54 protein-coding genes and 1 pseudogene (1 of these 55 only partly in view) are annotated in these 55,701 nt (G+C 65.6%); 17 read left to right on the forward strand and 38 right to left on the reverse strand.

Annotated features, from left to right (window positions below; genetic code table 11):
• Positions 1–407, forward strand: a pseudogene (locus LX70_RS05760) (bifunctional methylenetetrahydrofolate dehydrogenase/methenyltetrahydrofolate cyclohydrolase); the annotation flags it as partial.
• A gap of 87 nt (positions 408–494) precedes the next feature.
• Here the strand turns inward: LX70_RS05760 and LX70_RS05765 are convergent.
• The 5 genes from LX70_RS05765 to LX70_RS05785 all read right to left on the reverse strand — a co-directional run bounded on the left by LX70_RS05765 (position 495) and on the right by LX70_RS05785 (position 6,187).
• A complete protein-coding gene (locus LX70_RS05765) occupies positions 495–920 on the reverse strand; it encodes a PaaI family thioesterase (protein ID WP_211301674.1) in 426 nt (141 codons plus the stop codon).
• A complete protein-coding gene (gene pdeM, locus LX70_RS05770; RefSeq protein ID WP_105513626.1) occupies positions 917–1,573 on the reverse strand; it encodes a ligase-associated DNA damage response endonuclease PdeM in 657 nt (218 codons plus the stop codon). The genes LX70_RS05765 and pdeM overlap by 4 nt, the downstream gene beginning before the upstream one ends.
• Before the next feature lie 65 nt (positions 1,574–1,638).
• Positions 1,639–4,041, reverse strand: coding sequence for a ligase-associated DNA damage response DEXH box helicase (locus LX70_RS05775; protein WP_105513627.1), 2,403 nt, complete (start codon positions 4,039–4,041; stop codon positions 1,639–1,641).
• Positions 4,042–4,076: 35 nt separating this feature from the next.
• The gene (locus tag LX70_RS05780; protein WP_105513628.1) at positions 4,077–4,877 is read right to left on the reverse strand and encodes an NAD(P)-binding domain-containing protein; all 801 of its coding nucleotides are present in this window, start codon (positions 4,875–4,877) and stop codon (positions 4,077–4,079) included.
• Entirely contained in the window at positions 4,877–6,187 is a 1,311-nt protein-coding gene (locus LX70_RS05785) for an ATPase (RefSeq protein WP_105513629.1), read from the reverse strand. The genes LX70_RS05780 and LX70_RS05785 overlap by 1 nt, the downstream gene beginning before the upstream one ends.
• Before the next feature lie 145 nt (positions 6,188–6,332).
• Between LX70_RS05785 and LX70_RS05790 the strand changes: the two genes are divergently transcribed.
• Positions 6,333–7,955, forward strand: coding sequence for a hypothetical protein (locus LX70_RS05790; RefSeq protein ID WP_146111551.1), 1,623 nt, complete (start codon positions 6,333–6,335; stop codon positions 7,953–7,955).
• On the opposite strand, the gene LX70_RS05795 is transcribed toward LX70_RS05790, so the two are convergent.
• From LX70_RS05795 to LX70_RS05865, 15 genes are all read right to left on the reverse strand, one after another.
• Positions 7,925–8,491: a prepilin peptidase gene (locus LX70_RS05795; protein WP_105513631.1), complete on the reverse strand. Its 567-nt coding sequence runs from the start codon at positions 8,489–8,491 to the stop codon at positions 7,925–7,927. The two genes, LX70_RS05790 and LX70_RS05795, sit on opposite strands and share 31 nt — an antisense overlap.
• A 3-nt stretch (positions 8,492–8,494) precedes the next feature.
• Positions 8,495–9,355, reverse strand: coding sequence for a tetratricopeptide repeat protein (locus LX70_RS05800; RefSeq protein ID WP_105513632.1), 861 nt, complete (start codon positions 9,353–9,355; stop codon positions 8,495–8,497).
• A gap of 27 nt (positions 9,356–9,382) precedes the next feature.
• Positions 9,383–9,949: a tetratricopeptide repeat protein gene (locus tag LX70_RS05805; RefSeq protein ID WP_105513633.1), complete on the reverse strand. Its 567-nt coding sequence runs from the start codon at positions 9,947–9,949 to the stop codon at positions 9,383–9,385.
• A gap of 5 nt (positions 9,950–9,954) precedes the next feature.
• Complete coding sequence (locus tag LX70_RS05810) at positions 9,955–10,941, reverse strand: type II secretion system F family protein (RefSeq protein ID WP_105513634.1); 987 nt, start codon at positions 10,939–10,941, stop codon at positions 9,955–9,957.
• Between the two features lie 15 nt (positions 10,942–10,956).
• Positions 10,957–11,925, reverse strand: a complete 969-nt coding sequence (locus LX70_RS05815) for a type II secretion system F family protein (protein ID WP_105513635.1) — start codon at positions 11,923–11,925, stop codon at positions 10,957–10,959.
• Between the two features lie 5 nt (positions 11,926–11,930).
• Positions 11,931–13,367 carry a TadA family conjugal transfer-associated ATPase gene (locus LX70_RS05820; RefSeq protein ID WP_105513636.1) on the reverse strand — a complete coding sequence of 479 codons (1,437 nt, stop codon included), beginning with the start codon at positions 13,365–13,367 and terminating at the stop codon, positions 11,931–11,933.
• 15 nt (positions 13,368–13,382) lie between these two features.
• Positions 13,383–14,633 carry a CpaE/TadZ family protein gene (locus LX70_RS05825; RefSeq protein ID WP_105513637.1) on the reverse strand — a complete coding sequence of 417 codons (1,251 nt, stop codon included), beginning with the start codon at positions 14,631–14,633 and terminating at the stop codon, positions 13,383–13,385.
• Positions 14,634–14,897: 264 nt separating this feature from the next.
• Positions 14,898–15,560 carry an OmpA family protein gene (locus LX70_RS05830; RefSeq protein WP_105513638.1) on the reverse strand — a complete coding sequence of 221 codons (663 nt, stop codon included), beginning with the start codon at positions 15,558–15,560 and terminating at the stop codon, positions 14,898–14,900.
• Positions 15,561–15,564: 4 nt separating this feature from the next.
• Entirely contained in the window at positions 15,565–16,968 is a 1,404-nt protein-coding gene (locus LX70_RS05835; RefSeq protein WP_105513639.1) for a type II and III secretion system protein family protein, read from the reverse strand.
• A 225-nt stretch (positions 16,969–17,193) separates the two neighbouring features.
• Positions 17,194–18,066 carry a Flp pilus assembly protein CpaB gene (cpaB, locus tag LX70_RS05840; RefSeq protein ID WP_105513640.1) on the reverse strand — a complete coding sequence of 291 codons (873 nt, stop codon included), beginning with the start codon at positions 18,064–18,066 and terminating at the stop codon, positions 17,194–17,196.
• 217 nt (positions 18,067–18,283) lie between these two features.
• The gene (locus LX70_RS05845; protein ID WP_245884969.1) at positions 18,284–18,475 is read right to left on the reverse strand and encodes a hypothetical protein; all 192 of its coding nucleotides are present in this window, start codon (positions 18,473–18,475) and stop codon (positions 18,284–18,286) included.
• A 98-nt stretch (positions 18,476–18,573) separates the two neighbouring features.
• Positions 18,574–18,765, reverse strand: coding sequence for a hypothetical protein (locus LX70_RS05850; RefSeq protein WP_105513641.1), 192 nt, complete (start codon positions 18,763–18,765; stop codon positions 18,574–18,576).
• A gap of 297 nt (positions 18,766–19,062) precedes the next feature.
• On the reverse strand, positions 19,063–19,254 hold the full coding sequence (locus LX70_RS05855; RefSeq protein ID WP_105513641.1) for a hypothetical protein: 192 nt from the start codon (positions 19,252–19,254) through the stop codon (positions 19,063–19,065).
• A 303-nt stretch (positions 19,255–19,557) separates the two neighbouring features.
• Positions 19,558–19,827 carry a hypothetical protein gene (locus LX70_RS05860; protein ID WP_425430575.1) on the reverse strand — a complete coding sequence of 90 codons (270 nt, stop codon included), beginning with the start codon at positions 19,825–19,827 and terminating at the stop codon, positions 19,558–19,560.
• Positions 19,828–19,981: 154 nt separating this feature from the next.
• On the reverse strand, positions 19,982–20,173 hold the full coding sequence (locus tag LX70_RS05865; RefSeq protein ID WP_105513641.1) for a hypothetical protein: 192 nt from the start codon (positions 20,171–20,173) through the stop codon (positions 19,982–19,984).
• A gap of 369 nt (positions 20,174–20,542) precedes the next feature.
• Between LX70_RS05865 and LX70_RS05870 the strand changes: the two genes are divergently transcribed.
• The gene (locus LX70_RS05870; RefSeq protein ID WP_105514139.1) at positions 20,543–21,397 is read left to right on the forward strand and encodes a lytic transglycosylase domain-containing protein; all 855 of its coding nucleotides are present in this window, start codon (positions 20,543–20,545) and stop codon (positions 21,395–21,397) included.
• An 11-nt stretch (positions 21,398–21,408) separates the two neighbouring features.
• The gene (locus tag LX70_RS05875) at positions 21,409–22,842 is read left to right on the forward strand and encodes a UbiA family prenyltransferase (protein WP_105513642.1); all 1,434 of its coding nucleotides are present in this window, start codon (positions 21,409–21,411) and stop codon (positions 22,840–22,842) included.
• 3 nt (positions 22,843–22,845) lie between these two features.
• Here the strand turns inward: LX70_RS05875 and LX70_RS05880 are convergent, their stop codons facing one another.
• The 6 genes from LX70_RS05880 to LX70_RS05905 all read right to left on the reverse strand — a co-directional run bounded on the left by LX70_RS05880 (position 22,846) and on the right by LX70_RS05905 (position 27,573).
• Positions 22,846–23,583, reverse strand: a complete 738-nt coding sequence (locus LX70_RS05880) for an SDR family NAD(P)-dependent oxidoreductase (protein WP_105513643.1) — start codon at positions 23,581–23,583, stop codon at positions 22,846–22,848.
• Entirely contained in the window at positions 23,580–24,893 is a 1,314-nt protein-coding gene (locus LX70_RS05885) for an FAD-binding oxidoreductase (RefSeq protein WP_105513644.1), read from the reverse strand. Before LX70_RS05885 ends, LX70_RS05880 begins: the two co-directional genes overlap by 4 nt.
• Positions 24,874–25,887 (reverse strand): lysylphosphatidylglycerol synthase transmembrane domain-containing protein, encoded by a 1,014-nt coding sequence (locus LX70_RS05890; protein WP_105513645.1) that lies wholly within the window; start codon positions 25,885–25,887, stop codon positions 24,874–24,876. The genes LX70_RS05885 and LX70_RS05890 overlap by 20 nt, the downstream gene beginning before the upstream one ends.
• A gap of 75 nt (positions 25,888–25,962) precedes the next feature.
• On the reverse strand, positions 25,963–26,250 hold the full coding sequence (locus tag LX70_RS05895; RefSeq protein WP_105513646.1) for a GNAT family N-acetyltransferase: 288 nt from the start codon (positions 26,248–26,250) through the stop codon (positions 25,963–25,965).
• Positions 26,243–26,869, reverse strand: a complete 627-nt coding sequence (locus LX70_RS05900; protein WP_105513647.1) for a 3-oxoacid CoA-transferase subunit B — start codon at positions 26,867–26,869, stop codon at positions 26,243–26,245. The genes LX70_RS05895 and LX70_RS05900 overlap by 8 nt, the downstream gene beginning before the upstream one ends.
• Positions 26,869–27,573: a CoA transferase subunit A gene (locus LX70_RS05905; RefSeq protein ID WP_105513648.1), complete on the reverse strand. Its 705-nt coding sequence runs from the start codon at positions 27,571–27,573 to the stop codon at positions 26,869–26,871. Before LX70_RS05905 ends, LX70_RS05900 begins: the two co-directional genes overlap by 1 nt.
• Before the next feature lie 130 nt (positions 27,574–27,703).
• Between LX70_RS05905 and LX70_RS05910 the strand changes: the two genes are divergently transcribed.
• Positions 27,704–28,294 (forward strand): LuxR C-terminal-related transcriptional regulator, encoded by a 591-nt coding sequence (locus LX70_RS05910; RefSeq protein ID WP_105513649.1) that lies wholly within the window; start codon positions 27,704–27,706, stop codon positions 28,292–28,294.
• A 13-nt stretch (positions 28,295–28,307) separates the two neighbouring features.
• Here the strand turns inward: LX70_RS05910 and topA are convergent, their stop codons facing one another.
• From topA to tldD, 4 genes are all read right to left on the reverse strand, one after another.
• The gene (gene topA, locus LX70_RS05915; RefSeq protein ID WP_105513650.1) at positions 28,308–30,878 is read right to left on the reverse strand and encodes a type I DNA topoisomerase; all 2,571 of its coding nucleotides are present in this window, start codon (positions 30,876–30,878) and stop codon (positions 28,308–28,310) included.
• A gap of 183 nt (positions 30,879–31,061) precedes the next feature.
• On the reverse strand, positions 31,062–32,246 hold the full coding sequence (gene dprA / locus LX70_RS05920; RefSeq protein WP_245884970.1) for a DNA-processing protein DprA: 1,185 nt from the start codon (positions 32,244–32,246) through the stop codon (positions 31,062–31,064).
• A 67-nt stretch (positions 32,247–32,313) separates the two neighbouring features.
• Positions 32,314–32,631 carry a potassium channel family protein gene (locus LX70_RS05925; RefSeq protein WP_245884972.1) on the reverse strand — a complete coding sequence of 106 codons (318 nt, stop codon included), beginning with the start codon at positions 32,629–32,631 and terminating at the stop codon, positions 32,314–32,316.
• Positions 32,628–34,049 (reverse strand): metalloprotease TldD, encoded by a 1,422-nt coding sequence (gene tldD / locus LX70_RS05930; protein WP_105513651.1) that lies wholly within the window; start codon positions 34,047–34,049, stop codon positions 32,628–32,630. Before tldD ends, LX70_RS05925 begins: the two co-directional genes overlap by 4 nt.
• Before the next feature lie 173 nt (positions 34,050–34,222).
• On the opposite strand from tldD, the gene coxB reads away from it, so the two are divergent.
• From coxB to LX70_RS05975, 10 genes are all read left to right on the forward strand, one after another.
• The gene (gene coxB, locus LX70_RS05935) at positions 34,223–35,083 is read left to right on the forward strand and encodes a cytochrome c oxidase subunit II (protein ID WP_105513652.1); all 861 of its coding nucleotides are present in this window, start codon (positions 34,223–34,225) and stop codon (positions 35,081–35,083) included.
• Between the two features lie 49 nt (positions 35,084–35,132).
• Positions 35,133–36,065, forward strand: a complete 933-nt coding sequence (cyoE, locus tag LX70_RS05940; protein ID WP_105513653.1) for a heme o synthase — start codon at positions 35,133–35,135, stop codon at positions 36,063–36,065.
• Positions 36,065–36,232, forward strand: a complete 168-nt coding sequence (locus tag LX70_RS20680) for a hypothetical protein (RefSeq protein ID WP_170076132.1) — start codon at positions 36,065–36,067, stop codon at positions 36,230–36,232. Before cyoE ends, LX70_RS20680 begins: the two co-directional genes overlap by 1 nt.
• Positions 36,229–36,807, forward strand: a complete 579-nt coding sequence (locus LX70_RS05945; RefSeq protein ID WP_105513654.1) for a cytochrome c oxidase assembly protein — start codon at positions 36,229–36,231, stop codon at positions 36,805–36,807. The genes LX70_RS20680 and LX70_RS05945 overlap by 4 nt, the downstream gene beginning before the upstream one ends.
• A gap of 26 nt (positions 36,808–36,833) precedes the next feature.
• Positions 36,834–37,646 carry a cytochrome c oxidase subunit 3 gene (locus LX70_RS05950; protein ID WP_105513655.1) on the forward strand — a complete coding sequence of 271 codons (813 nt, stop codon included), beginning with the start codon at positions 36,834–36,836 and terminating at the stop codon, positions 37,644–37,646.
• 66 nt (positions 37,647–37,712) lie between these two features.
• A complete protein-coding gene (locus LX70_RS05955; RefSeq protein ID WP_105513656.1) occupies positions 37,713–38,393 on the forward strand; it encodes an SURF1 family protein in 681 nt (226 codons plus the stop codon).
• Positions 38,394–38,403: 10 nt separating this feature from the next.
• Complete coding sequence (thrC, locus tag LX70_RS05960) at positions 38,404–39,795, forward strand: threonine synthase (protein ID WP_105513657.1); 1,392 nt, start codon at positions 38,404–38,406, stop codon at positions 39,793–39,795.
• Positions 39,792–41,051: a M16 family metallopeptidase gene (locus LX70_RS05965; protein WP_105513658.1), complete on the forward strand. Its 1,260-nt coding sequence runs from the start codon at positions 39,792–39,794 to the stop codon at positions 41,049–41,051. The genes thrC and LX70_RS05965 overlap by 4 nt, the downstream gene beginning before the upstream one ends.
• The gene (locus tag LX70_RS05970) at positions 41,051–41,635 is read left to right on the forward strand and encodes a GNAT family N-acetyltransferase (RefSeq protein WP_105513659.1); all 585 of its coding nucleotides are present in this window, start codon (positions 41,051–41,053) and stop codon (positions 41,633–41,635) included. Before LX70_RS05965 ends, LX70_RS05970 begins: the two co-directional genes overlap by 1 nt.
• Positions 41,636–41,697: 62 nt before the next feature.
• Entirely contained in the window at positions 41,698–43,113 is a 1,416-nt protein-coding gene (locus tag LX70_RS05975; protein ID WP_105513660.1) for an FAD-binding oxidoreductase, read from the forward strand.
• Positions 43,114–43,235: 122 nt separating this feature from the next.
• Here the strand turns inward: LX70_RS05975 and LX70_RS05980 are convergent, their stop codons facing one another.
• The 4 genes from LX70_RS05980 to LX70_RS05995 all read right to left on the reverse strand — a co-directional run bounded on the left by LX70_RS05980 (position 43,236) and on the right by LX70_RS05995 (position 46,587).
• Positions 43,236–43,766 (reverse strand): adenine phosphoribosyltransferase, encoded by a 531-nt coding sequence (locus LX70_RS05980; protein WP_105513661.1) that lies wholly within the window; start codon positions 43,764–43,766, stop codon positions 43,236–43,238.
• 127 nt (positions 43,767–43,893) lie between these two features.
• Positions 43,894–44,370, reverse strand: a complete 477-nt coding sequence (locus tag LX70_RS05985) for a DUF2269 family protein (protein WP_105513662.1) — start codon at positions 44,368–44,370, stop codon at positions 43,894–43,896.
• On the reverse strand, positions 44,370–45,644 hold the full coding sequence (locus tag LX70_RS05990) for an SDR family oxidoreductase (RefSeq protein WP_105513663.1): 1,275 nt from the start codon (positions 45,642–45,644) through the stop codon (positions 44,370–44,372). The genes LX70_RS05985 and LX70_RS05990 overlap by 1 nt, the downstream gene beginning before the upstream one ends.
• Before the next feature lie 70 nt (positions 45,645–45,714).
• Positions 45,715–46,587 carry an S-methyl-5'-thioadenosine phosphorylase gene (locus tag LX70_RS05995; RefSeq protein ID WP_105513664.1) on the reverse strand — a complete coding sequence of 291 codons (873 nt, stop codon included), beginning with the start codon at positions 46,585–46,587 and terminating at the stop codon, positions 45,715–45,717.
• 154 nt (positions 46,588–46,741) lie between these two features.
• Between LX70_RS05995 and LX70_RS06000 the strand changes: the two genes are divergently transcribed.
• Together LX70_RS06000 and LX70_RS06005 are read left to right on the forward strand one after the other, a co-directional pair.
• Complete coding sequence (locus tag LX70_RS06000; RefSeq protein WP_105513665.1) at positions 46,742–47,203, forward strand: (2Fe-2S)-binding protein; 462 nt, start codon at positions 46,742–46,744, stop codon at positions 47,201–47,203.
• A 3-nt stretch (positions 47,204–47,206) separates the two neighbouring features.
• Positions 47,207–49,453 (forward strand): molybdopterin cofactor-binding domain-containing protein, encoded by a 2,247-nt coding sequence (locus tag LX70_RS06005; RefSeq protein WP_105513666.1) that lies wholly within the window; start codon positions 47,207–47,209, stop codon positions 49,451–49,453.
• Positions 49,454–49,456: 3 nt separating this feature from the next.
• Here the strand turns inward: LX70_RS06005 and LX70_RS06010 are convergent, their stop codons facing one another.
• The 4 genes in view from LX70_RS06010 to LX70_RS06025 are tightly spaced (at most 50 nt apart) and all read right to left on the reverse strand, a layout consistent with a single transcriptional unit that may run on beyond the window.
• A complete protein-coding gene (locus LX70_RS06010; protein WP_105513667.1) occupies positions 49,457–50,623 on the reverse strand; it encodes a trypsin-like serine peptidase in 1,167 nt (388 codons plus the stop codon).
• On the reverse strand, positions 50,620–52,788 hold the full coding sequence (locus tag LX70_RS06015) for a S8 family peptidase (RefSeq protein ID WP_105513668.1): 2,169 nt from the start codon (positions 52,786–52,788) through the stop codon (positions 50,620–50,622). The genes LX70_RS06010 and LX70_RS06015 overlap by 4 nt, the downstream gene beginning before the upstream one ends.
• Positions 52,789–52,803: 15 nt before the next feature.
• Positions 52,804–54,057, reverse strand: a complete 1,254-nt coding sequence (locus LX70_RS06020) for a matrixin family metalloprotease (RefSeq protein WP_105513669.1) — start codon at positions 54,055–54,057, stop codon at positions 52,804–52,806.
• A 50-nt stretch (positions 54,058–54,107) separates the two neighbouring features.
• Positions 54,108–55,701: the 3' portion of an amidohydrolase family protein gene (locus LX70_RS06025; RefSeq protein ID WP_105513670.1), read on the reverse strand. 53 nt of this gene lie beyond the right edge of the window; only the last 1,594 of its 1,647 coding nucleotides appear in the window; its start codon lies off the right edge, out of view; the stop codon is at positions 54,108–54,110.

Consider the following 55,701-nt stretch of genomic DNA (forward strand, 5'->3'; position numbering starts at 1 on the left):
CGGTGGTCGTGGGCCGGTCGAACATCGTCGGCAAGCCGATGGCGCAGCTGCTGCTGGGGGAAAGCTGCACGGTGACGATCGCGCATAGCCGGACGAAGGACCTGGCCGAGGTGTGCCGCCGGGCCGATATCCTGGTGGCCGCGGTGGGCCGGCCCGAGATGCTGAACGCCACGCATGTCAAGCCCGGCGCGACGGTGATCGACGTCGGCATCAACCGGATCGAACGCGACGGCAAGACGAAGCTGGTGGGCGATGTCGATTACGCCAGCGCCGCCGAGGTCGCAGGCGCCATCACCCCGGTCCCCGGCGGCGTCGGCCCCATGACCATCGCCTGCCTTCTGGCCAATACCCTCACCGCCTGCTGCCGGATGAACGGGTTGCCAGAGCCGGAGGGGTTGACCGTTTAAAGCGGTTCGGGTTTGCGTTGAGAAGGTAAGTATCTGAATTCTAACGAAATAAGTTCGAATTCTGATTCAGCGTAAACCCGAAATGCCCTAGGTCGGGACCATCGTCCCTTGCAGAAGGGCGATCAGCTTGCGCTGGCCGCCCGTTTCCGCCGCCACCTCGGCCGTGACGATGGTCAGGCGGCGGCCCGCGCGCACCACGCGGCCGGTCGCGATCAGCCTTTCACCGGCGGCGGGGGCCAGCAGGTTGATCTTCATCTCCACCGTCATCACTTCGGCCTCTGCGGCAAGCAGGGTCAGCGCCGCGTAGCCCGCCGCGCTGTCGCCAAGGCCGAAGGTCAGCGCCGCGTGGCCGACGCCGTGCTGCTGGCGCGCGCCGGGCAGGATCGGGGCGGACAGCACCACCTCCCCCGCGGCGAGTGACAGGATTTCGGCGCCGAAGGTGGTCATCATCGTCTGGCGGGCGAAGCTGTCGCGGACCTTGTCTTCGATCGCGTGGGGCAGGGGATCGGTCATGGGGTATCCTTCGGGATCGGCACGGGAAGCGCCTTGCGCCCGGTCAGGATGGCGATCGCGCCCTCTTCCATCAAGCCGGAAAAGGCGATGCTGTCCGACGAAAGCCCGCCGGTATAGGTGCCGAAAGCGGGCAGGATCAGCCGCGCCCCGTCGAGAAGGAAGCAGCGCCGGGACTGTCCGGCAACACGCATCTTGGGGTGGTAATGGCCCGACACCTCGCCCGTCGCGCCCAGAAGCGCGATGTGGCGGAAGGTCAGCGGGCCAAGTGTCAGCTCTGTCCGGTGTTCGCCGCCCAGATCGACCGGGCCGGGATCGTGGTTGCCCTCGATCCAGACCCAGCGCCGCCCCGCCATCAACCGCGTAAGCCAGAGCGCATGATCCTCGGCCAGATCGGCGGCTTTCAGATCGTCGAAACTGTCGCCGAGGCAGATCACCAGACGCGGCGCGGTGGTGGCGATGTCGGCGTCGAGCCGCGAGAGGGTTTCGGTCACCTCATAGGGCGGCAGAAGGACGCCGCTGCGCCGCGCGATGCGCTCGGACTTGCCCAGATGCAGGTCCGAGACGACCAGCACCCCCTGTTCCGCCCAGTAAAGCGCGCCGGAAGGCAGCGCTGTCAGGGCCGTTTCACACAAACGGAAATCATACGCACTCATGCCGCCCGTCCTGCCGCTTCGGGCGGGAAAACGCAATCGCTGTCCTTGGTGACAACCTGTTTCCGTCACGACAGCCCCGCCTCGGCCATCAGCCGTGCCGCCGTCTCCTCAAGCAGGCGGTCGCGGGCGGCGCCGTCCACCGGGACGCGCCCGTGTTCAAGGAAAAGCGGCGCGGCGAGCGGTGTCACGCGGCCGGGTGTGACATGGTCGATGCGCCCGCCGATGCGGTCCAGCATCTTCTCGATCCGGCCAAAACTGACAAGGCCGCGCATCGCCTCTTCACGGGTGATCTGCAAGAGCAGGTGGTCCGGGTCGAAGCGGTGCAGCGTGTCGTAGAGAATGTCCGAGGAAAACGTTGCCTGTCGCCCGGACTTGCGCTGGCCGGGATGGTTGCGCTGGATCAGCCCGGCGACAAGCGCGACGTTGCGGAAGGTGCGTTTCATCACCGCGTTGCCCTTCAGCCAGGTGTCGAGGCCGTCGCGCAGGGCCGCGCGGTCCAGCAGCAGCGCCGGGTCCGGGACCGGATCGAGGCCCCAGATCAGCGTGGCGTAATCGGTGGCGACGAAGCCGAGGGGGTTCAGGTCCTCCTCCTCCATCCGCCGGGTGAGCAGAAGGCCCAGCGTCTGCTGCGCGGCGCGGCCCGCGAAGCCGTAAAGGCAAAGATGCGCGCGCCCCTCGGCCGGGAAGGTTTCGACCAGAAGCCGGTCGGGTTGCGGCAGGCGGGACATGTCGCGCTGAAGCGCCAGCCAGGCGGCGGTATGGGCGGGCAGGCGGGGCCAGTCGGGTTGATCCAGAAGGCGCAGGATGCGTTCGGAGAGTTGGGTGGAGGTGGAAAACTTGGTGCCGGAAAAGACCGCGATCTTCGGTTCGCGCCCCGGCGCGGGCGTCACCTCAAGCGCCATTTCACGCAGGCCTACATAGCGCACGATCTGGCCGCCGATCAGGAAGGTGTCGCCGGGCGACAGCGTCGCGGCAAAGGATTCCTCCACCTCCCCCAGGGCCGCGCCTCCATGGCGGTTCTGCCAGCGGACCTTGACCATCTCGGCATCGGTGATGGTGCCGATATTCATGCGAATGTCGCGGGTGGCGCGCGGGTCCCGCAGCGTCCAGTTTCCATTTCGCAACATCAGCCGCTGCCAGCGGTCATAGGCGCGCAGCGCGTAACCGCCAGTGGCGCAGAAGTCGAGGCAGGCGTCGAAGTCGGGCCTTGTGAGGGCGGCATAGGGACCGGCGGTGGTGACCTCGGCATAAAGATCGTCGGCCGCGAAAGGGCCGGAGCAGGCGCGGATCAGGATATGCTGGCAGAGCACGTCGCGCGGGCCGGGGCCGCGCGGATCGCCGTCGAGGTCATGGTCGCGTACCGCCTCAAGCGCCGCCTGACATTCGACCACCTCCCAGCGGTTCGCGGGGACCAGAAGCGCCTTCGAGGGTGCATTGTAGCGGTGGTTCGCCCGCCCGATCCGCTGCACCAGACGTTTGACGTTCTTCGGCGCGCCGACCTGAATAACAAGGTCCACATCGCCCCAGTCGATGCCAAGGTCGAGCGATCCGGTACAGACCACGGCGCGCAACTCGCCCCGGACCATCGCGGCCTCCACCCTTTCCCGCGCCTCGCGCGCAAGCGATCCGTGGTGGATGCCGATCGGCAGCCCGTCATCGTTGGCAAGCCAGAGGTCGCGGAAGAACAGCTCTGCCTGCGCGCGGGTGTTGTGGAAGATCAGCGTCGTGCGGTGGCGGCGGATCTGGGCCAGAATGTCGGGGATCGCATAGCGCCCGCCACCCCCGGCCCAGGGCGGGGGCGCTTCGGTCTCCAGCATCGAAATGTCCGGGTCCGGGCCGGGATCGGCGGTCAGCACCTCACAGGGATCGGGGTGGCGGGCGAGGAAGCGGGCGATGGCGGCGGGGTCCTCGACCGTCGCCGACAGGCCGACGCGGCGCAGACCGGGGCAAAGCGTGGAGAGGCGCGAGAGGCAGAGCATCAACTGATCGCCGCGCTTGGATTCGGCCAGCGCGTGGATCTCATCCACCACGACGCGCGAGAGGCCAGCGAAGATGCGCGGTGCGTCCTCATAGCTGAGAAGCAGCGCAAGGCTTTCGGGCGTGGTCAGCAGGATATGCGGCGGATCGGCGCGCTGGCGCTGACGCTTGGTGTAGGAGGTGTCGCCGGTCCGGTCCTCGACCCGGATCGGCAGGCCCATTTCGGTGATCGGCGCCGTCAGGTTGCGCCTGATATCGGCGGCCAGCGCCTTGAGGGGGGAGATGTAAAGCGTGTGAAGGCCGCTGCGCGGCGCCTCGGCCAGGTCGACCAGCGTCGGCAGGAACCCCGCCAGCGTCTTGCCGCCCCCTGTTGGCGCGACAAGCAGAAGCGCGGGCGCGGCGGCCCGGTGGAGCATGGCGATCTGGTGCGGGTGGACCTGCCATCCGCGCGCGGAAAACCAGTTGGAAAAGGGCGCGGGCAGGGGGCGCATGGCGGCAGTCTAAAGCGCCGCCGCCTGTGCGCAAGTCAGTGCAGGTGGCGCGCCTTCACGCTGCGCATCACGGTTTCGAACGCGCGCGGCGGGGTCAGGTGCGCCCCGGCCAGCGCGGTGTCAAAGGCATGTTCCACCTCATGCACGAGGTGGTTGATGCTGTCCTCTGTCTGCTGGCCGATAGGGCAGAAGGTCGGCGCGTCCTCTGGCGCCTCGGACCCTTCGCCGCCCCGGCCCGCCATCTCGACGATCCGCGCCTCGTCAATCCCCTGCGCCTCGGCCCAGTCGAGTGCGATGCGCGTGACGGCATTGTTCGTCGCGGCGAGGAAATCGTTCATCACCTTGGCCGCCATCGCCGATCCGAAACCGCCCATCCGCACCGTCTTGCGGGTCAGGAGGTCAAAGACGGGTTTCAGCGATTGGATCACGTCAAGCGGGCCACCAAGGAACATCGTCAGGCGGCCTTCTTCGGCGGCGCGCCCGGTGCCGATCACCGGCGCGTCGATCAGCGCGATCCGCGCGTCGATCCGGCCCCGCAGCGCACGCACATAGCGCGGCGACAGCGTCGCGGCGATGACGATCGCGCCCAGCGATTTGGCGTTGCGGGCAAAGGCCTGCTCTTCGAAGAGAAGCGCCTCGGTCTCGGCAATGTCGGCGGGGACAAGGATCAGCGTCCCCAGACCAGCGGTGAAGCGCTGCGCGGCCCGCTGGGTGCGGTCGCCACCGCCCTCGGGCGTACCCAGCCCGAAGGTCGCGGCACTGATCCCGGCGTCGGAAAGACGGGTGGCGAATGACCGGGCGATCCGCCCCGATCCGGCGATGCCGATCCCGTTCATCAGTGGACGATCTTTTCGTCGCGGACGAACATGTTCGCCCAGGCGCGGTCGATGAGTTCTGGCGTCATTTGGTACGGAATGCCCTCGAAATTGCAGATTGCGATCATCTGATCGATGAGGAAGACCGGCTGATAATTCGCGTAGATATTATCAATCGTTGGGTATTTTGTCTTCAGAAGGTGCAACAATGCCTTCTCATTCAGGGGGATTTTCTTCTTTTTGGCAACCATCGCGAAAATCTTCAAGAACATTTCCTGGTTTGGCCCGTCAATCTTGATCTTGAAGAAGATCCGGCGAAGGGCCGCCTTGTCGAAGATCTCGTTCGGATGGAAGTTGGTGGAGAAGATGACGAGCGTGTCGAAGGGGACCTCGAACTTCTCGCCCGATTGCAGGGCGAGGATGTCGCGGTTTTCCTCCAGCGGCACGATCCAGCGGTTGACGATCTTCTGCGGCGGCTCGGCCTGGCGGCCAAGGTCGTCGATGATGAAGACGCCGCCGGTGGCCTTGAGTTGCAGCGAGGCGGTATAGGTCCGCGCCGTCGGGTTATAGGTCAGGTCCAGCATGTCGAGCGAGAGTTCGCCGCCGGTGATCACGGTCGGCCGGTCGCACAGCACATAACGGTTGTCGAACCGGTTCGAGGATCGGCGCAGCGCGTTCGGATCGTCCTCGGACGCCTGCGCGGCGGAATGGACGATCGGGTCATAGACGGTGATGACCTGGCCGGAATATTCGATCGCGCGCGGGATATAGATCCTGTCGCCGATGGCGTCGCGGATCCCGTTGGAGATCGAGGATTTGCCGTTGCCCGGCGGCCCGTACATCAGGATCGACCGCCCGGCACCCACCGCAGGGCCGAGATGGTCAAGCAGCTCATCGGGCAGGATCAGGTGGCCCATGGCGCCTGTCAGGCGTTCGCGCGAAATCTGGATGTTGCGGATCGACTGCTTCTTCACCTGCTCGCGATACATCTCAAGCGGGACCGGCATGGCGCCGTAATATTCCGACTGCGCCAGCGCATCAAGCGCGCGGGCCTTGCCGGCATCGGCCAGCTGATAGCCCATTTCACCGCCCGAGTTGGCGTGCAGCGTCCCCGTCGCCTCAAGCAGTTTCTGGCTGCGGGCGAGGTCGATCAATTCCTGCGTCACCGGGATCGGCAGGGCGATCTGGCGCGAGATTTCGGTCGCCGTCTCAAGGTTCATGCGGAACATGGTCTTGAGAAGGATGTCGCGCATCATCACCATGCCGATACCCGTATCGGCCATCGAGCGTGGCGCCATCGGCGCGATCACATTGGGCACCTGCATGTTCATCGGCTGCGCTCTTTCCTGGGCGTCATGGGGCGGGTGCGCCGGGGCCTGTGCTGGCGTCCGACCTGCCCACCTTTGGGATTCACAGGGGCAATCTGACCGGGTATTGTGGCTAAAAAATGGAAACAAAACAGGCATTGAAAGACGAATGAGCAGGACACGAGTGGAATTGATCGCCGCCGTCATGGCCCTTGCCGTCCTTGTCTTCGGGGGCGCGGCGCTGTTGAAAGGGGGCTTCTACCTCGGCAAGCACGAAGGCGATGCGATGCATCTGGCCGACCTTGTCCTGAGGATGGCGGACGGTCAGTGGCCCCATCTCGATTTCATGACCCCGATCGGCGTTCTTGCCATCGCGCCGATTGCCCTTTTCGTGAAGGCGGGCTTTGGCATCGGTCATGCCATCTTCTATGCCCAGATCCTTGTCGCGCTGATCCTGTTCCTGCCCACGCTTTATGTCGCGAAGACCCGGCTGACGGGGATCTGGCCCTATGTCTATGGCGTCTTCGTGATGCTGCTGCCGCTGGCGCTGGTGCATGGTGAGGCGCAAAGCGCGATCTCCATCTCCATGCACTATAACCGCTGGGCCTGGGGCGTGGCCTATGTCCTTGTCCCGCTGGCCGTGCTTGCGCCGCTGGGCCGCGACCGGCGCTGGCTGGACGGCGCGCTGATCGGGGCCGGGCTTGGCCTTCTGGTGCTTCTGAAGATCACCTATTTCGTGGCGCTTTTCCCCGGCATCATGGTGGCGCTTCTGGCGCGGCGGAATGGTACGGCCTTCGTCGCCGCGATCCTTGCCGGGCTGGCCGTGGCGGCGGTCACGACGGCGATCGCGGGGCCGGTCTTCTGGCTGGCCTATCTGAAGGACCTGCTGACGGTCGCGACCTCCGAAGGGCGGCAGGCGCCGGGGGAAAGCTTTGCAGGCGTCGTCACCCTGCCGCTTTACGTCGGCGGCAGCCTTGCCCTTGTCGCCACGGTGATCTTCCTGCGCCAGTCGGGCCGCATGGTGGAAGGGCTGGCGCTTTTGATCCTGATGCCGGGCTTTTTCTACATCGCCTATCAGAATTTCGGCAACGATCCGCAATGGATGTACCTGCTGATGCTTCTGGCCTTCGTGCTGCGTCCGGGGCCGGAGGTGACGAACAGCTATGGCTGGAACATGCGCAGGGCGCTTGGCACGATCGGGGTGATGGCGCTGGCCTTCGGCGCGCCCTCGGCGCTGAACCTCGCGTTCAGCCCGTTCCGGCATCTGGCCTCTGACACCGAAAAGACCGCCCCGCTTCTGCCTGCCCTGCCGCAACATGCCGACCTGCGGACCGAGGAAAAGCGGATCTACACCGCCAACCTGAAGCGGCCCTATGACAACCCCGGCGACCCCTTCGCCGCCTATCGCGAGATCGCCGAACGCGAGGACCCCGACACGCTGAATGGAGAGGTCCTGCCAATGTGCCAGTTCGAGGGCGGCATGACGCCCTGGTTCGAGGTGGTCGCGGCCGATCTGGAACAGGCGGGCTATGCCGGGTCGCGGATCATCTCTACCGACCTTTATTCGGCCTATTGGATGTTCGGCGATTTCCAAAGCGTGAAGGGCGCGGCGCCGTGGTATTACGGCGGTCTGCCGGGGATCGAGAATGCCGACTACATTGTCGTGCCGCTCTGCCCGATGTCGCTGTCGCTCCGCCATGAGATGCTGAGCGCGCTGGACAAGAAGGGCTGGACCCTGCGCGCGGTGCGCAGGACCGATCTTTACATCCTGATGGCGGCCAGCAAGGTCTGAATGGCGATCATCAGCGAGGGAAAGGCCATCAGCGCCAGATAGGTCATCAGCGTCCCGACCAGCGCAAGGCCCATCGGAAAGTCCTTGCGCTTCCACGACACCCAGTCGGGCGCCATTGCCCTGACCGCGGGGATCGCCCGCAGGATGCGGTGCGCGGTGAAGGCGCCCAGCAGGAAGGCCGCGAAGAGGATCAGGATCAGTATCAGGTGATCCATCCGCTGCGCCGCGAAGGGCGCGGCGGCGGCAGCGAACTTGGCATCGCCCGCGCCGACATTGGCGATCATGTTCAGGATGAAGCCGATGGCAAGGACGACGGCAAAGCTCGCCCACCGCCAAAGCCATGTCTCAAGCGGAAGGACCATCAGGCCGGAGAAGAAGTAGATCACCAGAACCGTCATCACGGCCTTGTTCGGGATCTTCATCGTCTTCAGGTCGGACCAGGCCACCCAGGCGCAGACCGGCAGGCAGAGGAAGAAAAAGACCGAATAGGCAAAGGCCGCGTATTCGAGCGTGTCGAGCGGATAGGGGTTCAGCATCTATCAGCCTTTCGCAACCTGCGCGTTCAGCGCATCAAGCGCGCGCTGCGCCTGTTCGAAATAGCGTGGGCTGGTTTCGACCGCATCCTCCAGAAGACCTTTGCCGGTCGTGACGTCGCCTTGCTTGATCGCGCTGAGCGCCGCCGTGTAAAGAAGCTGCGCCCGTTCCTCCTGCGTCATGGAAATGATCGGCAGGTCGTATTTGCGCTGCCCCGCACGGGCAAGGACAAGGTTGTTCTTGGTGGTGAAGTTGCTGCTGTCATAGCTCAGCGCCTGGGTGAAAAGCTTTTCCGCACCGCCGAAATCGCCGCGCGTCAGCTTGGAAAAGCCCCAGTTGTTGAGGACGCCGGCCGGCTTGGTCGTCAGGCCAAAGGCGGTCTCATAAAAGCTGTCGGCCTTCTTCCACTTCTTGTTGGCATCCGCGACCATCGCCTCAAGCCGGTAACGCTCATAGGTTTCATGCGTCGGCGGGATGGTGTTCAGCGTCGTCTCGGCCTTGGCCCATTCGTTGCTGCGGATATAAGCGTCGGCCAGTTCGACCTTGTCGTCATTCGTGCCTTCGGCGCTGGCGGCGACCTCGGCCCAGACCTTCGCGCCCTCAAGGGGTTTCTTGGCCCGGATCAGCGACTTCGCCAGACCGCGTTTCAGGTCGATCCGGTCGGGATTTTCCTGCGACGCCTTGGCGAAATAGGCCACCGCCTCATTCGGGTCGCCGACCGTCAGCATGATGTCGTTGAGGTTGGTTTCGTCGATGACATTCACGCTTTTCATCGCGCGCTTGACATCCGCGTCGCTGTTGCGGTTACAGCCGGATACACCGACCGCCCCTGCAATGCAGAGCGAAATCAGGATAGGGTGGCGCATTATCTGCGTCCTTTTCTGCTTCGTGCCTCAAGGTGTGGTGAGCAGCAGGTATTCCCCGGTCCCGCGACGCACCAACGAGAATTCGTTATTATTGGGCGGATCATATGCAGGTTGCTTCATCTTGGCGAGCGCCAGCCGCAGATTTTCGCGAATGGCGTCCGATTCGCCACTGTCCAGCGCATAGGCCGTGCGGAACACACGGCTCGCCTCGCCGATCTCGCCCTTCTCCATCAGCACGACGCCAAGGTTGTTCCAGGCCGGGACGAAGGTTTCGTCGTGATTGAGGGCGCGGCGCAGCATTGTCTCGGCCTGTCCCAACCGGCCAAGCTTGAGGTTGGCTGACCCGATGGCCGACAGCACATCGACCGTTGCGCCATGTTCCGTGGCGCCGCGGTAATAAGCCTTGAGCGCAAGCTCGTATTCCCCCGCCTCCATCAGGCGATGGCCGACGATCAGCCCATCGACGGAGTCCTCGCCCCGGACGGTGCCGGTCGGCGCGAAAGGGGAGGATTTTTCCTGCGAAAAGCCGCCTGTCGACTGACAGGCGGCCAGAAGGCCCGTGAAGGCCAGAATTGCCGCGATGCGTACTGCCATGACCCTTACGGTTGGAAGTTCTGGAAGAGTTGCAGCATATCGTAAACCGACGGACCCACAAGGATCATCAGCAGCGGCGGAACCGTGAACATCATGGTGCCGAGCGTCATTTTCGTGGGCAGCTTGTTGGCGGCCTCTTCGGCGCGCATCACACGCTTGTCGCGCATCTCGCTTGCATAGACGCGAAGCGCTTCGGCGATCGAGGTACCGAAGGACTGCGACTGGATCATCACGGTCACGAAGGAGGCGACATCGGGGACGCCGGACCGTTCGGAGAAGCCACGCAGAACCGTGGTCTTGTCCTTGCCTGCCTTGACCTCCTGGGCGACGATCTCGAACTCTTCGGCCAGGGCGGGGTAGCCTGCCTGAAGCTCTTTCGACACCCGGATGATCCCCTGGTCGAGCGATTGACCGGCCTCGACGCAGACCAGCAGCATGTCGAGCGCGTCGGGGAAGCCATTCTGGATTTCGCCCTGGCGGCCCTGGATGCGCCGTTCGACCCAGTATTTCGGCAGGTAATAGCCCACCGCGCCGGGCAGCATGACGGCGATGATAAGCGTCGTTGTCGAAATCTCCCCCGTGGCCGAGGCGACGATGGCGTAGATCACGCCAAGGATCAGGAACACGATGCCAAGGATGAACTGGATGGCGTGGAACTTGCGCACCGCGTCGCGGCCGCGATAGCCCGCGCGGGTCATCTTCAGACGCCAGGTGCTTAGCTCCTCCTCGGTTTTCGGTTCGAGGAAGTTGGCGAACTTGTCGAGCTTCTCGGAACTCTTGCCCTGGCGCAGCGTCTTTTTCTGCCCCTTGCCACCGGCTTCCGCCGCGCTCTGGACGGCAGCACCGCGCAGCTTGGCATAGGGATCGGCGCGCTTCTTCAGAAGCGTCGGCAGGACGGCGGCGATCAGGATGATGCCAAGCACGCCGACCACCGCCAGCGGACCCAGAGGGCCGAGGGTTTCGGTCAGCATGTCCTTCAGTGTCGTCAGCATGTCAGGAACGCCCCCTCAGACCTTGATGTTGACCATCATCTTCATGAAGATGACGTTGATCCCCAGGAAGACGAAAACGATAAGCGCGGCCGGCACGAAGGCGGCGGTGTCCTTCACCGTGTCGAAATAGTCCGGCTTCAGGATCTGGATGACCGCCAGCACGCCAAGCGGGAAGCCGGACAGGAACATGCCCGACCATTTCGCCTCGGCGGTGATCGCGCGCACCCGGCGGAACAGGCGGAAGCGCGCCCGGATCACCTTGGCCAGACCGTCGAGGATCTCCGCCAGGTTACCACCCGACTGCTGCTGGATCGTGACAGCGACGGCGAGGAAGCGCAAATCCTGCATGTCCATGCGTTCGGCAAGTTCCTTGAGCGATTCCGACACGTCGCGGCCATAGGCGCTTTCGTCGGCGATCATGCCGAATTCGGTCCCGAGCGGATCGGGGACCTCTTTTGCGACGATCTGGATCGCCGAGGAAAACGGATGGCCGACGCGCAGGGAGCGCACCATCAGTTCGACCGCGTCGGGAAGTTGTTCCTCGACCATGTCCATGCGCTTCTTGGCCTTGCGGTTGACCCAGAAATAGACCGCGCCGACGCCCATGATGATCGAAACCGCGATCTGGACCGGGGTCGAGGCGCTGGTGCCGATCTTGAGGCCAAGGAAGGCCACGACCGACAAAAGCCCCATGATCCCCAGAAGCGCCTTGGGCGAAAAGGCGATATTGGCCTTCTGCGCCTTGGTGGCGAGGATCGAGTAAAGCGGGATGCCCTTGGCCTTGAGGTGCTGGCTGGCCTCCTTGCGGAGCTGTTCCAGAACCTGTTCGCGCTGACCGCCCTTTTCCAGAAGGTCGAGACGCCGGTTGACCTTGGAGTTGAGGGAAATCGACTTGCCGAAGACGACAAGATAAAGCCCCTCCACCAGCAGCAGCACCGCGAGGAAGATCAGGCCATAGATGATCGGGGTCGGGCTGATGATCATGTCTGTTACTCCGCCGCGACGGGTTCGTAGATCGACGCCGGCAGGTCATAGCCCCAGGACCGGAAGCGGTCGGCATAGGCGGACCGGACGCCGGTGGCGGTGAAACGGCCAATGATCTTGCCGTCGGGCGCAAGGCCCAGACGCTCATACCGGAACAACTCCTGCATGGAGATGACGTCGCCTTCCATGCCCGTGATCTCGGTGATCGAGGTCATCCGGCGCGAACCGTCCTGAAGGCGCGAGGCCTGCACGATCAGGTTGACGGCCGAGGCGATCTGGCTCCGCACCGCCTTGATCGGCATCTCGATCCCGGCCATGGCGATCATGTTTTCCAGACGGCTGATACCGTCGCGGGCCGAGTTGGCGTGGATCGTGGTCATGGACCCGTCGTGGCCGGTGTTCATGGCCTGCAACATGTCGATAACCTCTTCGCCGCGCGTTTCACCGACGATGATCCGGTCGGGACGCATACGAAGCGCGTTCCTCAGACAGTCGCGCTGGGTGACGGCGCCCTTGCCCTCGACGTTGGCGGGGCGGCTTTCCATCCGGCCCACATGGGTCTGCTGAAGCTGAAGTTCCGCCGTGTCCTCGATGGTCAGGATGCGTTCGGAGTTGTCGATGAACGACGACAGCGCGTTCAGCGTGGTCGTCTTACCCGAACCCGTACCGCCCGAGACGATGACGTTCAGCCGGCAGGCGACCGCGGCCTGAAGATAGGCCGCCATTTCTTCGGTAAAGGCCCCGAATTTCACGAGGTCGTCGATGGCGAGCTTTTCTTTCTTGAACTTACGGATCGAAACCAGCGACCCGTCCACCGCGATCGGCGGCACCATCGCGTTGAAACGCGAGCCGTCGGCAAGACGGGCGTCCACATAGGGGTTCGATTCGTCGACCCGCCGGCCCACGGCCGACACGATCTTGTCGATGATCCGCAGAAGGTGGCGTTCGTCCTTGAAGGTCGTGTCCGTCAGTTCAAGCTTGCCCGCCCGTTCGACGAAGACCTGCTGCGGCCCGTTGACCAGAATATCGTTGACCGTATCGTCCTGAAGCAGCGGCTCCAGCGGGCCAAGGCCCATGACCTCGTTGTAGAGCTCCTGGAAGAGGGTGCCGCGTTCGTCCTTGTTCAGGACCATGCTCATCTCTTCCAGCGCCTCGGTGGAGATCGACACGATCTCCTGACGAAGCTCGGATTCGCTGGCATGTTCCAGCGCGCCAAGGTTGAGGTTGTCGAGAAGGCGCTTGTGCAGCTCGACCTTCAGCTCGCCCATCCGCTCCTTGCGCTTGCGCTCCTTGTCGCCTGCGATGTTGGTCGCGGCGGCCTTGGCCGGCAGCGGCTTGCGCATGGCGGAAGGGCTGGCGCCTGCCGCGGGGGCCGGGGCCGCGGTCTTGGCTGCGGCGGCGGCCGGTGCGGGGGGCGCAGATTTCTTGTAACGCGAGAACATGTCTGGGTCCCAGCCTTATGCGCCCGCGGCTTCCGCGGCGCTGTTCAGTTCAAAGATCGACTTCGCCAGCTTGGCCACTTCTTTCCGAAGCGGGTTCTTCGCCGCCGTCTCGGCCAGCGGAAGGCCATGGTCGTTCGATTGCGTGACCTGCTTCGAGCCGTCGGGCAACTGAAGCTCGATCGAGATGTCGAGGCTTTCGGCCAGCCGCTTGACGCGGCTCTTGCCGGAAAGGTCGGTGAATTTCGGCGCCCGGTTCAGGACATAGCGCAGCTTTTCGAAGGGCAATTCCTCACCCTTCAGCGCGCGGATCATCCGCAGCGTGTTCTGGGCCGACCGCATGTCCAGTTCCATGGTCGCGAAATAGACGTCGGCTTGGTGCAGCACCGCCTCGGTCCACTGGACCACGGTCGAGGGCATGTCGACCACGACGAAGTCGAAATTCGCCCGCGCCACATCCAGCACGCGGTTGATGTCTTCCGAATTCACGATGTCGAGCGGCAGCATTTCCGACGGCGCGGTCATCACATGCAGCTTGTCGTTGAAGGTCAGAAGCGACTGGAGGAAGCTGACATTATCAATCGAGGCGGTATCGGCCAGCATCTCATAGACCGCTTCGCGACGCGGCAGGTCGAGATAGGTCGAGACAGAGCCATACTGGAAATCGAAGTCCAGAAGGCAGACGCGCGGGGCGTTGTCCTTGCTGATCGTGGCCAGTTCCCAGGCGAGGTTGACCGCCAGTGTCGTCGCGCCGGTGCCGCCTGCAAGGCCGTGGACCGGCAGGATCACGCCATTGCGGTCGCCCTTCGGCTTGAAACTCGGCGTCGCGGCGTTCTGTTCCATATAGGCATCGGGGCCGGGCGCCTGCTGAAGCCGCTCGATCGCCTCATGCAGGGCGTTCTCGGGAAGCGGGTAGGGGACGAAGTCGTCGGCCCCAAGCTTGAGAAGCTGGTGCAGCGCGATCGGGCTGACCTCTTCGGCGATGAGGATGATCTTCACCCCCTTCTCCTTGGCGGTCGTGATGATGCCGGAGATCCGCGCCAGATCGCTTTCGTCATCCGAATCGACCGCCACCGCGACGAATTCAAGCGAATCCGCGTCGGGCTGGTTCAGAAAGAGGATGGCGTCATCGAAGGTCAGATCGCCCCAGCTTTCGCCAAGCTCCGTTTCCATGTCCTCGATCAGAAGATCGAAGTTGCTGACATCACGCGAGATCGTACACGCGACAATCGGCGCCGGTTCCGGCTGCAACGCTGCAACACTGCTCATTCCCACACGTCCTTCTTCACCTGGTCTTTGGGAATGGTCCTTATAAATCCGCTTCGTCATCGAATGGACCATTTCCCAAACCCGAACACCCCGCGCGACTCTCTGGACGCGCCATTACTCTCGACTGTGAAACTCGCGGAGAATCTTGGCAATAATGGGGCTAAATCATCGTAATTATGCGATGAGCGTAGACGATAAAACAAGTGGGGCGGGCTTTGTCGCCAAAGCCCGCCCAGAACGCGAAACAATCGCCCTGAACTCGCCTTAGCCGCCCTCGCCGCCTGTGGCCTGGCCCGAGATCGTCACGATCGGCTTGGAGGTGGCGCTTTCGATATAGCTGCGCCAGATGATCTGGGCGTATTTGCCGTTCAGCACCAGCGGGTTGGTATGGACAAAGCCCGACACCTCGGTCACCGTCCGGCGGTTGCGCCGGTTCGGGTCCTGCGTGTAGACGACCGGCTGCGTCTCGCCGAAGGAGGACACCGCCTCAAGCCGCGACCGGCTGATGCCGAGGCTGCTGAGGTAGGACACGACCGCCTGGGCGCGGCGCAGGCCAAGACGCTTGTTAAAGGCGTTCGATCCGACAAGGTCGGTATGGCCATAGACGCGGAAGCGTACCTCCGGGAACTGCCGGATCCAGTCCGCCTGCTTGCGCAGCGCCGCCTGGGCGTCACCGTCCAGAACCGCACTGTTGAAGGCGAAGTTGACCGTGTTCGGCACATCGGCGGCAAAGCGCCGCGTCAGGTCGATGGCAAAGTCATGCTCTTTCTTCTGGACTTCCGTGTTGTTCATCGTCGCGTTGCCGAAGTCCCGCGTCTCGATCTCCGACCCCGCCTCGGAATAGAAGGAGCGGGCGAAATTCGTCTCGCGCGAACATCCGGCCAGCGTCACGATGCCTGCGGACAGAATGAGAAGTGTTCTCTTCATTGTCTCACTCCATCACATAGCCATAGGAGCCGGTGTAGTCCTGCCGGGCAACCTCGCCCACCGCGCTGTTGGACCGGCCGGTGCGGGAGGTCTTGCCGAACAGGAACAACTCGGCCTCGGTGGGCGGCTTGACCCGGTCGGTCGGCAGGGCCAGCGCCTCGCCGCGCGTCGGCGACACCAGATGTGGCGTCACGATGATCACAAGCTCGGATTGCTGACGCTGATAGCTGGAACTGCGGAACAGCGCGCCCAGCACCGGAATGTCGCCCAGCCAGGGAACCTGACCGGCAACATCGTTGAAGTCGTCCTGCAACAGGCCGGCAATCGCAAAGCTTTCGCCGTCGCGCATCTCGACGGTGGTTTCCGTTTCGCGCCGCTTGAAGGAATTGACGGTGTATCCGTTTGTGGTGGAGGAGTTCGCCGTATCCAGCGCCGAAACCGCCGCCTTCAGTTGCAGGTTGATGATGTCGCCATCGACCACCGTCGGCGTGAAGGCAAGCTCCACACCGAAGGGCTTGTATTCGATCGTGACCGAGTCGCTGCCGGAGCTGCGAACCGGAATCGGGTATTCGCCACCGGCAAGGAACTTCGCCTCCTGCCCCGAAAGGGCGGTCAGGTTCGGTTCCGCCAGCGTGCGCACAAGGCCCTTGCTTTCCAGCGCTTCGAGAAGAACCCCGAACTGGAACGCGCCCGTGGTAAAGCTGAAGCCGACCGCGCCATTGGCCGAGGTAGTGACCGACGTTCCGGCCAGCACGTTGTTGATGCCGCCGATATTGCCCGCGACACCAGCCTGGAAGTTCGACCCGCCCGTCCGGTTGAAGCCGAAGGAACCGTCAAGCTGCTTGGTCACGCTGCGCTGCATCTCGGCGAAGCGAACCTTCAGCATCACCTGCTGCACACCGCCGACATTCATCAGGTTCGACACCCGGCCCGGCGCATAGCGTTCGGCGAGGTCAAGCGCGCGGTCAAGCTTTGCGGTCGAGGACACGACGCCCGACAGCACGATGCCGTCATTGGCCGTGCGCACCTCGATCTTCTCGCCCGGAATGATCTGTTGCAGCCGTTCCTTGAACTCCGCGACGTCGAGTGAGACCTGAACGTCCACGTTGGTGATAAGCTTGCCCTCGGGCGACAGCAGCGTCAGCGTGGTGCGTCCGGGCGCCTTGCCCAGAACGTAGATCGACTTGTCCGACAGCGTGGAGATATCCGCGATGCCGGGGTTGGCGATCGAAAGCTCTGCGAAGGGCTGGTCGGATTCGACGATCACCGCCCGGTTCATCGAGACGTTGAGCGTGCTCGACGCCGTGCCGTTGACGATCTTAAGTGTTTCCGAATGTGCCATCGGCACGGCGGTCAGGGTAAGCGAAATGCCCAGCATCCCTGCCGCAACAGTGGTTTTCATACTCATGTGACCTGCCTCTCCGATCACGCCTCAGGGTGGGTCTTTGATGCCCGTTTGCCCGACACAATGCGGCAGGAAGGGTTTTTTTGCAAGAATCAATGCGTTGCGAAGCGACTCTTATGTGGGATGCAGGCAACAGACCGGCAAGTGTAGCAGCGCCGCCCAGTGGGCGGCACCGCATCTTGTGCATCTGTCAGAGGGATCGGTCGTTCCGGCTTCGGAAACGACAGATCAGTTGGTGCAGGGGATGACGGTCTCCACGACCTCACCACCCTTGTTGGTGCGGATCGTGCAGACCTTCTCTTTCGGCGCTTCCGGCGCGGCCACTTCCTGCTGGATGCCCAGAAGGGAGTTGCGGTCGATCTCAAGCGCGCCGACGGTCGCGGTGTCATTCGTCCCGACCAGCGACAGCGTCAGCCGTCCGGTCTGCTGCGCCAGCGCCAGCGCCGCGACCTGCTGGGGGCTGCCCTCGATGGTCACGGTGCGGGCGATCATGGTTTCCTCGGAACGGTCGGCATCCGCGCTCTGGTTGATCGCGATCAGGCGCACGGCCTCGTCGATCAGCTTGGCGGTGTCCTGGCCGTTGATCTGGCCGCTCCAGTAGACGTCGACCCGGTCGCCCGGCCGCAGGAAGCCGGAAACACCCGTGCTGACGTCGACGTTGATCGTGAAGGCGCGCATGCCGGGGCTGAGATTGGCGTTGATGCCTGCATCGACGCCGGGTTCGGTGATCTTCTCGCCCAGGATCGGTTCATAGGGTTCGTAGCTGCGCAGCGTCGCGCGCGACCGCGTCTCGCCTTCCCAGAAGACCGGGTTGATGGCCTTGTTGCCGTCCTGCGGCGCGACGACGGCGTTGAAGACCCCCTTGGGCGTCTTGCCGTCCTGAACCTTGATGACTTCCAGATCGGCGCGGGTGAAACGGTCGCCGTATTTCAGCGCCTTCTTGGCGACGACCACATCGACAAGCCGCGGCGCGTTGCGCTGTTCGGCGGCAAGCCGGTCACGCTCGGCCTGGGTCTGCGCAATGTAGTCCTGGGCCATGTAGACCGCAAATCCTGCAAGTCCGATGCCAAGGACCAAAACCAAGCCAAATACCAAACGCATCCTTCGTCCTTTCGTCAGTAATGCGCCACCCACCTGGAAGGTCGGAATGCGAGGCGCCGCGACATGACTACATTGTTGTGGATTGCGGCGAAAGGGTGGTCAAAGCGCGCCGATTGGGTGAAATTTCGCCCAATCGGAAACATTGTGAGTGCTCATACAAGGAAAACGCCCATTTGAAAATGGGCGCTTTCCAATGGCAGCACGGTTGAGCCGTGGCTCAGTTCGTGTTGATCGTCAGGTTTGACAGGATGTTCCCGGCGTTCTCGCCGATGCTGGTCATGTTGCCCTGGAGGCCCGCAATCGCGAGAACCACGAGACCGCAGACCGATGCGGTCAGCACAACCCAGTCAACCGTGACCGCGCCGTCGTCTTCCGAGGTAAAATCCTTGAATTTGATCCGCATCTTCATCGCAGTCTCCATATACTCTGTACGGCCGCGCAGGAACTGTCATGTCCGTCAGATGTGTTTCCGGCCCCGCCTGGGGCCGGAAAGCGCAGTGTCGGCTATCAGTTGGTGTCGATCGTGACGCTGGACAGATAGGCGTCGATCTTGCCGGTGACGTTCATGGTGCCTTTCTTGACGGCGGCCAGAGCGGCCACGCCGAGGCCCACGACGGCGGCGGTCAGCACGACCCAGTCAACCGTGACCGCGCCTTCTTCTTCTTCGTTGAACTTCTTCGCAAGCTTGAAAAATTTCATGGACTTTCTCCGTTGTTTCGCCCGTTACACACTCCTGAGACAGATACGCGGGCTAGCTTCGCCTTGTCCGTTCCGCCTTGGATGAAGCTGTTATCACCGCGAATCGTGTTCCAACTTGGGCGTGGTCCGTTTTTTTCTGTGTATTTCTACGCCGGTTTGGAAACAGATCCGGCTTGGTGTTTCCATCCCGTGATCGTTCCGCTGGCCGCGCCGATGCGCCGATCTGCCGTTCCTGGAACGCCAAAAAAAACTGCGCCCCCGAAGCGGGGGCGCAGCTTGAACCGTCTGTCAGGTCGATCAGTTGGTGTCGATCGTGACGCTGGACAGATAGGCGTCGATCTTGCCGGTGACGTTCATGGTGCCTTTCTTGACGGCGGCCAGAGCGGCCACGCCGAGGCCCACGACGGCGGCGGTCAGCACGACCCAGTCAACCGTGACCGCGCCTTCTTCTTCTTCGTTGAATTTCTTGGCAAGCTTGAAAAATTTCATTGTCGTTCTCCGTTGTTTCGCCCGTTACACACTCCTGCGGGAGGGACCTGAGTGGCTTCGCCTGTGATCCGTTCCGCCTTGGATGAAGCTGTTATCGCCGCGAATCGTGTTCCAACTTGGGCAGGCACATAGTTTTTCTGTGTAATTCGACCAAATGTCGGAAACAGAAGGCGGCGAATGTTTCCGTGGCGGGGAAGGGTGGGGCGGCGCAAAATAACGACGGCCCCGCCTGGCGGGGCCGTGTCTGGCCATGCAGAGAAATCGCGCCTTGCGGCCGGTTGCACCGGGGCGCCGCCCGTCCGGTCAGTTGGTGTCGATGGTGACGCTGGACAGATAATTGTTGATCTTGTCGGTCAGGCTGTCCGTGCCTTTCCTGATGGTGGCAAGCGCCGCCACGCCCAGTCCGACCACAGCGGCGGTCAGGACGACCCAGTCAACCGTGACCGCGCCATCCTCGGCGTCGTGGAATGTCTTCGTCGGCTTGAAGAACTTCATCGTCATCTCCATCGGGGTGGTTACCGGCACGGGCCGGACACCGCCTTTGGTGGGCTTGCCGGTCTGCGGCGGATCCACCTACAGCATCGCTTCGCCACACATCATATTACCGGCGGGCAGCCAATGCAAAGACCCGAAGTGAAACGGCGCGGTGGGCGGAGCTGTTCCCCTGGCGCCAAAAAAAACTGCGCCCCCGAAGCGGGGGCGCAGCTTGAACCGTCTGTCAGGTCGATCAGTTGGTGTCGATCGTGACGCTGGACAGGTAGGCGTCGATCTTGCCGGTGACGTTCATGGTGCCTTTCTTGACGGCGGCCAGAGCGGCCACGCCGAGGCCCACGACGGCGGCGGTCAGCACGACCCAGTCAACCGTGACCGCGCCTTCTTCTTCTTCGTTGAACTTCTTCGCAAGCTTGAAAAATTTCATTGTCATTCTCCGTAGGTTCGCCCGTTGCACCATCCGATGACGGGGTTTGTGGGTGGCTGCGCCTTGGCCCGTTCCGTCTCGGCATGGGGGTATATGGCCCCCGAATCGTGGCAGGAGTTGGGCGGGGATCGTACTTTTTGAAGGGATGAATAATCTGTTGAGGTTGGAGTAATTCATTGAAAAATATACGAAAAAATACAGACTTCCCGTGTCGCGTGTCCCCTGCTGTTGCCAAAACGCCTGACAGGCGTGCAATTCGGCGGGGGCGGGCGCGAAAGGCTGGCCCGGTCGCATGTAATCTGCGACAAACGCCCAAGAACGATGAACAAGCAGTACAGGCAGATGGCTCAGGGCAAGAGGATTGCCATGATGGTCGCGGCCGCTTTGGCGGCCATGTCTTCCGTCGCGCTGGCCGAAACCACGCCGGAACCTTACCCCGACTTCACCTTCAAGCGTATCTCCGCCCCCGGCGCGGGCAAGACCGCCACCGGCGGGCCAAAGCGCATCACGGTGCAGATCGACCCCGAGGAGCAGGCCCGCCGTCTGGCCGCCGGTGCGCTGCCGCTGCCGGAAAACCCGATCCCGAAGGGCAAGGCCGATCCCGCGCTTCTGCCCGCCGATCCGACGCCACCGGCCAGCGCCTATGACTGGTACTGGAAGATCGTCTCGCCCGGCATTGCCGACGGGGACGGGCGATTCTCGGCCGCGTTGCAGGCCCTGACGCAGGCGCCGAAGGGCGCGGCGGTTCCCGCGCCGCGGCTTCAGCACCTTAACGACATCGCCGCCGCGCATGGGAGCGAGATCCTGAAGGCCACCATCGGAACCGAGGTGTCCCCCGCGCTGGTCCTTGCCATCATCAGCGTCGAAAGCGCGGGCAAGGCGACGGCCGTTTCCTCGGCCGGGGCGGTGGGCCTGATGCAGCTGATCCCGGCCACTGCCGACCGTTTCGGCGTCGAGGACAGCACCGATGTCGCCCAGAACATCAAGGGCGGTGTGGCCTATCTCGACTGGCTGATGAAGGAATTCAACCGCGACCCGCTGATGGTGATCGCCGCCTACAATTCCGGCGAAAACTCCGTCAAGGGCAATGGCGGCGTGCCGCCTTTCGCCGAGACGCGGGCCTATGTGCCGAAGGTGCTGGCGGCCTGGGCCGTCGCGCGGGGGCTTTGCCTGACCCCGCCCGAGCTTGTGTCGGATGGTTGCGTATTTGCCGTGAACGGATGAAGGCCCGCTAGATGACCGAGACCAAACCGCTCGTCCTGGACGTGGATGGCACGTTTCTCAAGACCGACATGCTGTTCGAGACGTTCTGGGCCGGGCTTGGCACCGATCCGCTGGCGACGCTCCGCACCACGCTGGCCAATTTCCGCGACCCCGCGCGGCTGAAGGCCGATCTGGCGCGGATCGCGCCGCTGCGGGTCGATCTCTTGCCGGTGAACCCCGAGGTCGCCGACCTTGCGCTGCGCAGCCGCATGGCCGGGCGCGAGGTGGTGCTGGCTTCTGCCTCCGACCGCAGTCTGGTGGAGCCGCTCGCCCGCGAATACGGGCTGAGCGAGGAGGTCTTCGCCTCGGACCCCGGCCATAACCTGAAGGGTGAGGCGAAGGCGAAGGTGCTGGTCCAGACTTTCGGCGAGGGCGGGTTCGACTATGCCGGCGACAGTTCCGCCGACATGCCGGTCTGGAAACGCGCCGAAAACGCGCTGGTCGTCGGCAACGTCCCCTCGGCCCGCGCGCTGAGTGCCGAGGGCCGCAACGTGGTGGAGATCGCGGGCGGGTGGAGCTGGCGCGCGCTGCTGAAAGCGATGCGCCCGCATCAATGGGTCAAGAACGTCCTGCTGCTTCTGGCGATGATCGCCGCGCACCGCTTCGATCTGGAAACGCTGATCCCGATCCTCTGGGGCATCGCCGCCTTTTCGGCCGCCGCCTCGTCCATCTATATCGTCAACGACCTTCTGGACCTTGAGGCGGACCGCCTGCACCCGACGAAATGCCGCCGCCCCTTCGCCAGCGGCAACGTCCCGATCCAGACCGGCATGATCGCCTTCCTGTTGCTCGCCGCCTTCGCGCTTGGCGTCGCGGCGGCGATCAATATCGGCTTCCTTGGCGTCGTTCTGCTCTACATGGTGCTGTCGCTGGCCTATTCGCTGAAGCTCAAGCGCATGCGGTGGATCGACATTTCGACGCTGGCCGCGCTTTACACCATCCGCGTGATCGCGGGCGCGGCGGCGGGGCAGGTCGATGTCTCCATCTACATGCTGATCTTCATCTTCCCGATCTTCATCACGCTTGGCTGCGTGAAGCGGCTGACGGAACTGACGCTGGCCACATCAGACGAACGATTGCCGGGGCGGGGCTATGGTCGCCCGGACCGGGGCGATCTGCTGAACGTCGCCTGGATCGGCACCATCGGCGCGCTCTTGATCTTCTTTCTTTATTCGATCAGCGATCAGGGCCAGTTGCTTTACCCGACGACCTGGATCCTCTGGCTTGCGATGATCCCGATGGCGCTCTGGCTGATCCGCATGGTGGCGCTTGGCTGGTTCGGCAAGCAGGATTACGACCCGATCGTCTTTGCCATGCGCGACAAGTTCGGGATCGGCATCCTGATGATCACGCTCAGCCTGATGTTCTGGGCCGCCGGGCTGTGGAGCCAGTGGTTCGGCGGCTGACCGTCAGATCTTCATCTTCTTGAAGATGAATTCCGGGATATGGATGATGATGAGCATGATGAAGCGCCAGAAGAACGGCGTGTAGATCACGTTCTTCTTCTTCCTGACGGCTTTCAGGATGTCCTCGGCCACCTTTTCGGGGGAGGCGACAAGGAACATGCCGGGCAGGCCCCAGGTCATCGAGGTATCGACGAAGCCGGGTTTCACCGTCACCACATGCCCGCCCGCCCGCGTCAGGCGGTTGCGCAGGCCCGACAGGTAGGTCGCAAAGCCCGCCTTGGCCGCACCGTAGACGTAATTGCCGATCCGTCCCCGGTCGCCCGCGACCGAGGCCACGCCAACCACCGTCCCGCCGCCGCGCGCCTCCATCACCGGGGCCAGCAGTTGCAGGAAGCGGGCAGGGCCGGTGAAGCTGTCGGTGACCGTCCCGTCGATCAGGGACGGATCTGCGTCGATCTCTGCCTGCGGCGGCATGGAGCCGACGAAGACAGCGGCGTTCAACTCGCCCTCTTCCTGTTCCATCCGCGCGACGATCCCTGCAAAGCCCTCGGGCTTGCGGGCGTCGAAGGCCACCACCTCGGCCAGGGCCGCGCCGCGCAAGCGGCAATCGGTGGCCAGCGCCGCCATATCCTCAACATCGCGGCCCGCCAGCAGGACGCCCGCGCCGGTTTCCGCGACCGCCCGCGCAAAGGCGCGCGCCATGGAAGAGGTCGCGCCAAGAATGATCCAGGTCCGGTTCATTTCGCCCCCCGCAGTTTCAGCCGCCGCACGATGTCGGTCTGCAACGCGCCGTCAGGGTCGGCCTTGGCCACTTCCTTCCGCCAGAGGTCAAGTTCGGGGTACATCGCCGGTATCTCCTCGGCCCGGGCGAGGCTGTCCTTGGCGAAATAGATCCGCCCGCCAACCTCGGCCGCGCGGGCCTGCATATGCTTGATAAGTTCACGCGCCGCGGCGCGGTTCGGGAAATCGACGGCGAGCGTATAGCCCTCCATCGGGAAGCTCAGGTATCCCGCGCGCCCCGGTCCCATGCGTTTGAGAACCGCCAGCGGCGAGGCAAGGCCGGAACCCGCGATCTCTGCCAGCATCTCGCGCAGCGCCGGGGCCTGATCCAGCGGCACGACGCACTGGAACTGATGAAAGCCGCGCTTGCCGTAAAGCCGGTTCCAGTCGTGGATCTTGTCGAGCGGGAAGAAGAAGTCCGAAATCGGCCGCACGACCGTCCGCCCCTTTTCCGGCACGCGCCGGTAATAGGCGTTGTTGAACATCCGCACGATAGGGGAGGAAAGCGCGAAATTCGGCGCGTCCAGCGGCACCTTGCGGCGCTTGATCTTCGTCGGCATCAGGCCCGACCCGGTTTCGCCTTCCTCAAGGATACCGCGCCCCAGCGCAGCGCCCTTCGCCGTCGCGTCGATCCAGCCCACGGTATAGGTCGCCTGCGACATGTCGAGATGGGCGATGAAATCGTCCCAGTCCGTCATCCGCCGTTCGGTCACCACCATCACGTCGCCCTTGCAGGGCGTCAGCCGCATCTTCGCCTTCAGGATCACCCCGGTCTGGCCAAGGCCCCCGGCCGTGGCGCGGAACAGGGCCGCATTCTTTTCCGGCGTGACCTCGACGATCCCCTTCGCGGTGCGCAGCGTGATTGCCGTCACATGCTCGCAGAACGACCCCGCATGGTGGTGGTTCTTGCCATGCACGTCCTGCCCGATGCAGCCGCCCACGGTGGCGAACCCGGTGCCGGGCATCACGGCGGGCAGCCAGCCCTTGGGGCCAAAGGCCGCCGCGATCTCGCCCACGCGCGCGCCGGCCTCGACCGTCAGGATGCCGGTTTCGGGATCGAAATCCAGCATCCGGTCCAGCCGCGTCATGTCGATGGCGCGGCCGCCGTCGTTCAGGGCGGCGTCGCCATAGCTGCGCCGCATCCCCATCGCGGGGGCCAAAGCATCGTCCAGCGCGGCGGCCAGCGTAGCCTGGCGTTCGGGGCGGGCAACCTCGCCCGTGGCGGTCAGGACGCGGCCCCAGCCGGTATAGTCAGCGGATTTCCAGAGCATTCTTCTGTCTCAGTGAAAGGCGTTCGGCGAAGGGAAAGACCGCAAGGCCCAACCCCAGCGCGAACCAGAGTGTTGTGACACGGATGATGGCGGTGGCGGGGACGGAGACCTCCATCGGCACGCCGTCAAGCGCCAGAAGCGCGATCATCGCCGCCTCGGCCCCGCCAACCCCGCCCGGCGCGCCGGTCAGGCCCCCGGCAAGGGTGGCGAAAACGAAGATGCCGATGGCTTTCCAAAGGCCGATCTCGGCCCCCATCCAGCCAAGGAGAAGGTGAAAGGCATAGCCTTCGGCCAGCCAGCCCGCGACGCCAAGCGCGATGGCGGGCAGGATTGTCGAGGCGCGGGTGAAATGACGCAGCGACCGGGCCGCGGCGCGGATGCGGGCGAAGAGGCGCGGGAAGCGGCCGGTGATACGATAGGCCCGCGTCACGATGGCGGCCAGAAGCCGGGGGTGGGTCGCCGCATAGGCGGCCAGAAGCGCCAGCATAGCGACCGGCAGCGCGCCGCCCATGCCGCCCGCCGCGATCGCGACCGACAGCGCCAGGATCACCGCCATCGCGGCCAGGTCCGAGGCGCGGTCCATCAGCGCCAGCGGCGCCGTGCGTTCATAAGCCCAGCCGGTTTCGCGCTTCAGCCAGCGCATCCGCACAAGTTCGCCCACGCGGCCCGGTGTCACCACCATGGCAAAACCGCCAAGGAAATGGCGCATGTCCGCGCCAAGCGTCGTCGGCAGGCCCAGACGGCGCGCGAACAGATGCCAGCGCACCCCGCGCAGCAGGTAATTGGCCAAAGACAGCATGAGAAGCAGCGCGCCCTGCCACAGCGTCAGCCGGGCGATCTGGGCGGTCGTCTCCTCCCACCCGGTCGCGGCGAACATGCCGATCAGGCCCGCGATGAACAAAAGCCCCAGCCCCGCCATGACAAGCCGGTCCCGTAGCCGCCGGGCGGGCGGTTTGGGGCTTGGTGGGGAAAGGGGCAGGTCGGCACTCATCATTGCCCCGCTCGCTAGCAACGGATTGGGGCAGCATTATGAATTTGTTTCGATAAAGTCGACAGTTTCCGGGGCGCCTTAAGCGAAAACGTCCGCCCACTCCGGGTGCTTGCGCGCCATGGACGCCACGAAGGGGCAAAGCGCGATCACGGTAAAGCCCGAGGCGCGGGCATCCGCGACCAGATGTTCGACCAGCCGCCGCCCGGCGCCGGTGCCGCGCAGGCTGTCGGGAACGCCGGTATGATCGGCGATGATCTTCGTCGGGCTGACGACGGACCAGGTCAGCTCCGCCTCTTCCCCGCCCTCGTGAAGGACGTACCGGCCCTTGGTCGGGCCGGTCTCTTTCGTGATCGCCGGATCAGTCAACGATCGTGGCTTCGGTCGCGGCGCGAAGCTCCTCTTCCGTGACGCCATCGGCCAGTTGGACGATCTTCAGCCCGCCCGGCACCACGTCCAGCACCCCGAGGTTCGAGATGATCCGGTCCACCACACCCTTGCCCGTCAGGGGCAGGGTGCATTCCTTCAGCACCTTCGATTCGCCGTGCTTGTTGGTGTGGTCCATGACGACGATCACCTTGCCGACACCGGCGACAAGGTCCATCGCCCCGCCCATGCCCTTGACCAGCTTGCCGGGGATCATCCAGTTCGCGAGGTCACCCTTTTCGTCCACCTCCATCGCGCCAAGGATCGCGGCGGCGATCTTGCCGCCCCGGATCATCCCGAACGATGTGGCGCTGTCGAAATAGGCCGTCCGCTTCAACTCGGTAATCGTCTGCTTGCCCGCGTTGATAAGGTCGGGGTCCTCGTCGCCCTCAAAGGGAAACGGCCCCATGCCGAGCATGCCGTTTTCCGATTGCAGCGTGATGTCCTTGTCGCCGACATAGTTGGCGACCAGCGTCGGGATGCCGATCCCGAGGTTCACATACATCCCGTCTTCCAGTTCCTCGGCGGCCCGCGCCGCCATCTGGTTACGATCCCAGGGCATCAGGCTTCCTCCCGCTTGCGCACGGTGCGCTGTTCGATGCGTTTCTCATGCGCGCCCTGAATCAGGCGATGCACATAGATGCCGGGCAGGTGGATGAGGTCGGGGTCAATGCTGCCGGTCGGCACGATTTCCTCGACCTCCACCACGCAGACCTTGCCGCACATCGCCGCCGGCGGGTTGAAGTTGCGCGCGGTCTTGCGGAAGACGAGGTTGCCCGTCTCATCCGCCTTCCAGGCCTTCACGATCGACAGGTCCGCGACGATCCCGCGTTCGAGGATATAGTCCTGCCCGTCGAAGGTTTTCACTTCCTTGCCCTCGGCCACCACGGTGCCGACGCCGGTCTTGGTATAAAAACCCGGAATGCCGCAGCCGCCCGCGCGCATCCGTTCGGCCAGCGTGCCTTGCGGGTTGAATTCCAGCTCAAGCTCCCCCGACAGGTATTGGCGCATGAATTCGGCATTCTCGCCCACATAGGAGGACATCATCTTTTTGATCTGCTTGGTGTCCAGCAGCTTGCCAAGCCCGAACCCGTCCACGCCGCAATTGTTCGAGGCGATGGTCAGGTCCTTGACCCCGCTGGCGACGATGGCGTCGATCAGAAGCTCGGGAATGCCGCAGAGGCCAAAGCCCCCGGCGGCGATCGTCATGCCGTCCTGCAAAAGCCCGTCAAGGGCGCTTGCGGCATCGGGATATACCTTCTTCACCAGGAACCTCCTTGCCTTCCGGTGGTGCGGCCCCCGGAAGGCCGCCTTGGGCAGGGAAGGTGACGGATTGCACCGCGCATCGCCATCCGTAAGAATACGTATATATCTACGTATCGGCGGGGAGGGGGAGATGGGCGGCGTGACCGGAACCGGGACCGGGCGGGAGTTCGAGAGGCTGGCCTTCCTGCACGGGCCGGATGCCACGATGATACTGGCCGACCGGGTGATCCTGCGGGCCAGCCTGCGGGTCGAGGATGTGTTCGGCTGGACCCCGGATGAGCTTGAGGGCCAGTCGATCCGCATGCTTTATCCCGGCCAGAGCGACTATGAGGTCATCGGCGAACGCGCGCGCAAGGCGCTTGAGGCGCAGGCGGTCTGCCATGACGAACGCTTCATGCGCCGCAAGGACGGGCAGGTCGTCTGGATGGAGGCGTCCGGCACCGCGCTTGATCGGGGCGATCCGCTGAAGCTCGCGGTCTGGACCTATCGGCTGGCCGACCGGCAGGCGGCGCCCATCGGGCCGCTGACGGCGGCCGAAAAGCGCGTCGCGCGTTATCTGGTCAACGGCTTCACCAGCAAGGAAATCGCGCAGGCGTTGACCTGTTCGCCCCGCACGGTCGAGGTGCATCGCGCCAACATGATCCGCAAGCTGAAGGTGCGCAACAGCTTCGAACTGGTCCGGCGCCTTCTGATCGCGCCCGACCCCGAAGGGCTGGGCTGACGCGCGGGACGGCTCAGGCGCTCTTGCCCGCCTTTGCCTTGGTCGCCTTGGCCTTCGCCGCCGGTTTCCTGGCGGCGGTCTTCTTCGCCGCAGGCTTCTTCGCGGCGGTTTTCCGGCCGCCTTTCTTCGCCGCCTTGGCCGCGATCAGCTCAAGCGCCTGTTCCAGCGTCACCGTTTCCGGCTCAACCTCTTTCGGCAGCGTGGCGTTGACCTTTTCCCATTTCACATAAGGCCCGTAGCGGCCCGACATGACCTCGATCTTGCCGCCATCGGGATGCTCGCCCAACTCCCGCAGCGCCGCCGGGGCCGATGCGCGCCCGCCGCGTTGCGCCTTTTGCGCCAGCACCTCCACCGCGCGGTTCATGCCGATGGTAAAGACCTCATCCACCTCCGGCAGGTTGGCATAGACGCGGCCGTGCTTGACGTAAGGCCCGTAGCGCCCGATGCCCGCCTCGACCAGTTCGCCATCCTCCGGGTGCGCCCCGATCTCACGCGGCAGCGACAGAAGACGCAGCGCCTTTTCAAGGTCCATCGCATCCGCGGCCCAGCCCTTGGGCAGGCTGGCGCGGGCGGGTTTCGGCGTCTCTTCCGTCGCCTCGCCACGCTGGACATAAGGCCCGAACCGGCCGGATTTCAGCCAGATGTCGTCGCCCGCATCCTCACCCAGCACCTGATCGGCCACCCCGGCCTCTTCGCCATTCACCGCCGACAGCGACCGCGTATAGCGACAGTTCGGGTAATTCGAGCAGCCGATGAAGGCCCCGCCCGACCGCGCGGTCTTCAGGTTAAGCCGCCCCTCGCCGCAGGTCGGGCAGATGCGCGGATCGGACCCGTCCTCACGCGGCGGATAAAGATGCGGGGCGAGGAATTCGTCGATCTTCTCCAGCACCTCGCCGATGCGCAGATCGGCGGTTTCCGCGATGGCGGCGGTGAAATCGCGCCAGAACCGGGCCAGCACGTCCTTGTAGTTCCGTTCCCCGGCGGAGATGTCGTCAAGCTCCTCCTCCAGATCGGCGGTGAAATCGTATTCGACATAGCGGCGGAAATAGTTGGTCAGGAACGCCGTCACCAGCCGCCCCTTGTCCTCGGGGATCAGGCGGTTCTTGTCCTTGCGCACATATTCGCGGTCCTGGATGGTCGAGACGATGGAGGCATAGGTGGACGGCCGGCCGATCCCCAGTTCCTCCATCCGCTTGACCAGCGTCGCCTCGGTATAGCGCGGCGGCGGCTGGGTGAAATGCTGTTCGGGCGCGATCTTGCGCTTTTCGGCCGCCTCACCCTGCATGATCTGCGGCAGGCGGGCGCTGTCCTCGCCCTCATCGTCGTCGCGGCCCTCGTCATAGACCTTGAGGAAGCCGTCGAACATCACCACCTGCCCGGTGGCGCGCAATTCGACCTGACCGTCGGACGAGCCCACATCGACCGTGGTCCGCTCAAGCCGTGCCGCCGCCATCTGGCTGGCGATGGTGCGCTTCCAGATCAGGTCGTAAAGCTTCCTCTGGTCGTCGGCGACCTTCAGCTTGTCGGGCGACAGGCTCATATCCGTCGGGCGGATACATTCATGCGCTTCCTGCGCGTTCTTGGCCTTGTTCTTGTACATGCGCGGGCTGTCGGGGACATACTCCGCGCCAAACCGCCGCTTGATCTCGTCGCGCGCGGCCATGACCGCCTCGGGCGCCATGTCGATGCCGTCGGTCCGCATATAGGTGATGTGGCCGGCCTCATAAAGCCGCTGGGCGGCGGACATGCAGGCCTTGGCGCCCATGCCGAACTTGCGGCTGGCCTCCTGTTGCAGGGTGGAGGTCATGAAGGGCGCATAGGGGTTGCGGGCGGCGGGCTTCGCCTCGACCGACTTCACGGCCAGGTCGCGGGTGGTGATCGCCTGCACGGCAAGTTCGGCGGCGGTCGCGTTGGCGATGTCGAACTTGTCAAGCTTCTTGCCGCCAAGGACGGTCAGCCGCGCCTGGTATTCCTGCCCGCGCGGGGTGACGAGCGTTGCCGTCACTGTCCAGTATTCGCGCGCCTTGAAGGCCTCGATCTCCATCTCGCGCTCGACGATCAGGCGCAGGCAGACCGACTGCACCCGGCCCGCAGACTTCGCGCCGGGCAGCTTGCGCCAGAGAACGGGGGAAAGGTTGAAGCCGACGAGATAGTCCAGCGCGCGGCGGGCCAGATAGGCCTCGACCAGCGGCGCGTCGACGTCGCGGGGATGGGCCATCGCCTCGGTCACGGCGGATTTGGTGATCGCGTTGAAGGTGACGCGGCGGACGGTCTTGCCCTTCTTGATCGACGAGGCCAGCGCCTCTTGCAGGTGCCAGGAAATTGCCTCCCCCTCGCGATCGGGGTCGGTGGCGAGGATCAGCGTATCGTCGGATTTCAGCGCCTCGGCGATGGCGCGGACATGCTTCTTGCTGTCGCTCGCCACCTCCCATTTCATGCCGAATCCGTGTTCGGTATCGACCGAGCCGTCCTTCGGCGGCAGGTCGCGGACATGGCCGTAAGAGGCGAGGACGGTGTAGTCGGAGCCGAGATATTTGTTGATTGTCTTGGCCTTGGCGGGTGATTCAACGACGACGACGGCCATGACTTCCTCTTGAAATACGCTTTTGCTCTCGGGCGCGGAACATGTGGGGGATGGGGTGGGAATGTCAATGGACCGCCCGGCAGGCGGGACCGGGGCGGCCGGCGGCGTTGCCGGAACCGCCCGGCCGAAGCAGGGATGCGCTGTGCGTTCCGGCGAGGAAACCGGGTGCCTTGGGCGGCCGCCCTAGTTCATGCGTGACAGCAGGCCGCCCGGCTGGCGCAGGATCTGGCCTTCAAGCTCCAGGCTGACAAGCACCGGCGCGATCTTTGACGTCGGCAGGCCGAGGTCGCGGATCAGCTGGTCTTCCGCCACCGGGCTGGGGCCGAGGCGTTGCAGGATCTGGTCGTGCAGCGTGGCAAGCGGGGTCGCGTCGCGGCGTTCCATCCGGGGCCGCCGTCCCGCCGCCATGACGGGCGCATCGACCGGCGGCGTCGCATCCCCGGTTGCCGCGCCCTCATCCGCGGTGCGGTCCACCGCGTCGCCGGAGGCAAGCCCCAGCGCCTCGATCACGTCCTCGGCACTGCGCACCAGGACCGCGCCGTCGCGGATCAGCATGTTGCAGCCCGAAGCGCGCGCGTCGAACGGATGGCCCGGCACCGCCAGCACCTCACGCCCCTGGTCAAGGGCGAGCCGCGCGGTGATGAGGCTGCCGGACTTCGCCGCCGCCTCGATCACCAGAACGCCGCGCGAGAGGCCGGAAATCAGCCGGTTGCGCAGCGGGAAATGCCGCGCCATCGGGTCAAGCCCCATCTGTTGTTCGGACAGAAGCAGCCCCTCGCGCCCGATATCGCCGGCAAGCGCGGCATTTTCGGGCGGATAGACCACATCGACACCGCCTGCCATCACGGCGACCGTCCCGGTGCCAAGTGCGGCCAGATGCGCCGCAGTGTCGATCCCGCGCGCAAGGCCGGAGACGACGGTGATCCCCGCTTCGCCAAGATCGCCCGCCAGCTTGCGCGCGATGCGCGTGCCAAGTGCCGAGGCAGAGCGCGCGCCCACCAGCGCCACCATCGGGCGGTCGAGAACGGCCGCGTCGCCCTTGATCCAGAGAACGGGCGGGGCATCGGAAAGGTCGGCGAGCGCTTGTGGATAGGCGGGCTCGCCCCGGCAGATCAGCCGCGCCCCGGCGGCTTTTCCCGCCTTGCATTCCGCGTGAATGACATGTTCCGGGCAGACGGCGTAATCGCTGACCCCGGCCGAGCGGGCAACCCCCGGCAGCGCTTTCAGCGCGGCCTGTGCCGACCCGTGTTCCGCGAGCAGGCGCCAGAAGGTGACGACACCGACCCTGCGGGAGCGAATGAGACGGAGCCACGACAGTCTGTCGTCTTCCGTGGTGGGTGGGGTGAAGGGGGTGGGGTAAGAAAACAAACCTTTTGTCCCTCGTGCCTTCGCCTCATTCGCAGGGACAGAATGCAGCGGCAGAGTTAATCAAAGGTTACGATTCGCGCTCTGATGATTTTTTCTCGCGCTTTTCCTCAAGATGCTCCAGCCGCTGCTTCACGACCCGGTCGCCGATCTGGCTGACGAGCAGGGCGAAAACGCCGATTCCCATGAAGATCAGGACCGTGGTGCCGATCTTGCCGATCGCCGTTGCGGGCACCAGGTTGCCGTAGCCCACGGTCGAAACGGTGACCACGGTGAAGAACCACGCATCGAGCCAGGCCCAGTTCTCGACGTAATGGAAAAAGACCGTGCTGCCTGCCAGAATCATGACGGCAAGGCCGAGCACGGCCGACAGCGGCGCGGGTTTCACCGTCCGGCCCCGCCCACGGTCAGACCGCCGATCAGCAGCGTCGGCTGGCCCACGCCCACCGGCACCCACTGACCCGCCTTGCCGCAATTGCCGATGCCGGGGTCAAGCTTCATGTCATTGCCGATGGCGCGGATGTTCTTCAGCGCGGTGGCCCCGTCGCCGATCAGGGTCGCGCCCTTGACCGGATCGCCAAGGGTGCCGTTCTTCACCCGGTAGGCCTCGGTGCAGGAAAACACGAACTTGCCATTGGTGATGTCGACCTGCCCGCCGCCGAAGCCGACGGCATAGATCCCGTCCTTCATCTCCGAGACGATGGAGGCCGGATCGGCCGCGCCGCCCAGCATGTAGGTATTCGTCATGCGCGGCATCGGCGCATGGGCGAAACTTTCGCGCCGCCCGTTGCCGGTGGGCGCAACCCCCATCAGCCGGGCGTTCTGCCGGTCCTGCATGAAGCCGACCAGCACGCCATCCTCGATCAGGACGTTGCGGCCCGAAGGCGTCCCTTCATCATCGACGGTGATCGACCCGCGCCGGTCGGGGATGGTGCCGTCGTCCAGCACCGTCACGCCGCGCGCCGCGATCTGCTGCCCCATCAGCCCCGCGAAGGCCGAGGTCTTCTTGCGGTTGGCATCGCCCTCAAGCCCGTGGCCCACCGCCTCATGCAGCAGGATGCCGGGCCATCCGGCGCCAAGCGCCACATCCATGACACCCGCGGGCGCATCGACGGCGCGCAGGTTGACCAGCGCGATCCTGAGCGCCTCGCGCGCCTCGGCCTGCCAATGCTCGGGCGTCATCAGCGCGGCAAGCCCGGTCCGCCCGCCGCCCCCCGTGCCGCCACTTTCGCGCCGCCCGTTTTCTTCCACGATGACAGAGATATTCAGCCGCGCCATCGGCCGTATGTCCGAGACCAGTCCGCCGCCGGGGCGCAGGATGAACACCTCCTGAAGCGAGGCGGCCACGGTGGCGGAGACCTGCACCACGCGCGGGTCCAGCGCGCGGGCATAGGCGTCGATCTCGCGCAGCGTCTCCACCTTCAGGCCGAAGGAGGCATCCGCCATCGGGTCGATGTCGCGGTAAAGATGGCGGTTGGTGCGCGCGGGCGCATCGGCCAGCACCCCGCCGCCCGCGCCAACGGCCAGCCGCGCGGTTTCCGCCGCGCGCCGCAGCGCCGCCTCGGAAATCTCGGTCGAATGGCCATAGCCCGACACCTCGCCCTTCACCGCGCGCAGGCCGAACCCTTCCGAGGCGTCGTAGCTGGCATTCCGCAGCCGCCCGTCGTCAAGGACCAGCGCCTCGGACCGGCGGCGTTCCAGGAAAAGCTCCCCATCCTCGGCGCCGGTCAGGGCGCTGTCGAGAATCGCCTCGGCGCGGTCGCGGTCGAGCAGGGTTTCGAACGGGTCAAACCGACCTTCTTGCATGGCACGTCCTTCACGATCTTTGACTTCGATCAAAAAGCGTCCCGTTTTTCCATCGGTTTCGCTTGTCGCTTGGGCACTAATATGATTTTACAGTCTCGATATACAACCGGTCGTCGAGGGCGGCCATCAGTGCAAGCGGCGAGACAAGCCGCGGCTGGACACGGGAAACAGACATGCGCTTTGGACAAAGACTTGCCGGCCTCGGGGCCACACTCTCTGCAACGCTCCTCGCCGGTGCCGTCGCCGCGCAGGACGCGATCTCGGACCTGCCGATCGTTGGCGCGCCGCACCCGGAAGGCATCGGCTTTCAGCCCGCGGCGACCGTGACCGCGCGCGAACAGCAGTGGCTTGACCATATGCTGATGATCCTCTGCGCCGCCGTCGTGGCGCTGGTCATGGTGCTGCTGCTGATCTCCATTGTCCGCTTCAACAGCCGCGCCAACCCGACGCCCGCCCGCTTCACCCACAACACCCCGCTTGAGATCGCCTGGACGCTGATCCCGGTGCTGATCCTCGTCGTTCTCGGCTCTTTCTCGCTGCCGGTGCTGTTCAAGCAGGAAGAGATCCCGGCCGCCGACGTGCATCTGAAGGTGACCGGCAACCAGTGGTTCTGGTCCTACGAATATCCCGACGAAGGCATCAGCTTCGACGCCTTCATGCTGGCGCGCGAGGATCTTGAGGCCGCGGGCTACACCGCCGACGAATATCGCCTGGCCGCCGACAACGCCGTGGTGATCCCGGTCGACAAGAACGTGGTCGTCGATGTCACCGCCTCGGACGTGATCCATGCCTGGTACATCCCGGCCTTCAACGTTCAGCATTCGGCCGTTCCGGGCCGGATCGGCCAGCTTTGGTTCCGGGCCGAGAAGGAAGGCGTCTATTTCGGCCAATGTACGACGCTCTGCGGCAAGGACCACGCCTATATGCCGATCACCGTGAAGGTGGTCAGCCAGCAGGTCTATGACGACTGGGTCGCGCAGACCAAGACGGCCGGGCTTGGCAATTCGGCCGCGGTCCGGGTTGCGTCGAACTGAAGCGGCGTTGCCCGCGCGGGGCTGATCCGCGACGGGCGGGGGAGAACGGATGAGCGACACCAGCGCCATTGACCACGGGCGGGAAGCGGGCTTCGGCGATTTCGTCCAGCTCCTGAAGCCGCGTGTCATGTCGCTGGTCGTGTTCACGGCGATGGTCGGGCTGATCGTCGCGCCGGTGCCGGTCCACCCTTTCGTGGCCTTCACCGCGATCCTCTTCATTGCGCTCGGCGGGGGTGCCTCGGGCGCGCTGAATATGTGGTACGACGCCGATATCGACCGCATCATGCGCCGCACCAAGGGGCGCCCGGTGCCGACCGGCAAGGTTTCCGAGGGCGAGGCGCTGGGCCTTGGCCTCGCGCTGTCGGGTATCTCGGTGATGATGCTGGGGCTGGCGGCGAACTGGTTCGCGGGCGGCTTCCTGGCCTTCACGATCTTCTTCTACGTCGTCATCTACACCATGTGGCTGAAGCGTTCGACGCCGCAGAACATCGTCATCGGCGGCGCCGCCGGGGCCTTTCCGCCGATGATCGGCTGGGCCGTGTCGACGGGCGGGGTCAGCGTCGAATCGGTGCTGATGTTCGCGATCATCTTCATGTGGACGCCGCCGCATTTCTGGGCGCTGGCGCTCTTCATGAAGGACGACTATTCGAACGCGGGCGTGCCGATGCTGACGGTCACGCATGGCCGCAAGGCGGCGCGGCGCCACATCTTCGTCTACACGCTGCTTCTGGCGCCGGTCGCGCTGGCCTTGGCGCTGTCCTCGGTCGGCGGGCCGGTGGTGCTGTTCGCGGCCGTGGTGCTGAACGCGCTTTTCATCCGCGGCGGCTGGCAGCTTCTCCGGCGGGATGAGGGCGCGGCCGAGGCAGATGGCTACAAGGCGGAAAAGGCGTTTTTCCGCTTCTCGCTCGCCTATCTCTTCCTGCATTTCGGCGCGCTTCTGGTCGAGGCGAGCCTGAAGGCCTACGGGCTGGGGGGCTGGTGATGGCGATTCACAAGGAACATGAACTTCACCAGCGCCGCTTCGGTCGCAACATGGGCCTTGGCGCGGTGCTGCTGGCCTTTGTCGTGATCGTCTTCGGCCTGACCGTGGTCAAGGTCTCGCGTCAGGATGCGAACGGCAATCCGCCCTCGGCGGAGGCGAAGCCATGAAGAAGCTTGACGGCAACAGCAAGGTTGCGGCCCTCCTCGTCGGCGTCGTCGTCACGATGGGGGCGCTGGCCTGGGCGGCGGTGCCGTTCTATTCGTGGTTCTGCCGCGTGACCGGCTATGCCGGGACGACGAACACCAGCGTTCAGGCCTCGGACAAGGTGCTGGACGAATATGTCACCGTCTGGTTCGACGCCAACACCGCGCCCGACATGCCGTGGCAGTTCAAGCCCAAGCAACGCTCCATCAAGCTGAAGATCGGCGAAAGCGGCATGGCCTTTTATGAGGCCTACAACCCGACCGACGAAACCGTCGCCGGGACGGCCAGCTACAACGTCGCCCCCGACCTCGCGGGCTATTACTTCACCAAGATCCAGTGCTTCTGCTTCACCGAGCAGGTGCTGAAACCGCATGAGCGGGTGGAAATGCCCGTCGTCTTCTACGTCGACCCGGAAATCGTGGACGATCCCGATGCCGGGCGTATCCGCAACATCACGCTGTCTTACACCTTCTACGAAACCGAACTGCCCGACACGCAGGCGAGCCTTCCGGCAGCCAAACCGGCAGGCTATAACTGAAAAAGTCGCAATTCAGGGACACCGACATGGCGCACGAAAAGAACCACGACTACCACATCCTTCCCCCCTCGCTCTGGCCCTTCCTTGGTGCCATCGGCGGTTTCATCATGCTGTTCGGTCTGGTGCTCTGGGTGTCGCCGCAGGTGTCAAACAACCAGCCCTGGATGTTCCTGATCGGCCTCGCGATCGTGCTTTACGTCATGTATGGCTGGTGGGCCGAGATGGTCCATGAAGGCAATGCGGGCGACCACACCCCGGTGGTGCGGATCGGCCTGCGCTATGGCTTCATCCTGTTCATCATGTCCGAGGTGATGTTCTTCTCGGCCTGGTTCTGGAACTTCTTCAAGAACGCGCTTTACCCGATGGGGCCGAATTATCCGGCCGTCGATGGCCCCTGGCCCCCGGCGGGGATCGAGACCTTCGACCCCTGGCACCTGCCGCTGATCAACACGCTGATCCTGCTTTGCTCCGGCGCCGCCGTGACCTGGGCGCACCACGCCCTTGTGCATGAGAACAACCGCAAGGACCTGATCAACGGTCTGGCCCTTGGCGCCGTTCTGGGTATCTTCTTCACCATCCTTCAGGCCTACGAATATTCCCACGCGGCGTTCAGCTTCTCGGGCAATATCTACGGCGCGTCCTTCTTCATGGCGACGGGGTTCCACGGCGCCCATGTCATCATCGGGACGATCTTCCTTCTGGTCTGCATGTTCCGCGCCATGCGGGGTGACTTCACGCCCGAACGCCATGTCGGGTTCGAGGCCGCCGCCTGGTACTGGCACTTCGTCGACGTGGTCTGGCTCTTCCTCTTCGCGTCGATCTATATCTGGGGGCAGTAACGCCCCTGTCCTGAACGACGACAGGCGCGGGGGGGAACCTCCGCGCTTCGCTTTTGGAAGGCCCCGATGCGCCGCTACATCTTTCCCGTTCTCCTCGGTCTGGTCGGTATCGCGATCCTTCTGTCTCTGGGTTTCTGGCAGGTGCGGCGGCTTGCGTGGAAAGAGGCGCTTCTGGCCGACATCAACGCAAGGATCGGCGGCAGCCCGGTTCAGATCGCGACGCTGACCGCCCCCGATCCGGCGCGCGACCAATACCAGCCGGTAAGTGTCGAAGGCCGGACCACGGGGCAGGAGCTTCTGGTCCTGTCGGGCAAGAAAGGGCAGGGCGCGGGGTTCGAGGTGATCGACGCCTTCGAGACGCCCGAGGGCCGCCGCGTCCTTCTCGACCGTGGTTTCATACCCGAGGATATGCGCGACACCGCCCGCCCGGCGATCCGCGTGACCGGCACCGGCAACCTGCTGTGGCCGAACGATTCCGACAGCTACACCCCGCCGCCTGACGCAAAAACGGGCCTCTGGTTCGCCCGCGATGTCGCAGGCATGGCCAAGACGCTGGGGACCGAACCGCTGCTGATCGTGCTGAAAGCCTCCGAAGGCGACCTGCAAGGCGTGGGACCGCGCCCCGTCGATACCTCGGCCATCCCGAACGACCACCTGAACTATGCCATCACCTGGTTTTCGCTCGCCCTTGTCTGGGCGGGGATGACAGGCTTCCTTCTCTGGCGTATCAGGCAACGGCAGATTTAGGGGCGATTGAATGCGTTATGTTTCCACAAGGGGGAAGGCCCCCGTCCTGACCTTCGACGAAGCCATGCTGACCGGCCTTGCCCGCGACGGCGGCCTTTATGTGCCTGAAACGATCCCGACCCTGACGGCGGACGGGATCGCGGCGCTTGGCGGGCTGTCCTATGAGGAGACCGCCTTTCGCGTGATGCGCCCCTTCGTCGGCGACGCCTTCACCGACGACGAGTTTCGCAGCGCCATCGGCAAGGCCTATGAGGGCTTCGGCCACACCGCCCGCGCGCCCTTGGTGCAACTGGCGCCCAACCACTTCCTGCTGGAACTGTTCCATGGGCCGACGCTTGCCTTCAAGGACTTCGCGATGCAGCTTATCGGGCAGCTGTTCCAGATCGCGCTGGCGCGGTCGGGCCGCCGCATCACCATCGTCGGTGCGACCTCGGGCGATACCGGGTCGGCCGCGATCGAGGCGTTCCGCGGCCTCGACAATGTCGATGTCTTCATCCTGTTCCCCGAGGGGCGCGTCTCGGATGTGCAGCGGCGCCAGATGACGACCCCGTCCGAGGCGAATGTCCACGCCCTTGCCGTGAAGGGCGATTTCGACGATTGCCAGGCGCGGCTGAAGGACATGTTCAACGATTTCGACTTCCGCGATGAGGTCGGGCTGGCGGGCGTCAACTCGATCAACTGGGCGCGGGTGCTGGCGCAGGTGGTCTACTATTTCTCCGCCGCCGTGTCGCTGGGCGCGCCGGGGCGCAAGGTCAGCTTTACCGTGCCGACCGGCAATTTCGGCGACATCTTCGCGGGCTACATCGCGAAACGCATGGGCCTGCCGATCGAACGGCTGGTCATCGCCACCAACCAGAACGACATCCTGCACCGCTGCCTGACGACGGGGCGGTATGAGATGGACGGGGTGAAGCCCTCCATCTCCCCCTCGATGGATATTCAGGTGTCCTCGAACTTCGAACGCGCGCTGTTCGAGGCCTATGGCCGCGACGGCAACGCCGTGGCGCAACTGATGGAGGAGATGAAGCGCGAGGGCGGCTTTACCGTCAGCCAGGGCGCGCTTCAGGCGCTTCGCGATCTGTTCACCTCGGGCCGGGTGGGTGAGGATGAGACGCTTGAAACCATCGCCGCGACCCATGCCGCGACAGGCGAACTCATCTGCCCCCATACCGCCGTCGGCGTCCGCGTGGCCGAGGCCGAACGCGATGCGGCCGTGCCGATGATCACGCTGGCCACCGCCCATCCGGCGAAATTCCCCGATGCCGTCGAAAAGGCCACCGGCCAGCGGCCCGGCCTGCCCGATCGCATGGGCGATCTTTTCAAGCGCGACGAACGTGTTACATCTGTGCCAAACGACCTTGCCGCGCTTGAGGCGGTGGTCCGGGAAAGGCGGCGGACTTGACGATCGACCTGACGACCCTGCCAAACGGCCTGCGTATCGTGACCGAACGGATGCCGGGCATCGCCTCGGCCTCGGTCGGGGTCTGGGTGCTGGCGGGCGGGCGCCATGAGGCGGTCGAGCAGAACGGTATCGCGCATTTCCTTGAACACATGGCCTTCAAGGGGACCAAACGGCGCAGCGCGCTTCAGATCGCGGAAGAGATCGAGGATGTCGGCGGCTATATCAACGCCTATACCTCGCGCGAGGTGACGGCCTATTACGCCCGCGTGCTTGAGGCGGACGTGCCGCTTGGCCTGGACGTGATTGCCGACATCGTGCTGAACCCGGTCTTCGACCCTAAGGAGATCGAGGTCGAGCGGCATGTGATCCTGCAAGAGATCGGGCAGGCGCTGGACACGCCCGACGACATCATTTTCGACTGGCTGCAAGAGGCGGCCTTTCCCGACCAGCCCCTTGGCCGCACCATCCTTGGCCCGGCCGAACGGATCGAAGGCTTCGGGCGCGACGACCTGACCGGCTTTGTCGCGCAGAATTACGGCCCCGACCGGATGATCCTGTCTGCCGCGGGCGCCGTCGATCACGACCGCATGGTCGCCGACGCCGAACGCCTTTTCGGCCATCTGCAACCGCTGAAACGCCGCCCCGCCGCGCCCGCCGTCTGGAGCAGCCGCGAACGGCGCGAGACGCGCGATCTTGAGCAGGTGCATTTCGCCCTTGGCCTTGCCGCGCCCAGCATCCGCGACGCCGATTTCTATCCCGCGCAGGTCTATACCACCGCGCTTGGCGGCGGCATGTCCTCACGCCTTTTTCAGAAGATCCGCGAGGAGCGGGGGCTGTGCTATTCGATCTATGCGCAGGCCGGGGCCTATGACGATACCGGGATGCTGACCATCTATGCCGGCACCTCCGCCGATGAGATCGCGGAACTGTCGACCCTGACCATCGACGAGATGAAGCGCAGCGCCGAGGATATGTCCGAGGCAGAGATCGCGCGGGCAAGGGCGCAGATGAAGGCAGGGCTGCTGATGGGGCTGGAAAGCCCCTCGGCACGCGCGGAGCGCATGGCGCGCAGCCTTGCGATCTGGGGCCGCGTGCCGTCGGTCGAGGAGAATGCCGCGAAGATCGAAGGGGTCACCCTGGCCGAGGTCCGCGCCTTCGCCGAACGCCTTGCCGGGGCCGAGGCGGCGCTGGCGCTTTATGGCCCGGTCGCGGCGGCGCCTGCGCTGTCCTCCTTGCGCGAACGGCTTGCTGCCTGATGATCGGACGCAGGCGGAGGGTCCGTATCGAGACGGAGCGGATGACGCTGCGCTTGCCGCAGCATTCCGATTTCCGCCCCTGGGCGGCGCTGCGCGACCAAAGCCGCAGTTTCCTGTCCCCGTGGGAGCCGGTCTGGGCCGCCGATCACCTGACCCGCAAGTCCTTTACCAACCGCGTCTACTGGGCCGCGCGCGCCCATGCCAGCGGCACGGCGATGCCGCTGTTCCTGATCCGGCGCGCCGATGATGCGCTGCTGGGCGCCGTCACGGTCGACAACATCCGCCGTGGCCCGGCGCAGGCGGCGACCATCGGCTACTGGATCGGCGCCCCCTTCGCGCGCGAAGGCTATATGTCCGAGGCGCTGCGCGCGGTGATCCACCATTGCTTCACCACGCTCGACCTCAGCCGCTTGGAAAGCGCCTGCCTGCCGGAAAACACCGCCTCGCGCGGGGTGCTGGAAAAATGCGGCTACAAATATGAAGGCGTGGCGCAGAGCTATCTTCAGATCAACGGGCGCTGGCGCAATCATGTGCTTTACGCCAACCTGCGCGGGGACCGGCGCGGGCGGACCGACGCTGGCTAGGCGCCGGGGGTTCCACCCCCGGACCCCTGAGGTATTTGGCGCAAGATGAAAGGCAGGATGGAATGACGCTTCAATCCGCCGATGAGGGCTTTGCACGGACGCTGGCCGGTCTGCTTCCCGAGGGGACCATCGGCCCGGCCGAGCCACGCTATCTGGAAGAGCCGCGCGGGCGGGCGGTGACGCCGGGCGCGCTTCTGGCGCGGCCGCGTTCGGTGGACGAGGTCGCGGCCATCGTGCGGGCCTCAGCGGCGGCGCGGGTCGGGATCGTGCCATGGGGCGGCGGGACCGGCCTTGTGCTGGGGCAGGTGGTCCCCGATGGCCCGGCGCCGCTGATCCTGTCGCTTGAGCGTATGGCCGCGCCGCGCGGCATCTGGCCCGAGGAGCGGCTGATGGCGGTCGAGGCCGGGATGGTGCTGGCCGATGTGCAGGCGGCGGCAGAAGGGGCGGGGCTTTTGTTTCCGCTGTCGCTCGCCTCGGAAGGGACGGCGCGGATCGGCGGCAACCTTGCCACCAATGCCGGGGGGACGGCGGTGCTGCGCTATGGCAACGCCCGCGCGCTGTGCCTTGGGGTGGAGGCGGTGCTGGCGGACGGGTCGGTCTTTCACGGGCTGAAGCGGCTGCGCAAGGACAATACCGGCTATGACCTGACCGACCTGCTGATCGGGTCCGAGGGAACGCTGGGCATCCTGACGGCGGCGACCCTGCGGCTTTATCCCCGGCCCGCGGCCCTTGCCACCGCGATGCTGGCGGTGCCGGGGCCGGAGGCGGCGCTGAGCCTTCTGGCGCTGGCCGAGGCGGCGACGGGGGGCGCGGTCAGCACCTTTGAGCTGATCCACCGGCAGGGGCTATTGTTCCTTGATGAGGTGATGCCCGAGGTCCGCCAGCCCTTCGCGGAGCGGCCCGAATGGTCGGTGCTGGTCGAGATCGGGCTGGCGCCGGGGCAGGACCCGCAAGCGGTTCTGGGCGCGATCTATGAGGCGGCCGACGACAGGGGCCTTGTCGGCGATGCCGTGCTGGCGGCGAGCGAGGGGCAGCGGCAGGACCTGTGGAATCTGCGCGAGCGTATCCCCGATGCCAATCGAAAGATCGGTGCGATCTGTTCGCACGATATCTCTCTGCCGCTGGGCGAGATCGCGGATTTCGTCCCGCGCGCGGGGGAGGCGGTGGCAGCGTTCGGCCCGTTCCGCATCAACTGCTTCGGCCATCTGGGCGATGGCAACCTGCATTACAACATCTTCCCGCCGAAGGGCGAAAAGCGCGACGCCTATCTGCCGCAGGCAGAGGGGATCACGCGGGCGATCCACGACCTTGTCCACGACCACGGCGGCTCGGTCAGCGCCGAACACGGGATCGGGCGGCTGAAGGTTGGCGATCTTGAACGCTACGGCGACCCGGCGAAGCTGGCCGCGATGCGGGCGATCAAGGCAGCGCTTGACCCGGCGGGGATCCTGAACCCCGGCGCGGTGCTGCGGGCCTGAAAAGGGGTGCCCCGCCGACGGGCGGCCGGCGGGGCGGTTCGGGCGTCTATCCGCGAGTGTGCTTTCGGAGGAGCCTTCTTCGTCCTAACGGCCAAGTCTTGCGCATTCGTTAACGCGGCCCCTCAGGCGCCCTCGAAATCGCACAGAACATGCACCTTCATCCCCAGCTTTTCCAGCAGCGCCCGCCCGCCGAGATCGGGCAAGTCAATGACGAAGGCGCAGCCGACGATCTCGGCCCCGAGCCGTTCGCAAAGCCTGATCCCGGCCTCGCAGGTGCCGCCGGTCGCCAGCAAGTCATCGACAATCAACACTTTCTCGCCCGCTTGCAGGGCGTCGTCATGAACCTCCATCACCGCCTCGCCATATTCCAGCGTATAGGCCTGGCTGATCACGGCGCCCGGCAGCTTGCCCTTCTTGCGGATTGGTACGAAGCCCACGGAAAGCTGGTGCGCGATGGCGCCGCCAAGGATGAAGCCCCGCGCCTCAAGCCCCACGACCTTGTCGATCCGCATCCCGGCATAGGGGTTGAGAAGCTGGTCGATCGCCATGCGAAAGCCCCGCGCATCGGCGAAAAGCGTGGTCACATCGCGGAACATGATCCCTTCATGGGGGAAGTCGGCGATGGTGCGGATATAGTCCTTGACGGTCTTCATGGCAGGCTCCGGTCGGTCATGGCCCCGTCGTAGCACGGCGGGCCGCAGGGCGGAAAGTGGCGTCGGGGTCGCGTCGGGTTTCTGTCGGGGTGGTGTAGGGGGTTTGTAGCGACAGGCGCCGGGCGGGTCAGGCGAAGGGGATCGCCTTCGTCACCATCAGCCAGAAGACGAGGGTCAGCGCCCCGAAGGCGGGCCAGCCGAGCGCGAACCAGATCCGGTAAAGCGCGACCGCGCGGGCGGGCAGCGGCGCGCCTGCGGCAAGCGCCTGCCCGGCGAGGTCACGGATGCGGATCTGAAGCGCCACGACCGGCGCCCAGGCGAGGAAGGCGAGCAGGTAGAGCGCATAGGTCAGCAGCAGCCAGGGCTCGGTCAGCGACCAGCCCTGAAGATGGATCAGCCAGAGGCCGGTCGCGGGCTGCACGATCCCGGCGGGCGTGGTGAAAAGCCAGTCCGCCACCACGACGCCGGAGGCGACGGAATGGACCGTCTCCACCCGCCCGGTGCGCATCGCCCAGACCATCTGGAAGGCGGTGCCGATCCCGGTGCCGAAGAGGACGGTGGAGGACAGGATATGAAGCCAGCGGGCGGTGAAATACCAGTCCATCAGCGTTCCTCCGTCAGCGCGAGGTGGGTGAGAAGCAAGGCGAGGACGGGCAGGTTCTTGAGCAGCCCGCCGAACGGGTCAAGCCAGAGATGCGGCGCGATCAGGGAAAGGCCGACCGTATAGCTGCCGACAAGGGCGATCTGCGCCAGCGCGGTGGCGCGGGGCCGCCAGTTGAGGATCAGCAGGGCGGCCAGCGCAAGGTCAAGGACGCCGCCCGCGCGCGCAAGCATCGTCAGCGCCGCGTCGGGCAGCGGGGAGGCGAGGTGCGGCAGGAACCGACCGGTCGGAAGGAAAAGGCCGAGAAGGCCGGAGACCGCCCACATCAGCGCCAGCACCAGGCGGATCAGCGGTTTCAGCAGGTAAAGCCGCGCCTGCCAAAGGTCCTGCGTCCCCGCCGGGCGGCGGAAGAGAAAGCGGCTGACCGGAGCGGGTCGTGTGGCGATCCGTTCGAGAAGCGGCGCGGGGTCCGCGACGACCCCGGCGGCCAGCTGGTCGAGCGCGGTGGAGGAGACGGGGCCAACCCGCAAGGCGTCGCCGATCCGGCCCATGGCGCGGGACAGCCCGCGCGGCAGGATCAGCGCCGGGACCGGGGCAAGGCCCAGCCAGCGCCGGATCAGGGCCGAGAGCGCGTCCTGACTTAACGTCTCGGGGCCGCCGATGTCCCACGCGCCGTCCTGGGGGCCGTCGCCGGGCGGGGTGGCCAGACATTCGGCGATTACCCGGGCAAGGTCTTCGGCATGGATCGGGTTCATCGGCTCTGCCCCCGTTCCGGCGAGGGGGCGGCGGAAGGGCAGGGCGGCAAGCGCGCGCAGAAGGGAGGAGCCGCCATAGGAGGTATCGGCCAGGACAAGGCCGGGGCGCAGGACGGTGACCGCGCCGCTGTCGCGCGCCACGCCCTCTCCCCGCCGCCGCCAGCGCGCGAAAGGCGTGTCGGCGTCAAGGCCGACGGCCGAGATCAGGACGGCGCGGCCACCGTCAAGTGCCGCGTAGGCGGCGCGCGGGGCGATCTCATGCACGGCGGCGAAGCTGGCCTCGGACCCCGTCAGAAGCCCCGCCGCGTTCACCAGATGGGTGCCGCCCGACAGGTGCGGCTGCCAGAAGGCGGGGCTGTGGCAGGCGGGGTCCGTCAGGTCGGCGCGGAGCGTGGCAAAGCCCATCGCCGCCAGCCGTTCGGGGCGGCGGGCCAGGGCCGTTACCTCATGCCCGGCGGCACGCAGCGCGAAGGCGATATGGCGGCCGATGAACCCGTCGGCGCCGAGGATCAGGACATTCATGCGGTGGGTCGTTTCCTTGGATGTGTGCTGCGCGCGGGCCGTCCCGGTGGCGTCGTCAGTGTCCGGCCCCTCACCCCGCCAGCACCCGCCCCGCCACCGCGTCGAGCTTTGCCACCAGCGCCGCGTCCCGCTTCTCCGGCGCGGTCATCAGCGCGAAGTCGAGCGCCCGGTCGCAGCCGCAGGGGCAGGTCTCGGGGCGGTCCGTCAAAAGCGCGGGCAACTGGGTGACGAGGTGCTTGGCGTTCTTCGAATTGGCCGTCAGAGTGCGGATCACCACGGCCACGTCCACCGCGTCATGGTCGGGGTGCCAGCAGTCATAATCGGTGACCATGGCGACGGAGGCATAGCAAAGCTCTGCCTCGCGGGCGAGCTTGGCCTCGGGCATCCCGGTCATGCCGATCACGTCGGCGCCCCAGTGGTCGCGGTACATCCGGCTTTCGGCGAGGGTAGAAAATTGCGGCCCCTCCATCGCCAGATAGGTCCCCTTTGCATGCACGCGCACATCCCCCGCCGCCGCCTCGGCGCAAAGCGCGGAAAGGCGGGCGCAGGTCGGGTGGGCAAGGCTGACATGGGCGACGCAGCCGGTGCCGAAGAAGCTTTTCACCCGCTCGAAAGTGCGGTCGATGAACTGGTCGACGATGACGAAATCCCCCGGCGCCATCGCCTCGCGGAACGATCCGCAGGCGGAAACGGCGATGACGTCGCGCACCCCCAGCCGCTTCAGCGCGTCGATATTGGCGCGGTAGGGCACGGATGAGGGGGAATGGACATGGCCGCGCCCGTGGCGGGGCAGGAAGGCCATCTCCACCCCACCAAGCCGCCCGGTCAGGATCTGGTCCGAAGGCGGACCCCAGGGCGTTTCCACCGTCTGCCACTCGGCCCCTTCCAGCCCGTCGATCTCATAAACGCCCGAGCCGCCGATCACGCCGATCCTTGCCGTCATGGATTTCCCCTCCGGGTTGTTTCGGGGCGAGCCTAGGGGCATCCTGGGGCAAGGGGAAGGGGCGTGGCATGCGATATCACGCCACGTCGCCGCGCCTTTCATTGCGGCGTTTCGGCCCTATCTTGGTGTCAGGCACGACAGCGGAGGCACGGCGATGCAGTTTCGGATCAACGGCACGGTGCATGAGGTGGAGGTCGAGGATGACATGCCGCTTCTGTGGGTCCTGCGCGACGTGATCGGCCTGAAGGGAACGAAATACGGCTGCGGCATCGCCGCCTGCGGCGCCTGCACCGTGCATCTGGACGGTGAGGCGGTGCGATCCTGCCAGACCTTCGCCAGCGACGCGGCAGGGCGGGAGGTCACGACGATCGAGGGGCTTGGCAGCCCAGAGGCGCTTCACGCCGTTCAGACCGCCTGGATCGAGGGGCAGGTGGCGCAATGCGGCTACTGCCAGTCCGGCCAGATCATGCAGGCCGCGGCGCTTCTCGCGGTCACCCCGAACCCCACCGATGATGAGATCGACGAGGCCATGGGCGGCAATCTTTGCCGCTGCGGCACCTATCCGAAGATCCGCGCGGCCGTCCATGCCGCCGCCACGAAGATGCAGGAGGGCTGAGCCATGTCGCGCGCCGGAAAGATCGCCCGCCGGACCTTCCTGATCGGCTCCGCCGCCATCGCGGGCGGTGTCGCCTTTGGCTATTACAAATACAAAAGCCCGGTCGCGAACCCGCTGCTGGAGGATCTGCCGCAAGGTGCTGCGGCGCTGACGCCCTATGTGCTGATCGACGAGACGGGCGTCACGCTTATCACACCGCGCATGGATATGGGGCAGGGGGTCTGGTCGGTGCAGGCCATGCTGATCGCCGAGGAACTGGACATCGACCTTGACCAGATCCGCGTCGCGCCCGGAACGCCCTCGCCCGCCTATTACAACACCGCCCTGTCGCATGAGGCGGTGCCATTCGATCCCACCGATACCTCCTTCACCGCCGAGACGGCCCGTGGGGTCGTGGACGCGGCGATGAAGTTCATGGGGATGCAGCTGACCGGCGGATCGACGACGGTGCCGGACGGCTATGACAAGCTGCGCCATGCCGGGGCCGTCGCGCGCGAGACGCTGAAGGCCGCAGCCGCCGCGCGGACCGGCATCCCCGTGGGCGACCTGAAGACCGGGCGGGGGGCCGTGGTGCTGCCGGATGGCACACGGCTTGACTACACCACGCTGGCGCCCGACGCGGCGGTGATCGCCCCGGTCACGGATGTGGCGCTGCGCGACCCCAAGGACTGGCGCCTGATCGGCCACAGGATCGAACGCATCGACATCAGGGCGAAATCCACCGGAACGCAGGTCTATGCCATCGACCTTGAACCCGACGGCGTCGTCCATGCCGCCGTCCGCCTGAACCCCGGCCGCAGCGGCGCGCCCTTGCGCTATGACGCGACGGCCGCCGAAGCGATGCGCGGGGTGGAAAAGGTGGTGCCGGTGACGGGCGGGGTGGCCGTCCTTGCCGACAACACATGGCGCGCCTTTCAGGCCGCCGACGCGATCAGGATCGACTGGCCCGCCCCGGCCTTCCCGGCCGAGATGGAGGCGCATTGGGCGATCCTGTCGGACGGCTTCACCGAGGCCAACCTTTCCGCCACGCCGCGCGAGGCGGGCAATGTGGCGGCGGCCCTGATGCAGGCGGGCGACGCGGCGCTGAGCGTGGAATACCGCGCGCCCTACCTTGCCCACGCGCCGATGGAGCCGATGTCGGCCACGGTTCTGGTCGAGGGCGGCCGGACCGAGGTCCGGGCCGCGACGCAGGTGCCGCGCTTCACGCAGGCCAATGTGGCCAAGGTGCTGGGCCTGCCGGATGAGGCGGTCCATGTCCATGTGCAGATGGCGGGCGGCAGCTATGGCCAGCGGCTTGAGGATGACGCGATCCGCATCGCGGCAGAGATCGCGGATACGGTTCCGGGCCGCCCCGTCAAGCTGACCCTGAAACGGGAAGAGGATTTCGCGACCGATTATCCCCGTCAGATCGCCATGGCGCGGGGGCTGGGGACGGTCGCGAACGGGCAGGTGACGGGGTTCGACCTGTCCATCGCGATGCCTTCGGTCATGGCCTCGCAGATGGGGCGGCAGGGCTTCGGGGCGCTCGGTGCCGACGCGCAGATCACCGCAGGCGCGGGGGATCAGCCCTTCGCGATCCCCGACTACCGGGTGCGGGGCTATCAGGTCGATGGCCTCGCGCCGGTCAGTTCCTGGCGCTCGGTCGGGGCGTCGACCAACGGGTTCTTCCACGATTGCCTGCTGGATGAGCTGATCCATGCCGCCGGGGCCGATCCGCTGGCCGAACGCATCCGCCTGACCGCCGACCCCGAGGCGAGAAAGGTGCTTGAGGTGGTGGGCGAGATGTGCGGCTGGGGCGCGCGGCTGGCGCCGGGGCAGGGCCGGGGGCTGGCCTTCTGCCGGTCCTTCGGCGTCCCGGTCGCCGAGGTGGTGGAGGTTCGCGCCACGCCCCAGGGGATACGGATCGAAAAGGTCTGGATCGCCGCCGGGGTCGGGCGCGTCATCGACCCGGCGAACTTTGAAAACCTCGTCGCGGGGGGGGCGGTCTTTGGTCTTGCCCATGCGATGAACTGCCAGATCACCTATGCCGGGGGCGCGGCGGAACAGACCAATTTCGACAGTTATGAGGGCATGCGCCTGCCGCAAGGCCCCGAGGTCGAGGTCCGCGCCGTCGAAGGCATGGGCCGGGTGCGCGGCATCGGCGAACCCCCCGTGCCGCCCGCCGCCGCTGCACTGGCCAACGCCATCTTCGCCGCGACCGGGCAGCGGATCAGGGAACTGCCGCTGGGCAATACGGTCGATTTCGCCTGACCCTCAGGGATGGGTCGCATCGCCGCCCTCCGACAGCGTCGTTTCGGCCAGGACAGCGGCCAGCCAGTCGCGGATCAAAGGTCCGCGCACGCCCCGGTTTTCGGTCCAGATGTCGCTGTCGTCGTCGCGAAAGCCGAAATGGTGCAGCCCCCGGAAATGTCCCGCAAGGTCAAGGACGGGCGCGCCCGAGGTCCCCTTTGCCGTGTCGCAGGTATGGGTGAAATCGCTGTCCACCGCGCGCCCGTTCACCGGCGCCGCCGCGATGGCGCAATCGACAAGCGACACCTCCTTGGTCCGGGTCGCGTTATGGCCGGAATGCTGGATCACCGCCATCGGCCCGGTCAGGTCGTCGCTGGCCGTTGCCGGGTCGATCATCCCGTAGACGTCCCCCGGCCCGTCCTTCAGCCGCACCACCGTGACGTCAAGATCGAAGCTTGTCAGGCGCGGGTCATAGCCCGCACAGCGGTATTGCCGCCCGTAGCTGAGCTTGCCGTCCACACCCACCTCATAGCCGAAGGTGGCCGACAGGCTGCGGCAGCTTTCGTCGCTGTTGATGCAATGTTCGTTGGTCATCAACAGGTCGCGCCCGACCAGAAAGCCGGTGCAGATGCCGCTGCGCCCGCCCGCAAGGAACGACAGATAGGCGACAGGGCGGCCAAGGCGGCGGATCTCTTCCGGTACGGACGGGTCGTTGATGCCGGTGATCTGGTTGCCGCCATGGGCGGAATATGCGGCGATCTCCTGCCCCGGATAGGACAGGCTGTCGATCACCAGGGCCGAGGCGGGGTCGAGCGTGCCGTCGCCGGTGACCACGGCCAGCCGCACCCGGCCATTGGGCAGAAGATCGGTCCAGTAGCCTTCGCGCGGCAGCTCGGCAAGGGCAAGGTCGCTGCGCCCGTCATCGGCGGTGAAAAGCGCGACGAAGCTGCCTTCGGGGAAGGGCGGGCCTTCGGTCCTGAGCAGGAGCCGCAGCCAGGGCGCTTCGGCCACCGCCACCTCGCCGGTCCACAAAACCGCCCCGTCGCTGTTGCGCGATGCCGCGTCGATGCGAATGTCGCGCGCCTCGACAACGCCGGTCGCCAGCGCCTCAAGCTCCGGCGCGGTCGGCGCATCCTGCGCCGAGGCCCCCGCCGCCGCGAAGAGAAGCGCGAAGGTGAAGGCCTGCCTCATTCGTCGAACAGCGGCGAGGTATAGTCGCGGATGTCGGCGAAGGTGAATTCCTCCACCCGGCTTTCGCTGCCGTCGCGCGTCAGCACCTTCACCGGCGCCGAGTCGGTTGCCACCAGACACCCCGGATCGCGCTTCAAGGATGCGTCACGATTGCCCTGCTCCTGTGTATCATGAAAATAGAGGATGTGCTGTCGGCGGACTTGGTTGAAGACCAGCCGCCTGACGTTCGCCCAAGTCGGGAAAGTCCGGCTCGGTCCCCTCGGCCCACAAGCGAACTGTACCGGAGCATCAAGGACCTGCCCGACGATGGACCGCCCGTCGAAGAGGGTGAACTGCGCATCTGCCACGGCGATCGCCCGCCCGATATTCAGCCGACCGGAGCGGACCTTGCCGTTCAGCGAAGGAAAGAAGTCGGCGGTATAGATCAGCCGGTCCTTCACCGCCTTCGGCGACAGTTGCGCGCCCTCGGCATTGTCGCCAAAGACCGTCTCCCCCGCCGAAAAGACAAGCGAGGCCGCCGCCGCGACCTGCGGGGCGGCGAAAGAGGTCCCGGTCTTGCGGGCAAAGCGGTTGTGGGTGACGGTGGTCAGCACCGCCTCGGCCGGGGCGCCGATGTCGAAGAAGGGGCTGGTGTTCGACCCCTGGGTTTGTGAACGCCACGGCGCGGGGTCCGCGCCGTCGGTGTTCAGCCCGATCACCGTGATGACATTGTCGAGGTCGTTCAGGCAGGCGGGCAGGATCGCGCAGCCGGGGGAAAGGCCAAGCCCCTCATTCCCGGCGGCGGCGACGATCAGCACCCGCGCCCTTTGAATGTCGAGCGCGTTGCGCACCCCGGTATCGACGATGGGCCGCACCCCAAGGCTGAGATTGGCGACACGGACCTCTTCGGGAAAACCGATCTGCATGTTGCGCACCAGATCGGCAAGCTGCCGGTCGGCGGGGTCGTCCCGGTCATAGTCGTAAAGCACCAGCCGCGCCTCGGGGTTGATGCCGACGATGCCCTTGCCGTTTTCCTGCGAGGCGATGACCCCCATCACCCCCGCCGCGTGGTCCGCGTCGGTTTCCGACAGCGCGTCGACCTGATCGCAGCCATCCGGGTCCGTGGCGCCGGGCGGTGCGATCTCTGTCCCGTCGGGGCGTTCCATGGTCGGCAGGTCGCAATGACCGTTCTCAAGACGGCTTTCAAAGACCGCGATCCCGACCGGGCTGTGCAGCTCTGGCGGCAGGTCCTGCAACTGCGCGAAGGGATGGTTGATCAGCTCGAAAAGCGGCACCTGTTCCCCGGCCAGCGGCTCGTCGGCCACGCCAAAGCGGTTGATCGTTCCGATCGGGGCCAGCGTCCGGCGCAGCGCATCGACCGTGACGTCGGTGGGGGACTGCTTGACCGAAAGGGTCTTCCAGTCGCTTGAATAGGCCGTGTCGGGGACGGCGAAGTTGACCGCCTTGACGCCCCCGTCCGGCGCCGGGGCCGGGGGCGGGGCGCCGGTCTGAAGGATGCGGCTGCTGAGTTTCGAGGCCTCATCCGGCCTGAGGGGGATGGCGGTGGTCCATTGCACGATGGGCAGGGTGACCGAAGGGGGGCTGGCCGTCATCCTGATCTGCGGCGGGTTGAAACGCGCGACCACCTCGGCGCAACTCATCTTCCAGGGCGTGCAGTCGGCGTCCGCAGGCGGCTGGTAGCTGGCGGTCGTGAACCCTGCCGGGGCGGGGACGCGGGTCAGGCTGGTGATGCTGTCGAAGCTGTAATCGGGGATCGTCACGACCTGATCCGCCTGCACCTTCCACCTGCCGCGCGTGGGCTGATAACCGCCCACATGCGCGCCAAGATCGGCAAGGTCGGCGGCTGCGGCGGGCCGAAGGTCGCGGGAGCAGACCGCGCTGTTCAGATCACAAAGCAGCGCGTCGAGTTCGACCGGAAAGTAGCTGCCGCGAAAGACGCCCGCCTCGCGCAGCAGGGTTTCGACGAAGCCATCGGTCAGCTGCGCCTGCCGCACGGCGAGGTTGCCGGAATTGTGCAGCGTCACATAAAGGCGGGCGATTTCGGTGGCGAGCGTTTCCTCGCGCCCGCTCGACTGCCAGTCGAGGACTAGTTGCGGGACCTGTTCTTCCGCCTGCGCCGCCGTCGCGGCCAGCAGGGTCAGGGCCAGTGCGTTGCGAATACTCATGGTCAGCCTCCCTTCCTACGGGCCGGTTGCAGTGACGGTGAGAGAGAAGCGCCCGGCGCTATAGCCGTGGACGCCGACAAGCGCCTGCGACCTGCCCTGAGGCACGTCGAAATCGCATTCCTCCTCCGCCCCGGTATTGTAGGGGCGGCAGTCGTAATCGGCGAAGGAGGGCAAGCCGTCGAGCTTGACGTAAAGATCGGGGTCGCCGGGGGCGTCGCCTTCGCCCCGCATCACGACCCGGAAGCGCGATCCGGGGGCGACGTCGAAGGCGCCGATCTGCATCAGCTCAACCGCCGCGACGTCGAAGGGACCAAGGTTCTGCACCCCCGGCGTGCCGCCGCCCGCGGGTTGACAGAGGGCGGTGTCGATCTGAAAGCCGGGCGCGGCCCCGTAAAGGCAGGCGACCCCGCTCATGTCCCGCGCGGTCAGCGCCAGCGACCAGTCGCCCAGCCCGTTGCATTGCGGATAGTGCATCACCGAAAACGCGTCGTAGTCCGTCACGCCGCGCCAGTTCGCATCCTCAAAGCAGGTGCCTGCCTCGGGGCGTGTGTGTTCGTGGCGCCCGCCGATGGTATGGCCCAGCTCATGCCTGAGGATACCGCGCAGGGTCAGCTTGCCGTTGGGGTCAAGCTGGAAGGAGGACGGGTCGATCACCAGGCTGCGATCGGCGCGCGGATCGTTGGGAAAGAAGGCGGCGGCAAGGAACTGGCCACCCGCATTCACCGGGCGCACGTCAAAGAGGACGCGCGGGTTTTGCGCGTCGCACTGGCCATCCTCGGCCGGGACATGGATGAAGTCGAGATCGGCGACCGCCTCCCACGCCGCTGTCGCTGCCTCCATCTCGCTGACCACGGTGGTGTGGCGGCTTCCAAAGCCGGTGCTGACGCAATAGCTGAGCGCATGGCGCGTCGCGGCGTTCCAGATCTGGTCAAGGCCGCCGACGGTGATGACGGCAAATTCCGGCACGTCATCGCCGCCGGGCGCGGGCGGCGCGGATCTGACGTTCTGTTCCCAGAACTCCCGCAACAGCTTTTCGTTGCGGATCGGCGTGTCGCCGTTGACATAGAACTTGCCGGTCCCGTCCACCACGGGGACGGTTGCGCGGAACGCCTCATAGTTTTGCGCCGCGGCCTTTTCGCGGGCCTCTTCGGCCAGGCGCTTCAACTCCGCCGCGCCCTCTTCGGGGGTCAGCGGCGCGGCCCCGGCGCCGGTGGCGAGCATGGCCAGAAGGGGCGCGGCGGTCAGGATCGACTGAATATCGTTACGCATCGAATACCTCCTTGTTTTTCGGCCTGCGGAGGGCTGGCCGGGCAAATGCACTAGGGGTCGAAAATCTCGGCATAAAGCGGGTGGGCGCCATGGAAGGCCGCGACCCGGTCACGCTGCTTCCCCGCCCGGTCGAGGCCGAGGAAGGTCATCGCATTGCGCCCCATGACGCCTGCAAGCTTGTCCGGCGCCAGCGCCAGATCGCCGCTGAGCGATCGCTCCACACCTGCAAGGTAGCCCTTGTGCGACGGCTCCCGCCCGATCATCGACCAGTCGGAGCCATACATCATCCGCTCAAGCGCAAGCGGGTGCCGGTCGATCAACTGCCGCGTCCTTTCGATCACGCGGGCATGGTCGGGCGAGGTCGGATCGCTCGCCTCGGTCCAGTAGCCAAGGTCGAAATAGACCCCGGCATAGCTGCCGATCATGTCACCCAGCGTCTCTTCCCAGTCGCCGCTCGACCCAAGCGCTGCGGGCGATCCCGTTTCATCGAAGCCGCCGTAATGGGCAAGGTTCAGGCGCAGCCCGGCAAGGGCGGGGCGGTCCAGAACCGCCTTCCAGTAATCCGGGTCGGCATGTTCGGCGGTATCGGGGCCGGCCCCCATGGAGCGGTTGGCATGGGCGGTGATGGGGACGTCATGCGCGACGCACCAGGCGTAAAGCGCCCCCAGCTCCGCGTCGATCTTGCGTCCAAGATCGGCGGGGCGGTCGGGCAGCCAGTTCCCGGTGGTCTCATCGTTTCCGATCGGGCGGAAGCCCATCGGCGGATAAAGCTTCACCCCCACGAAGCCGCGTTCAAGGACCGCGTGGCGGACATTGCGCAGCGGCTCGCGCCCCGCCGCCCGGTCGCGCACGGCGCGCAGCGGGCAGAAGGCGACGAAGGGCAGCACCAGCGCGCCGCCATACGTGCGCGCGATGGCCGATGTGACCTCGATCTGCTCTGCGATCGGGGTCGCGTCCTCGGCCGTCAGAAGCCATGAGCCGAGATCGACAAGCGAGGGGGTGAAGACCCGGATATGCTCCGCGCCGCCGTAAAGCCCGTCGAGCGTCGCCATCAGGTCATAGCGCGCCCGCGTCAACAGCCCCGCCCAGCGGATCGTCTGAAGGAACGGCGACTGAAGGGTGAAGGCGCGGTCGTCCCCCGCCGAAAACCCGCCCGGCTGGCCCGTCTTGTAAAGAAGGTCGGCCAGGGTCCCGGCCTGCTGTTCCGGGGTCATAAGACTGTCGCGCAGGCCCGGCGCGGCAAGCTCCGCCGCCAGCCGGTCGAGGATGCGGTTCGCCGCGCCCCGGTCCGCGGCGGTGAAGGATTGCTGGCTTGTGCGCTGAAACCGGGCGATCCCGGTGGCCACGTTGTCACGGTCCTGCGCGGCAAGTGCCGCCTGTCCCTGCGCGCCCGCGCCCGCGTTCAGCCGCGCCAGTTCCTGCGTTGCCGTGGGGGTGCCGGACAGCATGATGTCCTTCAGAAGAAGCAGGAAAGCGTCGGTCAGCATGTCCGCGTCGGGCGGCGTATGCGGATCGCGGATCACCACCTGGCGCAGGAACCCCACGGCGGGCAGATCGCGGCCGTTGAAGATATGGCTGTGGATATCAACCGCCCCGACCCCGAGCGCGGGGTTCGCGACCGGCCCGCCATCGCAACCGGGCACC

It is taken from the genome of Albidovulum denitrificans (genome assembly GCF_002973535.1).
GTDB classification, from domain to species: domain Bacteria; phylum Pseudomonadota; class Alphaproteobacteria; order Rhodobacterales; family Rhodobacteraceae; genus Albidovulum; species Albidovulum denitrificans.

Excerpts from the sequence above, each read along its gene's own strand:
- LX70_RS05900 (WP_105513647.1), bottom strand. The coding sequence starts at position 26,869 with ATGCCCTGGGATCGTAACCAGATGGCGGCGCGGGCCGCCGAGGAACTG.
- LX70_RS05910 (WP_105513649.1), top strand. The coding sequence starts at position 27,704 with ATGGGCGGCGTGACCGGAACCGGGACCGGGCGGGAGTTCGAGAGGCTG.
- pdeM (WP_105513626.1), bottom strand. The coding sequence starts at position 1,573 with ATGAGTGCGTATGATTTCCGTTTGTGTGAAACGGCCCTGACAGCGCTG.
- LX70_RS05845 (WP_245884969.1), bottom strand. The coding sequence starts at position 18,475 with ATGAAGATGCGGATCAAATTCAAGGATTTTACCTCGGAAGACGACGGC.
- LX70_RS05820 (WP_105513636.1), bottom strand. The coding sequence starts at position 13,367 with ATGTTCTCGCGTTACAAGAAATCTGCGCCCCCCGCACCGGCCGCCGCC.
- LX70_RS05970 (WP_105513659.1), top strand. The coding sequence starts at position 41,051 with ATGATCGGACGCAGGCGGAGGGTCCGTATCGAGACGGAGCGGATGACG.
- LX70_RS05835 (WP_105513639.1), bottom strand. The coding sequence starts at position 16,968 with ATGAGTATGAAAACCACTGTTGCGGCAGGGATGCTGGGCATTTCGCTT.
- LX70_RS05865 (WP_105513641.1), bottom strand. The coding sequence starts at position 20,173 with ATGAAATTTTTCAAGCTTGCGAAGAAGTTCAACGAAGAAGAAGAAGGC.
- LX70_RS05790 (WP_146111551.1), top strand. The coding sequence starts at position 6,333 with ATGAGCAGGACACGAGTGGAATTGATCGCCGCCGTCATGGCCCTTGCC.
- LX70_RS06000 (WP_105513665.1), top strand. The coding sequence starts at position 46,742 with ATGCAGTTTCGGATCAACGGCACGGTGCATGAGGTGGAGGTCGAGGAT.
- coxB (WP_105513652.1), top strand. The coding sequence starts at position 34,223 with ATGCGCTTTGGACAAAGACTTGCCGGCCTCGGGGCCACACTCTCTGCA.
- LX70_RS05875 (WP_105513642.1), top strand. The coding sequence starts at position 21,409 with ATGACCGAGACCAAACCGCTCGTCCTGGACGTGGATGGCACGTTTCTC.
- topA (WP_105513650.1), bottom strand. The coding sequence starts at position 30,878 with ATGGCCGTCGTCGTCGTTGAATCACCCGCCAAGGCCAAGACAATCAAC.
- LX70_RS06015 (WP_105513668.1), bottom strand. The coding sequence starts at position 52,788 with ATGAGTATTCGCAACGCACTGGCCCTGACCCTGCTGGCCGCGACGGCG.
- cyoE (WP_105513653.1), top strand. The coding sequence starts at position 35,133 with ATGAGCGACACCAGCGCCATTGACCACGGGCGGGAAGCGGGCTTCGGC.
- LX70_RS05945 (WP_105513654.1), top strand. The coding sequence starts at position 36,229 with ATGAAGAAGCTTGACGGCAACAGCAAGGTTGCGGCCCTCCTCGTCGGC.
- tldD (WP_105513651.1), bottom strand. The coding sequence starts at position 34,049 with ATGCAAGAAGGTCGGTTTGACCCGTTCGAAACCCTGCTCGACCGCGAC.
- LX70_RS05870 (WP_105514139.1), top strand. The coding sequence starts at position 20,543 with ATGGTCGCGGCCGCTTTGGCGGCCATGTCTTCCGTCGCGCTGGCCGAA.
- LX70_RS05815 (WP_105513635.1), bottom strand. The coding sequence starts at position 11,925 with ATGATCATCAGCCCGACCCCGATCATCTATGGCCTGATCTTCCTCGCG.
- LX70_RS05850 (WP_105513641.1), bottom strand. The coding sequence starts at position 18,765 with ATGAAATTTTTCAAGCTTGCGAAGAAGTTCAACGAAGAAGAAGAAGGC.
- LX70_RS05885 (WP_105513644.1), bottom strand. The coding sequence starts at position 24,893 with ATGCTCTGGAAATCCGCTGACTATACCGGCTGGGGCCGCGTCCTGACC.
- LX70_RS06020 (WP_105513669.1), bottom strand. The coding sequence starts at position 54,057 with ATGCGTAACGATATTCAGTCGATCCTGACCGCCGCGCCCCTTCTGGCC.
- LX70_RS05880 (WP_105513643.1), bottom strand. The coding sequence starts at position 23,583 with ATGAACCGGACCTGGATCATTCTTGGCGCGACCTCTTCCATGGCGCGC.
- LX70_RS05995 (WP_105513664.1), bottom strand. The coding sequence starts at position 46,587 with ATGACGGCAAGGATCGGCGTGATCGGCGGCTCGGGCGTTTATGAGATC.
- LX70_RS05980 (WP_105513661.1), bottom strand. The coding sequence starts at position 43,766 with ATGAAGACCGTCAAGGACTATATCCGCACCATCGCCGACTTCCCCCAT.
- LX70_RS05975 (WP_105513660.1), top strand. The coding sequence starts at position 41,698 with ATGACGCTTCAATCCGCCGATGAGGGCTTTGCACGGACGCTGGCCGGT.
- LX70_RS05810 (WP_105513634.1), bottom strand. The coding sequence starts at position 10,941 with ATGCTGACGACACTGAAGGACATGCTGACCGAAACCCTCGGCCCTCTG.
- LX70_RS05800 (WP_105513632.1), bottom strand. The coding sequence starts at position 9,355 with ATGCGCCACCCTATCCTGATTTCGCTCTGCATTGCAGGGGCGGTCGGT.
- LX70_RS05855 (WP_105513641.1), bottom strand. The coding sequence starts at position 19,254 with ATGAAATTTTTCAAGCTTGCCAAGAAATTCAACGAAGAAGAAGAAGGC.
- LX70_RS05795 (WP_105513631.1), bottom strand. The coding sequence starts at position 8,491 with ATGCTGAACCCCTATCCGCTCGACACGCTCGAATACGCGGCCTTTGCC.
- LX70_RS06010 (WP_105513667.1), bottom strand. The coding sequence starts at position 50,623 with ATGAGGCAGGCCTTCACCTTCGCGCTTCTCTTCGCGGCGGCGGGGGCC.
- LX70_RS05825 (WP_105513637.1), bottom strand. The coding sequence starts at position 14,633 with ATGAGCAGTGTTGCAGCGTTGCAGCCGGAACCGGCGCCGATTGTCGCG.
- LX70_RS06005 (WP_105513666.1), top strand. The coding sequence starts at position 47,207 with ATGTCGCGCGCCGGAAAGATCGCCCGCCGGACCTTCCTGATCGGCTCC.
- LX70_RS05785 (WP_105513629.1), bottom strand. The coding sequence starts at position 6,187 with ATGAACATGCAGGTGCCCAATGTGATCGCGCCGATGGCGCCACGCTCG.
- LX70_RS05950 (WP_105513655.1), top strand. The coding sequence starts at position 36,834 with ATGGCGCACGAAAAGAACCACGACTACCACATCCTTCCCCCCTCGCTC.
- cpaB (WP_105513640.1), bottom strand. The coding sequence starts at position 18,066 with ATGCGTTTGGTATTTGGCTTGGTTTTGGTCCTTGGCATCGGACTTGCA.
- LX70_RS20680 (WP_170076132.1), top strand. The coding sequence starts at position 36,065 with ATGGCGATTCACAAGGAACATGAACTTCACCAGCGCCGCTTCGGTCGC.
- LX70_RS05805 (WP_105513633.1), bottom strand. The coding sequence starts at position 9,949 with ATGGCAGTACGCATCGCGGCAATTCTGGCCTTCACGGGCCTTCTGGCC.
- LX70_RS05775 (WP_105513627.1), bottom strand. The coding sequence starts at position 4,041 with ATGCGCCCCCTGCCCGCGCCCTTTTCCAACTGGTTTTCCGCGCGCGGA.
- LX70_RS05830 (WP_105513638.1), bottom strand. The coding sequence starts at position 15,560 with ATGAAGAGAACACTTCTCATTCTGTCCGCAGGCATCGTGACGCTGGCC.
- LX70_RS05990 (WP_105513663.1), bottom strand. The coding sequence starts at position 45,644 with ATGAATGTCCTGATCCTCGGCGCCGACGGGTTCATCGGCCGCCATATC.
- LX70_RS05780 (WP_105513628.1), bottom strand. The coding sequence starts at position 4,877 with ATGAACGGGATCGGCATCGCCGGATCGGGGCGGATCGCCCGGTCATTC.
- LX70_RS05765 (WP_211301674.1), bottom strand. The coding sequence starts at position 920 with ATGACCGATCCCCTGCCCCACGCGATCGAAGACAAGGTCCGCGACAGC.
- thrC (WP_105513657.1), top strand. The coding sequence starts at position 38,404 with ATGCGTTATGTTTCCACAAGGGGGAAGGCCCCCGTCCTGACCTTCGAC.
- LX70_RS05890 (WP_105513645.1), bottom strand. The coding sequence starts at position 25,887 with ATGATGAGTGCCGACCTGCCCCTTTCCCCACCAAGCCCCAAACCGCCC.
- LX70_RS05985 (WP_105513662.1), bottom strand. The coding sequence starts at position 44,370 with ATGGACTGGTATTTCACCGCCCGCTGGCTTCATATCCTGTCCTCCACC.
- LX70_RS05955 (WP_105513656.1), top strand. The coding sequence starts at position 37,713 with ATGCGCCGCTACATCTTTCCCGTTCTCCTCGGTCTGGTCGGTATCGCG.